Genomic DNA, 55,507 nt, shown 5'->3' on the forward strand with positions numbered 1-55,507 from the left:
TGGTCTTGCCCTGCGGGTCGCGGTAGTCCAACGGCACGTCGGCGTTGGCGCATTCGAAGCCGCCCTGGCAGTCGGACCAGGACAGGGACGGCACAGTCGGCTGCCCGTCGCCGCCCTCGGGCTGGGTGGCAATCGCCTGGGCGGCGGTTCCGGCGACGGCGAAGGAGACGGCGGCGGCGAGGGCGATCCTCAGACGCGGGAAGCGTCTGCCCGCGCGGGTGCCGGACCGTCTCGGTCCATGAGCTTGCTCGGTCACTGTGGTGATTCCCCTCGGGCGCGGCGCGTGTGCCGTGGAGCACCCTGTGGTGCGGCTGGGTCGTTGAAGTTTCTAGCTCAACTGGAGAGGGAAGGGAACGACGATCACTCTTGTGGCCCGTCTTCCACGTGATCTCCCCACTACCCGGCGGTAGTTGCGATGCCGTTCACTTCCGGAACGGTGGAGGGTACGCGCATCCGACACCGGCCGCCTCGGCCGCTCGGCCGATCCGCGGGGCGGGGGGCCGCTGCCTACGCTTGACTGCGTAGTCTGAGGCCACGCCTGGCCAAGTCCGCCATCCGGGCGCCTGGTTCACCCGAGCAAAACCCTCCCCCACTCGAAGGACCACCCCACGTGTCGTTGTCGAAAAACAGTCGTCTCAAAGTCGCCCTCCTCGCCGCCGCTGTCGCGATCACCGGCCTGACCACGGCGGGCCCGGCCCTCGCGGCCGCGCCGACGGCCCCCGCGGCGGCCTCCCAGACACAGGACCCCGCCATACCCACCGACTTCGTGACCCAGCCCACGAGCCCCCTCCGGCCCGAGGGAAGCCAGGAGGTCACGCTCACCTACCGCAACACCACGCCGAAGCCCACGACCGTCGCCCCCCAACTCCTGCTGACGTTCCCGGACACCGGGCCGTACCTGTCACCGTCGGACGTCAAGGTGGAGCGGCGCACGGGACACGGCTGCTGGGTGCCCGTGCCGCTGGGCAGCCAGACGGGGACGCTGTTCACGGATCTCGTGGGGGCGCGGCAGACGTTGAGGGCGGGGGAGACGCTCAGGGAGCGGTACCGGGTGACTGTGCTGAATCCGAAGGCTGGGGGGACGGTGGAGCCGCGGGTGGCGTTGTACGGCTGACCTCGGAATGCGCGGCGGCCCGGTCGGACTCACTGCGCAGAACGCAGAATTCGTTGCCTTCGGGATCAGCGAGGATCACCCAGTCCGAACCGTCGGGATTGCGGTGATCCGCGACGAAGGTGGCACCGAGACCCAGCAGCCGGCCCACCTCCTGGTCGCGCGAGGTCTCAGGGCGCAAGCACAGATGGATCCGGTTCTTGACCGTCTTGGCCTCGGGCACCTGGTTGAAGTACAGCACCGGACCCTCCGCCAGCAGCACCTGAGTCTCCCGGGCGCCCGGCCGGTCCTCCGGATGCAGCGGGCGCCCGGTCGCACTGCTCCAGAACCGAGCGAGCTCGTAGGCATCCGCACAGTCAATCGCCACGTTCTGCACAACAGAGACCATGCGCGCGAGCCTTCCTGATCTTGATGCCGAGCGCCATCGGGTTGCGCGCATTCCCGCTGACTGGCGTCGCCGTATCAATGCAGGGCGTCGATGGCCCGAACGATCAACGCTCGGGCCTCCGCTCCGTACACGGCGTCACCACGGAGCTGTTCGAATGCGCGAAGGTACAGGGCGATCTCGGAGGGCTGGGTGATTTTCACTCTGGCCGAGACGAGTTCGACGGACACCAGCCGGTCGTCGTAGACGTGGAAAGTCTCGCGTGGCCACTGGGCCCGGTCGGGCGCGGACATGGGGATGATGCCCAGGGATACCTGGGGCAAGGCTCCCGCAGTGAGCAGGTATCCCAGTTGGGCAGCCATCTCGTCGGCACCGCAGATCCGGTGCCGTAGGGCGCCCTCTTCGACGACGAACACGAAACGGTGCCCCGGCTCGTGGATCACGCGAGAGCGCTCGACGCGGGCACGTGCGGCTTCGGCACTGTCGTCAACCGGGACATCCCGGAAACGTGAGCTGATCCCGAGGACCCCCGCGGCGTAACCCTCGGTCTGGAGGAGCCCCGGCACCAGCGTCGAGGAGTAGACCCGGAACAACTCGGTGTCCCGGAAGAGACGGGGCTCGCTGCCCTGCAAAGCCTTGAGCCCGGCACGCACTTGGGTCCGCCATTCCGTGTACATGGACTCGGCGTGGAGAGACTGGCCGATAAGGCCCTCAGCTTGGTCGACGGCGCCGCAGGCCGTGCACCACTTGCGGATGTCGGTGGCGGTGGGCGCCGTGCGCGCGTTCTCGATCCGAGAGGTCTTGGCGTGATGCCACTCGCACCGAACGGCCAGCTCAGTGACCGTCAGACCTGCGGTCTTGCGCAGGTCGCGCAGCCGCTGGGCAACTACCTCGCGCGCAGCCTGGGCGGACGACGAGGGTGAGATGGGCATGAGCTGGCCTGTCCGGTGCGTGCTGGGTCAGTGGATCTCGTACTGGTCGTGCGGGACGGCGCGCGACCATACGGCATCGAAAGCCCTGGCGCACAGCTTTACGGCCGCCGGATCTTCGGACACTTCCCCGCCGGCGGAAACGCCGTCGCCGGTGAAGTGGTTCCAGTAGATCGTGCGGTCGTCGAACAGCCAGAAGTCATTGCCGGGTAGCGCGAGTTCGGATGCCTGGCGCCGAGGAAGCCAGCGTACGAGTTCACCTGCGACGACGTTCGTGAAGGTGAAGCTGTGCAGGAACCGGGTGTATTCGCTGACCGGTTCCGACACGATCCGAGCTCGTCTGATCACGACGCCGCGTGCGACCGTCTCCTCGACCAGGCTGAGCCAGGGCCGCCACCAGGAGGCCCGGTCGGCGGGATCGTGCCGGTATCCGCGGCGCCACTCGGCGAACGGTCCGGACTCGTAGTCGACGGCGTACGTGTCCCGCATCTCGAGGTGGACGGCGGAACGGGTGGCACCGGCGAGCAGGTCAGTGAAAGCGGGCGGCGGCACGCTCGGCGACATCGCACGCCTCCCTGATCATCGGAACCATCCTGGCGGGGATACGGACCACGGCCTCGTTCTCGGGAATGCCGACCGCGTGGCCCGGCACTTCGAACGCGGCTACCTCCGCTTCGAGTTCAGGCGACGGCTTCCACCCCTGAAAGACGAGTTCCTGCCTCTCCCCGTCCACCCAGACGGTAGGTGACTCGTGATCTCCGGTGTTCGGGTCGATGCCGATGAACAGTAGCGGCACGGCTGCCTCCGTCTCTGTGATGTGCAGGACTGTGCAACACGCCGACCCCGACCGGGCCGCCAGTCAAGATGTCATAGCGGACATCAGTCGAGAGAGTGAGACGGCTGCACATATGTGCACAGGCCTGGAGGTGCGGCCCCCACTGCGACGAGCGTCGACACCATGAGCGCTATGACACTGACGACGGTTGCCACGGACCCGCCAGACCTCGTGGCCATGCTTCGGACCGCGCGGCTTCTGGGCCCCGACTCCGGGCCGGACGCCCTCCCGCCCGTCGACGAGGAGCTGGACACACTCATCGCCCAACTGCGCGGTCACCTCGAACTGCTGGTGCCCGAGGTCGAGCAGGCGGCCGGGCGGCTGCCGGTGAACAGCCCGACCCGCCACGGCGCCCTGACCTGTGCCGGAGAGGCCCGCCGCAAGCTCCGCGTTCCCGAACCGAGCTGTGCCCGGCTGAGCGGCAGCGTGATGTACGCCCGCGGGCTCGCCCGCGTCCTGGTCGCCCTGTGCGAGCACTACGAGATCGTCAGCGCGGGGGTGGCCGAGACGCCCGAGCAGAGCGCGTTCGTGCGCCTGGCGGACCACTGCCTGACGTGTCCGACCTGCCGGGCGATGGACGAGGAGGGCGCGAACCTCGGGCTCCCCTGCGAGATCCACGATCGGCTGTACGACGAGTACCGGGAAGCCCGGGCCCGGGGTCGCCGCCGACGCCCTGTGGGGGTTCTGGCGTGACCACCGGCGGCACCACGATGCCCGACGCTGATGACGACGCCGACGACGCCGGGTTTCGAGAGCTGTGCGAGCAGCTGGTGCGTACTGCGACGTCGCCCCTCGAACGGGCGGCCGTCCAGGCACTGGTCGAGGAGCGGACGATCCTGGAGGTGACCGCCGTACGGCACGCCCTGATCGTCGACACCGAGCACGGCCCGACGGCTCACTTCGAAGGGCTGTCGGGGTGGCAGCACACGCTCGGCCTCGACGAGGAGCAGCGCTCGTTCCTCGGTCTGGTCCTGTCGATGGTGGGCATCGGGCTCACCACCGTCGCGTCCGTGCAGGACCTCGACGAACGCCGCCTGCCGATCATCCTGCGGGCGATACTGCGGCTCGCGGGCAACGAGACGATCGCCGTCGGCACTCGTATGTAGTCCACCGAGTCGGCAAGGCGACACCATGTCTCAGCCGCGCAACGGCCCGGCCAGAAACGGGGATGCTGTCGTAGCTGTCATATCCGTCGAGAGCCGAGGAGAGTGCGTCGCGCATGGCCGAGCTCCATCCCCCCATCGAGCCGTACGAGCACGGCATGCTCGACGTCGGTGACGGCAACCGCGTCTACTGGGAGAGCTGCGGGAACCCGGCCGGCAAGCCCGCCCTCGTCCTGCACGGCGGGCCCGGCTCCGGCGCGGGGCCGTTCTGGCGTCGGCTGTTCGACCCGGCGGCGTACCGCATCGTGCTCTTCGACCAGCGCGGGTGCGGCCGCAGCACACCCGACGCCGCCGATCCGCGGACCTCGCTCGACACCAACACGACGCCCCGTCTGATCGCCGACATCGAGCTGCTCCGGCAGCACCTCGGCATCGGGGAATGGCTCGTCCTCGGCGGCTCCTGGGGCGTGACCCTCGCGCTGGCCTACGCCGAGCAGCACCCGGGGCGCGTGTCCGAGCTGGTCCTCTTCAGCGTCACCAACACCACGCACCGCGAGGTCGAATGGGTCACGCGGGACATGGGGCGGATCTTCCCCGAGGAGTGGGCCCGGTTCCGTGACACCGTCCCCGAGGGCGAGCGCGACGGCAACCTGGTGGACGCCTACGCCCGGATGCTCGCCGACCCGGACCCGGCCGTACGGGAGCGGGCCGCGCGGGAGTGGTGCCGGTGGGAGGACGTGCACGTGTCGACGCACCCCGGGCACCGGCCCGACCCCCGCTTCGAGGACCCGCGCTTCCGGCTGCGCTTCGCCCGTCTCGTCACGCACTACTGGCGGCACGCCGGCTTCCTGGAGGACGGGGCGCTGCTGCGCGACGCCGGGAAACTGGCGGGCATCCCCGGCGTGCTGATCCACGGACGGATGGACATCAGCGGCCCTCCGGACGTGGCGTGGCGGCTGGCCCAGGTGTGGCCGGACGCGCAGCTCGTGCTGATCGGCGAGGAGGGGCACGGGCTGTCGGGCGACGCGACGACGGAGGCGGTGCTGGCGGCGACGGACCGGTTCCGGCCGGTCCGCTCCGCATGAGAAAGGCCCCCGCCTGACTGACCTGTCACCGGCCCCCGGCCGACCGCTTGGCACCGCACGTCGCCAGACTGCACCACCGGCGCCGCCCGCTCTCGTCGAGGAACAGCCAGCCGCAGTCCCGGCTGGGGCAGCCGCGGACAGTGAAGCGCCGCGGGTCGGCGAGCAGTTCGCCCGCGCTGCGGGCCACCGCGCAGACGGGCAGGCGCAGTCCGGCGGCGGGCGAGGGCTGCCAGCGTCCTAGACCGTCCTCGCCGCGCGTGAAGACCGACAGCCGCGCGGCGTCCTCCACCGCAGCGGCCACCGCCTTGAACGCCCGGCCGTCCTGCGGATCGGTCAGACAGGCGTACAGGTCCGTACGCAACCGCCGGGCCTCGTCGAGGACGGCGGCGGCCTCGGCCGGCTGCCGCAGGGCCTCTTCCCGCAGGCGGGTGACCTGCCGGTCCTCGATCAGGTCGAGGTGGCCGGCCCATACGGCGAGCGTGGCGTAGCCGCGCAGCCACTCCGACCCGGGCAGCGGCTCCCCGCCCCACCCGGCGTAGGTGTTGCAGAACTCCAGCGCGGGGTGTCCGCTCGTACTCCACGGCAGCCACTGGTCGCCGACCCGCACCGCGTAGACGGGCCCGGGGGGCCGGTCGAGCCGGGGGTCGGCGCGCAGCACGCGCTCGTGCAGGGTGCGGAGTTCGCCGTTCGGTTCGACGCCGAGTTCGCTCGCCAGCAGCGTGTGCGTGCTGCGATACAGCTGGAGCGCATCGGCCTGGCGGCCCGCGCGGTACAGGGCGGTCATCTGGGCGCCGACCAGCCGTTCACGGGTCGGGTGCTCTTCCAGCAGCGGCGTCAGGTCCGCCACGACACGGTCGTGCAGCCCCATGGCGAGCTGGGTCTCGGCTCGCCGCTCCACGGCGGACAGGCGCAGTTCGCCCAGCGTGCCGCCGAGGCGGGTGCGCAGCCGTTCGTCGGCCACGTCCGCGAGCAGCGGGCCGCGCCACAGCCCGAGGGCCTGGTCGTACAGGCGGATCCGCTCCGCGGGATCAGCACAGTCCGCCGCCTGCCCGACGAGCCCGGCGAACTCCTGGGCGTCGATCCCATGAGGGCCCTGCTCCACGGCATAACCGTCGTGCCGGGTCTCGACGGACACCCCGTGCGGCCTGAGCGCGGCACGCAGGCGGCCGACGTAGGTGTGGACGGTGGCGCGGGCGGCGGCGGGCGGCTCGTCCTCCCACAGCAGGTCGATGAGGCGGTCTGTCGTGACCGCGCGGCCCGCGTGCAGCAGCAGGACCCCCAGCAGGCACCGCTCCTGGCGGCGGCTGCCCACCAGCACCTGCCGTCCCTCGTGGCGGGCGGCGAACGGACCGAGCAGTTGGAACTCCATGGCTGTCCGGCAGCCTAACGGGACGTCGATGGTCAGGCTTTGGTCAGAGGCCGGGCAGAGACTGGCGCACGCCCCTTCCATCCACCCGTCTCATCCCAGGGAGAACCATGCGCCGAACAGCTCTCGCCACGCTGGCACTTGCCGCCGTGCTCGTCGGGACGCAGCCCGCGTCCGCGTCCACTGAGCCGGCGCAGGGCTGGGAACCGGCACCCTCCGCGCCGTGGGACGTCAGCGCCGGTGCGCGGTGCGACTTCCCCGTCCACGGGGAGCCGGTCGTCGACGAGGTGGTGCGGCGCGTGCTGAGCACCTACCCCGACGGCTCCGTGCGGCGGGTCGCGTACAAGGGCGATCTGGTCGTACGCGTCACGAACACTGACACCGGCGCCTCCTACGACGCCGACGCGAGCGGCTCGGCCGTCGTCGAGCACCGGCCCGACGGTTCCCAGCGCTGGGCCGTGCACGGGCCAGTGCTCGTCGGAGTCGGCCAGGACCAGGGGACCCTGCCCCGGGGCCTGTACCTCGTCGACGGCGTCTACACGATGGACATCAGCTCCACCGGATACAAGTCCGTACGCCTCCTCCACGGGACGACGGACGACCTGTGCGCGCACGTCGACTGAACGGGTCTGCCCTCCCCGATGCCCGGACCCGGGCTCAGTGCGCGTCGTAGATGCCCTGGTAGTGGGCCAGCGCCGTCTCGCGGACCTTCTGGTCGCTCCAGGATGCGAAGCGGTCGGGGGCCAGCCGGTCGGGGGCGACGAGCGGGTCGCCGGTCTCCAGCAGCATGTTCGCGAGCTGGCGGTCGACGCCGCCGGCGTGCGTGACCCAGGACGCCTCGGCGAACCACAGTCCGACGAGCCCGGCGGCGGGTCCGACGGAGTTCGTCGGGGGTCATGGCGAACACGCCGTTGGGGTGGCGTCCCCTGGGAGCGGTGCGGAACGCCGGCACGAGCCTGGTGGCCTCTTCGAGGGCGGCACCGAAGTCCGCCGGTTCATCGATGACGGACCGGAGTTATCGGTCGCAAACCAGCACCCGGCTTACTGCTGCTGCCGTCATCGAGTCGTCAGCCAAGCCGTGAGCGCGGAGGCGCCGCACATTGCGAGGACCGTCACCAGGCGTACCGGCACCCGCTGAAGGGTCATGCGGAACCCGCGAACTCGGACCTCTAGATCGGGAGTGCGCTGGTCTGCGGTCATGACCTCACCTTTCACCAATGTTTGTGGGCCTGGAAGTGGTGTGGTGTTGAAGTTAAGGGCGCCCAAGCCTTGTCTGGCAATCCAGAGTTGCGTGTGAAAGCTCACTAGCTTTTCAAGACCCTGAGGCCTCGCTCCCGATGAGCCGGCGGCCTGATGCGCGCGGTAGTGACCTCACGGCGGGCCCAGATGATCCTTTCGTTCACCAGCGCCGACCTGGAAAACCTCGCGCGGCCCTGACTATGGGGCCAAGCCAGCGAGGATCGAGCACTTCTGCATGCAGTGGTCGACAGGCGAACGTGACGGGGCGTGTCCGCTGCACTTGCGGTGACCGAAAGAGTGCCCAGACTGAAGGGAAGGTTCGAGTGGAGGTGACCTTTTCATGGCCAGGATCACGCGGGAGACCGAGAATGAGTCGATCAAGGAGATCGAGCTTTTCGACCTCGACTTGAGCGAGGCAGAAAAGGAATTGTTTCGGTCGGCCCCCGAGCAGTTCGCCAAGGATTTCCTCGAAAGTGAAGGATTCACTGTCAATCGCATCGTCGTCGAGCGGCGTCTGCAGGGCGACGACGACACCGACCCCGGTTTCTGCGACAGGCCGTTGAAGCTGGTCCACGCCAAGGTGGGGAGCCTGAACTCCACCTGGATCTGGCTGTGCCCGCACCCCATCTAGGGTGTGTTGTCTGGTCCAAGCGGCAGCTGATCAACGGCATACGCTGGCGGACCGGACCGGTGCGCCCTGGCGCGACGTCCCGGCCCGATACGGTGAGTGGGAGACCGTTTACGGTCTCTTCCGGCGCTGGCAACGTGACGGAACCTGGAGCAGGATCCTCACCCACTTGCAGGCCGAGGCCGACGCGAAAGGACTGTTCACCTGGGATGTGAGCGTGGACTCCACCATCGTGCGGCCCATCAACACGCTGCAGGTGCGCGTAAAAAGGGGACCTGCAGTAGGACAAACCCGGCGGAGTCGCAGTCGAGCTCGCAGACCACGGACTCGGGCACTCACGTGGTGGACTGACCACAAAGGTGCACCTGGCGGTCGAGCACGCACAGAAGCCACTCTCTTTCCGGGTCACCGCCGGCCAGCGGCACGACAGCCCCGAGTTCCAGGCAGTCCTGGAGCGCATCCGGATACCCCGCGTAGGCGTCGGCAGGCCGCGCCGCCGACCGGACCGGGTGCGAGCGGACAAGGCCTATGGCTCCCGAGCCAACCGCGACTACCTGCGCCGACGTGGGATCCGCTGCACGATCCCGGAGAAGTCCGACCAGATCCGCAATCGCAAGAAGCTGGGCGCCCGCGGCGGGCGTCCGCCGAAGCTCGACAAGACCGACTACCGCGAACGCCACGCGGTCGAGTGCGGGATCAACCGCCTCAAGCGCCATCGAGCGGTGGCAACGAGATACGACAAGCTCGCCGTCCGCTACGAGGCCACCGTCACCATCGTCGTCATGAACGAGTGGCTCTGATCTCGCTCGCCAACCTCGGTCAGCGAGAAACGCGGTATCGCTCCAGGTGGCCAGGCATCTATCCTCTGGTCCGTGCATCAGCCCCGAAGTCGCGACCGGCGCCTGGCCCGCCGCGTTCCGCCGGAGCCAACCCGGCGCCATGCGTCTCGGCACACGGCCATGGGCGCTGATGTAGTCCTGGTTGGCTATTTCTCCGCGAAGCAGAAGGACTTCGAAACGCTCATGGCGTCAGCAGCCACAGAACTGGCAGCGCGCGGCGCTCGGGTCGTCGTGCAGATTGTGCAGCGCCGAGGCGTCTCGGACGGCGGAGTCCAGAAAATGGGCCTGCCCTACTCCTCGCGGACCCTGCTGAGCTATGGAAAAGTCCGTGAAGTAGCTCAGGCCTGCGACCAGGCCAACGCCGACGCAGTGATCTTCGTTGCCTCCTTGACCGCGCGCCAGAAGCGCACGCTGGCAGCCATGTTTGGCCGCCCCGCTGTGAGTCTTTCCGACATCCTCGCCGCCGACTGACCACTCACTCGAAGCGGGCTTCTGAAACACGCCCTAAGCTTGTTCTTTAACCTTTCAACCGTTGCAGGGCGGTAACGGTCTTCTCGCGACGGACGGTTTTGCCCACGTCATAGCGGGGTGCCCGGTGCTTATTCGGGGTGCCGGGCGGTCGCCCGGGGCCGGGCCGGTGTGGTTTTGGTGCTCTGGCGGGGCAGGGCATGTGCTGGCGGAGGTTCCGAAACGTGCGGCGGATCCGCGCGGGAGTGAGCCGGTGTGGTGCGGTCGGCTTCTCCCACGGGTGTCGCAGATCGAGAGTGATCAGGCGGGCGAGTCTGAGCTGGGTGTAGGCGGCGGTGATCAGCCACGTCCACCGGTCGGCCGCCTCGGGTTCTCGCAGCCGGGGCCGCGTCCAGCCCAGCGTCTGCTTGAACAGGCGGAACGTGTGTTCCAGATCGAAGCGTCGCAGGAATGTCTGCCAGGCCCGGTTGACGTCCCCGTCGTCGGTGCCGGTCTTCGAGGACCACAACCACACCGCCGGGGCCGCCCGATCCTTCGACAGGTGCTCAACCTCCAGCCGGATCAGCGTGCCCTCGACCAGCGGGAGTTCGCCCTCGTGATCCAGCCAGGCGGCTCGATGGGTCAGACGCGGGTGGACCCGGTCCCACGCCTGCGCAGTCGCCTTGCTGTAGTTCGCGGTGGCGGTGCGGGTGGTGACGGCGGGCTCGGGCCAGGTCTCGGGCTTGGTGAAGCGGAACTCCGGGCCGTGCTTCGGAGGGGCGGCCGCCCTTCGGGTCGTAGACGCGCGGCGGCTTCGGCAGCCGCATCACACGGTCACCGCGAACACGGCCGACCAGCTCAACGGGCAGATCCCGCAACACCCAGGCCGGACGGGTCACGTCGTAGCCGGCGTCCGCCACGATGACGATGTCCGGTTCACCCGGCGCCCACTGCCTCGCCGCGACGAGCCGTTCGACAACGCCGCGGAGCTGGGCGGCGGTAACCGCGGTGGCGTCATCGGCCGGTCCCAGACGGACCGCGTCCAGGATCTGCGTCCACGAGGTGGCGCCCATCTCCAGCACGGCGACGAACGAGTACGGCCAGCCGGGGATGAACTGCGAGGCCGTCTTCGCCCGCCCGTAGACGTGGCAGAACAGGCGGTCCGGCGAGCACGGCGCGTCCGACCGCAGCCACGGCGACACATCGACGGCCAGGACCAGGCGCCCGTCCGGGAAGCGGGGCAGCGACAGGCCAGCCAGCGACGACCGCAGCCGGTCGGTGTCAATCCGGCCCCGGTTGAGGCCGTCGTACATCGCACCGTGTCCACGGCGGTGTTCGGGCAGGAGCGTCAGCTCGACTGCCGAGCGCATCGCGCCGGGCGCTTACAGCACCGCGTCCGCCAGCTCGAAGAGCTCAACCACGTCCGGTCAGACACGCGTATAAAACGTCCCGGAAGCGTGACGCTTCTCCTACCGCAGTTTCAGGCAGCAGACCCACCCTCACGACCTTCGTCTCGCTCAGCGCACTTTGATCGAGGTACATGATCAAACGAAGGCCGCCTCAGGTCAGGAGAATGCCCAGGTGAGCGGCTTAGTTCGAGGCCGTTTCGACACGGGAAGGTCGAACAGGCCGCGCTACGCGGGTGCAGTCGATGAGTTTGGGCGGCGATAGGAGTCTGATGCAGGACACCGATCTCTGGAGGCTGCCCTATGGCTGAACCACACGCTTTGGAAACTCGAAAAGCTCTGGAACGGGCGATCCACGTCGAGCGGTTGGCGCTCGCTCAAGACCTCGCCGAGCTCAGCGAGGCCCAATGGGCGAAAGCATCACTGTGCGAACGCTGGACCGTGGAGCAGGTCGTAGCCCACCTGACGGCAGGTGCCAGCACGAGGATGTGGCGCTGGCTGCTGAGCATGCTGGCCGCACGGTTCAACCCCGATCTGCACAACGACCGACGGCTCGCAAAGCACCGCGGTGCTACACCTGAAGAGACCTTGCGGCGATTTCGCGCAATTGTCGCCGGGCCCGCCGGGCCGACAGGACATACGGCGGCCTGGCTGGGCGAAATAGTCGTCCACAGCGAGGACATCCGTCGGCCATTGGGTCTTGTGCGTACACCCCCGGTGGCCACCACGACTGCCGTGGCCCGGTTCTTCGCCAGCCGCGATTTCACCGTCGCGAGCAAGACTGCAATCGCGGGCTTGCGGCTCGAGGCCACAGACGGACCGTTCACCACCGGCTCGGGGGATCTGCTCCGGGGGCCGACCCTCTCGCTGGTGATGGGGATGGCAGGCCGCGCAGTGGCCTGCGAGGACTTTGAAGGGGACGGTGCGGCAGTCCTGCGTGCCCGACTGCGCTCAGGTTAAAGAACAAGCTAAGTGTCGTGACCGAAACGATCACCGGAGTGGTGTTGATCGTCCTTGCGCCGATTGGATGTGACACATCCGTTCGGGGCGGGAGGCGGCACGAGCGGCCTCGCCGCAGGAACAAGCCCGGTCAGGGCCTTTCGGGCTTGCGGGCCAGGAGGCAGGCGTGCGGTCTCCTCATCCGCCCGCCGGGCTCCTGCTCCAGTCTCGCGGTGACAACGAGTCCGGCCTGGACCAGCAGGCCGACCATGCGGTCCAGCGGCAGAAGGTACGACTCGTAGGACACCGGACGGCCATAGCCCTGGGTCGGATGCAGCTGTTCGTCGCCGACATAGTCTCCCCAGAGCAGGTAGCCGCCGGGCGCGAGCGTGCGGTGGAACTCGGCGAACACCGCCGGCAGCCATTGCGGGGGCGTGTGGTGGGTGGAGTACCAGGCCAGGATGCCGCCGAGCTCGCCGTCCCCCATGTCCAGCGAGGTCATCGAGCCCTCGGTGAACCGCAGGTTCGGATAGGCGTGGCGGGCCAGCTCGATCATCTTCGGCGACAGATCGACGCCGAAGGCGGACACCCCCAGCCCGGCCAGGTGCGCCGTCACGCGGCCGGGGCCGCATCCCAGGTCCGCGACCGGCCCCGGACCGGACGTTCGCACGAGTTCGGCGAACCCCGCCAGCATCGCGCGTGACAGCGGGTCCATCTCGGCTGGAGGCGGGACGCGTTCGACGTAGTCGACGGCGACCGTGTCGTACGACTCACGCACGGCGGTCAGAAAGGACGGCTCGGCCATGCGGGCGACCCTAGACCAGGGAACTGACAGCCATGGCGCGACATTATCGACCTGCCTGACACCACCGCTGCGGCCGCCCGGCCGCCTGATCGCCCTCACACCGAAGACTCATGCCCTGCCGCCCGCAGATCGAGTGGCGGAGGCTGCGGGCAGGTCGTACCGGGCCTGCTCCACTCGCGAGATGGCGCTGTTCGCCTCCTCGTCGCGGCGTACGGTGGCAGCGTGGCAAACGAAGACCTGGGGCGGACCCTGCGTCGCTTGCGCCGTCTGGCCTCTTTGACGCAAGAAGAACTGGCCGAACGCTCGGGTGTGTCCGTCGATGTGATCCGCCAGCTCGAACAGGGACGGAAGCACTCGGCATGCCTGCCCACACTGCACGCACTGGCCAACGGTCTCGGAGTGGAACTGACCACGCTCCTGGGTGATCCGCCCGCGGTCTCCTCCACCGGTGAGAACGACGGACCACGCTTCGTGGCCGTGCGCCGCGCCATCATGCCCGTGCTCTGGGGGCCCGCTCCCGAGCCACCAGGACCGGGCTTCTCTTCGGAGCGCCTGCGCGAGCAGATCGCGGACGGCTGGACGCAGTACCACGCCGCCGAGTTCGACACAGTGATGAAGGCCTTGCCGGACCTCATCTCGGACGCCCGCACCGCCACCGCCTCGGGCGACGATGACGACCGCAAGGCCGGGTACGGGGCCCTGGGCAAGGCGCTTCAGCTCGCCGGACACGTCGTCGTGCGGATGGGCAAGACGGACCTCGCCCTGACGAGCCTGGAGCGAGCCATAGACGCTGCCGGGCAGTCCTCCGATCCGCTGCTCGTGCCGATGATCGTCAACTCCACGGCGTGGACCTATCAGCGGCAAGGGCGGCTGGAGGACGCGTTGAACATCGCGCTCCATGCCGCCGCCGACATCGCGGACAACGGACGGACCGGGACGGCCGACGGGCTGAAGGTGTGGGGCGCGTTGACCATGAGCGCCGCCACGTCCGCCGCGCGCAGCGGCGACTACGAGCGCGCGGCGGCGATGATGGAGGCAGCGGAGAAGGAAGCGGCCCGGGTCTCGAAGCTGCCCGATGGTGGCGACAACCGCATGGTGAGCGTCTTCAGCTCGTCGTCGGTCCGTATCGAGCGCGTCCGTCTCGCCGTTCAGTACGGACACCCGCGGGACGCCCTGTCGCTGGCCAAGGGGATGCGACTGAGCAAGGACACCCCACCGTCCTGGCGGACTTGGCTGCTGCTCGACGTGGCCCGGGCCCACACCGACATCGGGGACGCGGCAGGGGCGGTGAAGACCCTGGAGTCCCTCCGCCGTGTGGCGCCGACGTGGATGCAGCACCACACGCTGGCCGTGGCCATCGTGCGCGATCTCTGGGCGCTTCCCAACCACCCGCAGGGCTTGCGTTCATTGGCGGAGTTTCTGGGCGTCGGCGAATAGCGTGGTGAAAGTGGGACGTTGCACCCCTGTCGGCATTCCCGGCTTGTCGCTTGCATAACGGACAGCACCTCGGCGACCGTGCGAACGGCCCCGGGGCTTGGCCGATCCGAGAGAGCAGACCGACATGCCGCAACCTACGACGCAGGCGCGTCCCACCGGCTGTCCCGGGTACAGCGAGATCCTGCCGCGTGAGCCCGAGAGCGCGGGCAGGGCCCGGCGCCTGGTGAGTGTCGCGCTGGCCGCCTGGGGTCTGGACGAGCTGGCCGACGACGGGGCCCTGATCGTTTCCGAGCTGGTGTCCAACACGGTCCGGCACGCGCGATGCCGTTCCATTCGCGTCACGGTCACCAGACCCGAGCCGTCGCGGGTGCGCATCGGGGTCGTGGACAAGTCCAAGCGGTTACCGGAATTACGGGAACCGTGCAGGGGCGACGAGAGCGGGCGCGGCCTCGTGCTCGTCGGAGCGCTGGCGAAGGACTGGGGAACCGATCACCTGCCGTGGGGCAAGCGGGTGTGGGCGGAGCTACACGGAGAGGAACGCGGCTGACCGGCGAGCGGAGTCCCTGGGTGGGCGACTTGGTCCAGGACGAGATCGCCGGCCGGCGCGGCGTCGCCACGGATGTGCGCGGCGGCGCGGTATGGGTGCTGCGGCCGGAGTCCGGCCCGGGGCAGTGGACCTCGCGGCAGCCCGAGCGTCTGACGGTGGTGACGCCCGCGAGGACAGACGGACGTGGCCGTGACGGATCCCTCACCGCTCTCTCGTGCAAGGGAGTGGACCGACCGCCTCGCCCGGGCCGATCGTGGGCGGCATGGATGATCACCCTGTGGCGCCAGCCGACCCTGCCGGTCCGGGTACGGAAGCGGAGGAGGTCCGTCGATTCTGGGGGCGGCTCGGGCTCCCCGGGCTGGTCGACGTGCACACCCACTTCATGCCCGAGCGGGTGCTGCACAAGGTGTGGGAGTACTTCGACGCGCTGGGGCCGATGACCGGCGGGCTGGAGTGGCCGATCACCTACCGGCAGGAGGAGGCCGAACGGGCGGGCATCCTACGGGAGTTCGGCGTGCGGGCCTTCACCGCGATGCTGTATCCGCACAAGCCGGGCATGGCCCGCTGGCTGAACGACTGGGCGGTCGACTTCGCCCGCCGCACCCCCGACTGTCTGCACACCGCGACGCTCTACCCCGAGCCGGGCGTCGAGGCGTACGTCCGGGAGGCCGTCGAGGCGGGCGCGCGGGTCTTCAAGGCACATGTGCAGGTGGGGGCGTACGACCCCGCCGACGACCTTCTCCAGCCGGCCTGGGGGCTGCTGGCCGAGGCCGGGATCCCCGTGGTGATCCACTGCGGCTCCGGACCCGCCCCCGGCAAGCACACCGGCCCCGAGCCGATCGCCCGGGTACTGGCACGGCACCCCCGGCTGCGGCTGGTCGTCGCGCACATGGGGATGCCCGAGTACGAGGAGTTCTTCGCCCTGGCCGAGCGGTACGGGGAGGTGCGGCTGGACACGACCATGGCGTTCACCGACTTCACCGAAAGTTTCATGCCGTTCCCCCGCCGGGCCCTGCCCCGCCTGGCCGCACTCGGCGACCGCGTCCTCCTCGGCTCCGACTTCCCCAACCTCCCCTACCCCTACGTGCACCAGCTCCACGCCCTGGAACGCCTGGACCTCGGAGACGACTGGCTACGGGCGGTGTGCCACGACAACGCGGCGGGGCTGTTCGGGCTGTGAGCGGGTTCCGGAGCATGATGCGTGCCTGGATTCTGCCGATGCTGCTGGTGCTCTGCGGCTCAACCGTCGCGGCCGGCCTCGTCTCGGCGGGCGACGGTGGCGCGGCCACAGCAGTCCTGCTCGTGTTCCTGGTGCTGGCGGGCGTGAACTCACCCCTGGTTTTCCCGAGGTCGATCGGTGCCGTGGAGGCACAGCGCCGCAGCGCGGTCGACGGGCGGCCGGTCGTCTACTGGCGGCCGGGCTGCGCGTACTGCATGCGGCTGCGCATCCGACTGGGTCGCAGCGCCCGCCGGTTGCACTGGGTCGACATCTGGCGGGACCCGGCAGGAGCCACAGCGGTGAGGGCGGCCAACGACGGTGACGAGACGGTGCCGACCGTCGTCGTGGCGGGCCGGCCGCACACCAACCCCGATCCTGAATGGGTGCGGGACCAGCTGCCTTTTTCCCCGTGATCTCAGACGGGCGGGGCGTCAGAATGGCGTGATGGACCATCACTTCGTCGGCATACCCGAGTTGACCGGCGTTCCCCGTGTCGCGGTCGTCATCGACGTCATGCGCGCCTTCACCGTGGCCGCCTGGGCCTTCTCGAGTGGCGTCGAGAGGATCGTCCTGGCTTCATCGGAGAGTGAGGCACTCGCCTTGAAGGAGAGCCACCCGGGCTGGCTGGCGTTGAAGGACGGACCTCCGGCTGCGGGCTTCGACGCGGTGAACTCGCCCGGCCTGCTCAGGTCACGCGACTTCGCCGGTCGCACGCTGGTGCAGAAGACGACGGCGGGCACCGTGGGCGCCCTGGCCGTCGCGGACGCGCCGCTCGTCCTGTGCGCGAGCTTCGTGGTGGCCGGGGCGACCGCGCGGTTCCTGCGGGCCGGGGATTCCTCACCGGTGACGTTCGTGGTCACCGGTGAGGACGGCCAGGCCGACGAGGACCTGGCCTGCGCTGAGTACATCGGTCGATCCATGGGCGGGGGCGAGGTCGAGGCGGCCCCGTATCTCCAGCGCGCGCGCAACTCCCGTGCCGCAGCCGATCTCGCCGGCGGGCGGCGGAGCGGGTACCACCCGGACGATGTCGAACTCTGCCTGGAAGTCGACCGGTTCCCCTTCGCGATGGTGGCTCGGCGGGAGGAGTCTTTGATGGTGCTCCGTCCTCGCGGTGTCGTCTGAGCACCCGATACCCGGCCCCGAGACGACAAGGAGCAGGAGCACAGGATGACGACCCGTCTGGGGTCATTGAACGAGTTCTGCTGGATGGACCTCAAGACCCGCGACTCGGCCGGCACCGCCACCTTCTTCTCGAAGACGCTGGGCTGGCGCTTCGCGGTGGACGAGGCGGACTGGCGCAAGGCCACCAAGATCGCTGTCGACGGCCACCTGATCGGCGGCGTGAGCGACCTGGCGAATCCTGTCTACCCATCGGCGACCCCCGCCCACATCGCCTACTACTTGTCGGTCGACGACGTCGATCGCCGTGCCGAAGCGGCGGTGGCGAACGGTGCTCGCCTCGTCGTGCCTCCCTTCGACGCGGGCGATCAGGGCCGCATGGCGACATTGATCGATCCGCTCGGTGCCGCTTTCTCGCTGTGGCAGCCACAGCACTTCACCGGATGGGCGTTTCCGCCCCACCTGCCGGGCGCTCCCCACCGCATGGTCCTGGCCTGCGACCAGCCCGAAAAGGCCCGGCAGTTTTACGGGGAGACGACCGGCACCCCTCTGAATCACGCCGATTTCATCGCCACACGCGAACCCAGTGCGTCCGCCCCGCAGTGGGAACTCGCGGTCGAGGTCGGTGATCTCGACAGCGTCGTCGCCCGCGCACAGGACCATGGCCACGCCTCGGACACCCGGTGCGGAGAGACCGGTCGTCGTGTGGTGCGGTTGAGCAGCCGGGAAGGACTGACATTCCAGGTTCACAGCCGCGTTCACCGCTGAGCGGCCAGCACTGCCGCGAGGCCCTCCTGCAGATCCTTGACGAAAGACTCGGGAACCTCCAGCGACGGGAAATGCCCCCCGTTCTCGGGCGTGCTCCATCGGACGATCCGCCGGTACCGCTCCTGCGCCCAGGGACGCGGACACTTCTCGACGTCGCGGGGATACATGGTGAGTGCTGACGGGACGTCGACCCGGAGTTCGGGGTCCAGCGAGTTATGGCTTTCGTAGTAGATGCGGGCCGCCGATGCGCCCGTCCGCGTCAGCCAGTACAGGGTGACGTCGTCGAGAACGTGGTCCATGGACATGGTCTCGAACGGGCTGTCTTCGGTGTCCGACCACTCGGCGAACTTGTCGAGGATCCAGGCGAGAAGCCCGACCGGTGAGTCGACGAGCGAGTAGCCGATGGTCTGCGGTCGGCTCGCCTGCTGCTTCGCGTACGCCGCGCGGTGGCTCCAGAAATCGCGGGTTTCCTCGGCCCACTCGCGCTCGACCGCCGTCAGCCCGTCCGTCGTCAACCCGGGCGGTCCCTCCGCGAACGTCGTGTGGATGCCGAGAACGTGCGCCGGGAACCTGCCGCCGAGAACCGTGGTGATATTGCCTCCCCAGTCACCGCCGTGGGCTGCGAACCTGCTGTAACCGAGCCTTCCCATCAGTTCCACCCATGCGGCCGCGATCTTCTCGGTTCCCCACCCGGTGGTGGCCGGCTTGTCGCTGTAACCGAAGCCCGGCAGCGACGGGACCACGACGTGGAACGCCGGCGCGTCCGCGTCCTTCGGGTCTGCCAGCTCGTCCACGACGTCGATGAACCGGACAACGCTGTCCGGCCAACCGTGCGTAAGGATCAGAGGAGTGGCATCCGCGCGCGGGGACCGGCGGTGCAGGAAGTGGATTCCCAGACCATCAATGGTCGTGCGGAACTGGCCGATCTGGTTGAGGCGCTCTTCGAACGACCGCCAGTCGTAGCCGGTGCGCCAGTAGTTCACGACATCCGCGAGGTCGGCGAGCGGAACTCCCTGTTCCCATCGGCGGGGGCCGGGCGCGGCGCCATGGACCGTCTCGGCCTCCGGCAGCCGCGCCGCGGCCAGTCGCGCGCGCAGATCGTCGAGATCGGCCTCGGTCGCGTGGGTTTCACATGCTCGTACGTCGCTGGTTGGGCGGGGCATGAGACCTCCTGGCCATCTCGGAACCGGCTGCGACCCATCGCGAACCGGCTTAGACGGTTCTAGCAGGCCCCCATGCCGGGCTGCAACCGGCTAAGGTGGTTCCATGCGTTCCGGGTTTCCTGAATTCCGCCTCGGCAGCGTGCTGGCGACCAGCTTCACGGGGACTCTGTCGGAGCGTCACGGCGACGCTGTGGAGCGCATTCCCGTGCCGCAGCGACTCGTCGACTGGCTGGCGGTGTACGGCCTCGCCGTGGACTCCTGCACCCCTGCCCAGCTCGACCTCGCTCGGGAACTGAGGGAGTCGATTCACGCCGCCGCGACAGCGGCCGCGCTCCAGGCCCCTCTCCCTGCGTCTGCTGTCCAAGTCATCAATGACCGCAGCGCTCAGGGCCGGGCCGCGGCGATCCTGACGCCCGAGGGAGAGCGGCGATGGCGGCTCAGCTCGGCTTCCCGCGTGGAAGACGCCCTCGGCGTGATCGCCGCCGACGCGATCAGCATCATCGCAGGCGAACGCGACGGAAAACTGGCCTTGTGCGCGTCACCGACCTGCCGGGCCGCCTTCTTCGACACCAGTCAGAGCCGCACCCGTAAGTGGTGTGACATGAACACGTGCGGTAATCGTCAGAAGAAGGCGCGCTTCAACGCCAACCGGCGTCAAAGCACCAGCTCAGATAAGTGATCGTCACCTCGGGGAGGCGGTCGGTCTCAGCGGCCGCTCGGCCTCAGCAGCCGGTCGGCCTCAGCAGCCGCTCGGCCCGTGCGTCCCACATCTAGGCGCCCCAGTGCTCTCCCGCCGTACCAACCGCGTGGGCACCAGCGTCGTCCCGTGCTCCTCCCCGTCCTGCCGCATCTTGCTCAGGACGCCCTCCACGCACAGCCGTCCCACCTCGGCGAAGTCCTGGTGGATGGTGGTGAGGGGCGGGAGGAAGGACGCGGACTCGGGGATGTCGTCGAAGCCGACGACGCTGATGTCGCCGGGGACGCGCAGCCCGCGTTCGTGCAGGGCCCGGAGCAGGCCCAGGGCCATCTGGTCGTTGGCCGTGAACACCGCCGTGCAGTCCGGCTCGTCGGCCAGCCGCAGTCCGGCCCGGTAGCCCGACTCGGCCGACCAGTCGCCCCGGACCAGGGGCGGCGGGACGCGGCCGGCCGCGGTGAGCGTGTCGCGCCAGGCGTTGGCGCGGCGCTGGGCGGCGAAGGAGCCCTCCGGGCCGGCCAGGTGCCACACCGTCTCGTGGCCGAGGTCCAGCAGGTGCCGTACGGCGTCCCGCGCTCCGCCCGCCTGGTCGGTGTCGACCACGGTGTAGCGGTCACCGGCGTCCGAGTCGGCCACCACGACCTGCACACCGGGGGGCAGTGAGACCGTCGCCGCGTCCAGCAGGTGGATCTCCATGATGACGATCACGGCGTCCACGGCGAGCTCGCCCAGGCGGGAGAAGGCGCCGTTCACCTCGTCCTGGGTGGGGACGGCGACGGGCAGCAGCGTGACGGCGTAGCCGTGCCGGGCCGCGGAGGTGGCGATGGCCTCCAGGGTGCGGATGTTGCCCATGGTGGAGAGGGAAAAGGTGATCACGCCGAGGGTGCGGAATTCGCCGCGCTTGAGCGCCCGTGCGGCGCTGTTGGGCCGGTAGCCCAGCTCCCGCATCGCGGCCAGGACCTGCCGGCGGGTGTCCTCCGTGACGCCCGGGAAGCCGTTGGAGACGCGGGAGACCGTCTGGGAGGAGACACCGGCGAGCTGCGCGACATCGGCCATGGAGGCGCCCTGGCGCGGACGGGCCGGACGCCTTCTCGTACGGCTCGTGCCCTGCGGTTCTCTCTCACCGTCCACTGTGCCCACCTGCCCCTCGTGCCCCTCGCAGCGCAGCCGGCGCGATTTTCCGTCCGGAACGACTCCTTGACCCCTGAGATTCGGACAGTGTAGACATCCCGCCAGTGGATGTTTACGTAAACATCGCACACAGGCCCCGATCTCTGTGCCCCGCTGGGACGCGCGGACGCAGAAGAGTTGGAGTACTCGGAATGGCACACCGCACCGGTAAGAGAAGGCTCCTCGGGGCCATCGGCATCACCGCCGTGGCGACCGGAACCATCCTGGCCACCAGCACCCTGCCCGCCGCGACCGCCGAGCCCGCCGCGCAGGCGGCCGGCGTCACCGTCCGACCCGACCCCTCCTACAAGCACGAGAAGTTCGAGGGCTGGGGCACGAGCCTGGTCTGGTTCGCCAACGCCACCGGCGACTACCCGCCCGCAGTGCGCGAGAAGCTCTACAAGCTCCTCTTCGGCGACGAGGGCCTCGCCCTGAACATCGCCCGCTACAACATCGGCGGCGGCAACGCCCCGGACGTCAAGGACTACCTGCGGGCCGGCGGCGCGGTCGAGGGCTGGTGGAAGGCCCCGGCGGGCACCACCCGCGAGGACGTCGACTGGTGGGACGCCGAGGACCCCGCCGACTGGAACAAGAACGCCGACAAGACGCAGCGCTGGTGGGTCGACCGCATCAAGAAGGACATCACCCACTGGGAGACCTTCAGCAACTCCCCGCCCTGGTTCATGACCGAGAGCGGCTACGTCTCCGGCAACTTCGACGCGGGCAAGGACCAGCTGAAGCCGGAGTCGGTCGATGACTTCGCCAAGTACCTGGTGGGCGCGACCGAGCGGCTGGAGAAGGCGCACGGCATCAAGGTCGACACGCTCGACGCGTTCAACGAGCCGAACACCGACTACTGGGGCACCAAGCTCGGCCCCGACGGCGAGCCGACCGGCGGCCGCCAAGAGGGTGCCCACATCGGCCCCGAGCTCCAGCAGAAGGTGCTCCGCGCGCTCGCCCCGGTGCTCAAGAAGTCCAAGTCGGACGCGGAGATCTCCGCGATGGACGAGACGAACCCCGGCACGTTCGCGACCAACTGGAACTCCTACCCCCAGGAGGTCCGCGACCTGGTCGACCAGATGAACGTCCACACCTACGGCACCGGCCAGCGCACCACCGTCCGCGACCTGGCCAAGGCCGCCGACAAGCCGCTGTGGATGAGCGAGGTCGAGGGCGACTGGGGCGACGGCCAGAGCTTCACGGACATGCGGCCCGGCCTCGGCCTTGCCCAGCGCATTGTCGACGACCTGCGCGAACTGGAGCCCAAGGCCTGGGTGTTCTGGCAGCCCGTCGAGGACTACGACAACATGAAGCCGGGCGGCGAGTCCGCCAAGGGCGGCAACTGGGGCGAGATCCAGCTCCCCTTCAGCTGCACCTCCAAGGACACCCTGAAGTCCTGCCCGATCTACACCAACACCAAGTTCGACACGGCCCGCAACTTCACGCACTTCATCAAGCCCGGCGACCGGCTCATCAAGACGAACGACACGTCCAGCACCGCGGCGGTCTCCCGCAAGGGCGACGCGGCGACGGTCGTCCACGTCAACAGCGCGACCGAGTCCCGTGAGGTCACCCTCGACCTGTCGAAGTTCGGCCGGGTCTCCTCGCACGCCACCGTCACCCCGGTGGTGACCAGCGCCGACGGCAAGCTGGCGAAGCAGAAGGCGGTCCGGGTCTCCGGCAAGCAGGCCACGGTCACCGTGCCCGCCCAGTCGGTGACGTCCTTCCTCGTCAAGGGCGTCTCCGGCGTCGCGAAGGACGCGGCCGAGCTGCGCAAGGGCCACACCTACCGGCTGACCGGCGTCCAGAGCGGCAAGGACCTCACGATCGCCGGCAACGGCACGGGCCTGGTCATCAAGAGCGCCAACGCCGCCGACCCCAGCGGTCAGCAGTGGCGGGTGGAGCAGATCCGCGGTACGGACAACCGCAAGCGGTACGTCTTCACCGAGACCGCCTCGGACAAGCGGCTGGCCGTCCGCAACGGCGCCCTGGTCGCCGAGCCTGACGAGGGCCGTCGCGACAAGGCCGCCGAGTGGACCATGTCCTCGACCGGTGACGGCACCTGGACCCTCGTCAACGCCGCCACCGGGCAGCTTCCGGACGTCGGGGGCCAGTCCACGAGCGAGGGCGCCTCGGTCGGCCTCTGGCAGCCGAACTCCGGGTCCAACCAGCGCTGGAAGGTGACGGACGTGACGGACACCCCCTAGCCGCGCACCCGCCCGCTACGACGCCCCCGGGCCTGCCGCACCGCATGGTGACGGCGGGGCCGGGGGCGTCGTGTTCGGGCCTCGTTCCGCTATCGGATGCCGGGCTCGCCCACGGACGGACAGGACGGACAGGGGATGCGGAGGCCGATTCCTGACAGACCCTGCCGAGGCGGACGTTCCGCCCTTACCGTCGAGCGGTATGAGCCGAAGTCGGGTGCTGGCGTATCTGCTCGCAGGCGCGGTGGCCGCGGTGATCGCCGTTCTCGCAGTCACCCAAGGGCCGGCGGGCACCAAGGACACGGGCACACCGGGCACGGGCGGGGACAAGGGGACGGGACCCTTCACCATCGCCGTCGTCACCCGCGACACCGGCCAGGACCGCGGCGCTGCGGCCCGTGTCGCGCTCGCCGAGCTGCGGGACCTGCTGCGCACGAACAAGGCGGAGGGCGCGCTGCCGCTGGAGTTCGTCGGCGTGGCCCCGGGGGACGGCCTTTCGCTCGACACGCTGCGGCGGAAGCATCCGCGGCTCGTGGCGGCCATCGCGGACGACCCCGGCCTGGACGGCATGGACGAACTCAGCGTGCAGGTGCCGGTGGTCGGGACCTGCCGCTGGGAGAACCCGCCCGGTTTCAGTCGCAGCTTCCGGTGGACCGTCGCCCCGGAGATCACCGAAGTGGGCTGGCAGGTGCGGGCCTACCTGGGCAAGAAGCACCGCACGCAGCAGCTGGTCGTCTTCGGCGCCTACGGAACCGACGCCGTCGAGGCGGAGCAGCTGGGGAAGGGCGAGCCCAACCCGGCGTGGGACGGCCCGCGCCCGCCCCCGACGGCGGTGCACATCGACAGGCCGGCCCAGATGTCCGCCCCGGAGCTGCGCTCGGCCCTCTCCAAGGGGCGCGGTGACGCCGTGTATCTCGCCGGCTCGCGCTCCTCTCTCACCGACGACCTGCGCGCCCTGGCCCGCGCCGGCTTCCGCGGCCCCGTGGTGCACGCCCCCGGGTTGCTCAACACCTGTCTGAGGACGGAGCGCGAGGATCCGGGCCAGGTCCCGGACGGCATCACTCTGTACCGCGTCGGCACGGCCGCGCCCGGCGCCGTACGAGCTGAGGACTGCTTCACAGTCGACACGGAACACTGCCCGTATTTCCAGCAGCTGCCCGACGGGCCCGGCGCCCTGGAGGAGTACGAGGCGGCGCAGACGCTGATCCGGGTGTACCGGACCGCGTGGGTCGACGGCCGCGGAACCGTGCCGTCCGACCCGGAGGAGGTGGCCTCGGCGCTCTGGACGAGCCTCAGCGGGCAAATCGTGCGCGGCATTTCGGGCTGGTTCGAGGTGGGCGGTCCGCCCGGGAAAAGCTACACGCTCAGTTTTGGACACGACATATGGCTGGAGCGGTGGGCGGCCGGGAACGGGCGCTGGACCGTCCTCGGCCCCGTCTCCGCCGAGTACATGTAGCGGCGCGCCTCCCACGGGGCGACGCGATCGGCCGGCTCGCACCGGTGCTCGCCGGATCGAGAAGGGGCCGCCGAATCTGTGGCAGGCTCCCTCAGCCACCGTCCCCCGGGGTCACCAGCCCCGCCTCGTACGCCACGATCACCGCCTGCGCCCGGTCGCGGAGTTCCAGCTTCGTGAACAGGCGGTTGATGTGGGTCTTGACCGTGTGGTCGGTGATGGTCAGACGCTCGGCGATGTCCCTGTTGGACAGGCCCTGCGCTATGAGAAGCAGGACCTCCGTCTCGCGGGCGGTGAGGCGGTCGAGGAGGGACGTGGGGGCCGTGACGGGGCGGCGAGGCGCGAACTCGGCGATGAGGCGGCGGGTGATGCCGGGGGCCAGCATGGCGTCACCGGCGGCCACCACCCGCACGGCGTGCAGGAGTTCGGGGAAGGTCGCGTCCTTCAGCAGGAAGCCGCTGGCACCGGCCGCCAGCGCGTCGAAGACGTACTGGTCGAGGTCGAACGTGGTGAGCATCAGCGCCTTGGTGGCACCGTCGGTCTCCCTCAGGATCGTGCGCGCGGCCTGGATGCCGTCCAGTCCGGGCATCCTGATGTCCAGCAGGGCCACGTCCGGCCGGTGGGCCAGGGCGAGGGCGACGGCCTGTTCGCCGTCCTCCGCCTCGGCCACGACGTCGATGTCGTCCTGGGTGGACAGCAGGTTCACGAGCCCCGTGCGGACCACCGCCTGGTCGTCGGCCACGATCGCCCGGATCGGTTGCCCCGCCGTCACTCGTACACACCCTCCGCGAAGCTCTTCGCGCCCGCCCGCACCGGGAGTTCGGCCTCGATCAGGAATCCGCCCCCGGGGCCGGCGGGCCCGCAGGTCAGACGTCCGCCCATCAGGTTGGCACGCTCCCGCATGCCGCTCAACCCGTGCCCACCGGAGCGGAGTTGAGGGTTCCCGGGGTCGGGGCCCGGGCCGTCGTCGGTGATGCGTAGCCGGACCTCGTCCTCGTCGTAGGTGAGACGGATGCCGACCGCGGCGCCCGGGGCGTGCCGGCGGGCGTTGGTCAGGGCCTCCTGGACGATGCGGTAGATCGTGAGTTCCAGGGAGGGCGGAAGCACCGCGGGGCGGGTGCCGGTGGTGTGCAGGGTGACCTCTCCGCCACCCGACCGGTGGGCCTCCAGCAGCGCGCCCAGGGAATCGAGCGTCGGTTGCGGCACGACGGGTGCCGCCTCCTCGGCTCCGGTCTCGTCCGCGCGCAGCACGCTGAGCAATTGGCGCAGTTCGGCCAGGGCCGAGCGCGCCGAGGCGGCGATCTGCTGGAAGCCGTCGCGCGCGGGCGGGGACAGGTCGGGTGTGGTGTACGTGGCGCTCTCCGCCTGGACGGCGATCACGGACACCGAGTGCGCCACGATGTCGTGCAACTCCCGTGCTATGGCCGCCCGTTCCTGGGCGGCGGCGTGCCTGCGCTCCATGGCGATCAGTTCCCGCTGGGCCGCCGCGCGCGCCTGCCGGGACTCCTCCCGGCTGCGGGCGGCGTCCGCGACACCGACCGTCGCCACCACACCCACGGCCAGCACGAACGACTCCGTGAAGTACGACAGCGAGCCGTCGGCGCCGACGGCGGGCGCCCGGCCGCCCAGGTCGTACACGCCCATCGCCACATGGCCCACGTTGACCAGCAGCGAGCCGCCGATCGCGACCGCGACGAGCAGCGCGGGGTGCAGCACGCGGTGACGTGCGAGCGTGTAGAGGCCCATGACGCCCGCCACCGCCGCCGTCATCAGCAGCTCGGGCCGGAACAGGAAGTTCAGCAGCGCCGCCGGCACCACGAGGAGCCCGATGCGGGGCTCGCGTTGCCGCAGAAGCAGGGGGAGCACCACGAAGGGCAGTGTGGCCAGGACCGTCGCCGAGGTGATGCGGGCGTGCAGGGCCTCGGCCGCGGCCAGGACGACCAGCAGGACGCCGCTGACGTAGGCGTAGTGGGGGGAGCGCGGCCAGGTGGTGGGGCGCAGGGACGACTGACGCATCCCCGCATTGTCGGCCGCACCGGTCCCGGCCCGCGTCACCGTACGGGTTGATCCGGCTGCCGGACGAGTACCAGGGGTTGACTCCCAGGATCGGTGCCCGGTGTGACGCTTCCCGTCCGCCCCTTGCCAAGACTTGCCGGCAGGAAGGTCGGCAGTGGAGAAGGGGGAGCGGGATGACACGCACCGGGTCACCGGTCCGCCCGGCGGTGGCCCTTTCCGGCCCCGTCGCCGTCTCCCTTCCGCCGTCCCGGCGGAACACCGGCCGCCGCTGGGAGCCCCGGTGCTGGGCCGCCTGTGCCGTCTTCGCACTGCTGCTGTGTCTGCGGACGACGCTCGCCCCGCACCAGGTGTGGGGTGCCTGCGCCACCGCTGGATACGGTCTCGCCGCGCTCGTCGCCCGGCTGTCCGCGCGGCCCTGGGGCACGGCGAGCGCGGCGGTGGCAGCCGTCGGATCCGTCCTGGTGCCGCTGACGCTCCTGATCGCCGACGGGGCACGGCAGTTGGAGGTCACGGTCGTCGAACGGTCAGGCCGGCTGCTGCTGGACTCCGGCACGCCGTACGTCCCGGGCCCGGCCGGACTGCGGGACTACAACCCGTACCTGCCCGGCATGGCGCTCTTCGGGCTGCCCCGGGCCGTCCTCGGTGACGTCCCGCTCGCGGACGCCCGGCTGTGGTTCGCGCTGGTGTCACTCGGGGCCATGGGGGTGTCCGCCGTGCCGGGCAGGGGCTCCCGGTCGTCTCGGCACGGCATCGCGCGGCCCCTCCTCTGGTTCGCCGCCACCCCGGCCGTCGCCCTCCCGCTCGCCGTCGGTGGTGTCGACCTGCCCGTCATCGCGCTGATGTGTCTCGCGCTCGCCCTCGCGGGGCGGGGCGGCCCCGTCGCCGCCGGGCTCGCGCTCGGCGCCGCCGCGTCGCTGAAGTGGACGGCCTGGCCGGTGCTGCCCGTCGGGCTGGCCCTGCTCGCGGTGACCGCCGGGCGGCGGGCCGCCGTACGGGCCGGTGTCACGGCCGTCGCTCTCGCCGTGCTCGCGGTGCTGCCGGTCGCGTTCGCCGACCCGCGGGCGTTCGCCGAGCATGTGCTGCTCTTCCCGCTCGGCGAGGGAGGCACCGGCTCCCCGGCGGCCAGTCCGCTGCCCGGGTACCTGCTGGCGACGTACGTGCCGGGGGGCTTCGCCCTCGCCGTGACGGCGCTCGCGCTGAGCGCGGCGGCGGTGGCAGCGTCCCTCGTGACGTGCCCGCCGCGCAGCACCGTCGCCGCCGCCGACCGGCTCGCGCTGGGCCTCGGGATCGCCATGTGCCTGATCCCCGCCACCCGCTTCGGGTACGTCGTCTACCCGCTGGTGCTGCTCGGCTGGTTCCGGCTCGGACCGGCGGGCCGGCGGTGGCCCGTGACCGGGTCACCGAGGCGCACCGCACCCACCCACCCGCTCACCGCGAAGCCGCCGGAGGATTGACCGACCATGCCGCGCACGCTCGTCGTCACCAACGACTTCCCGCCCCGGCAGGGTGGCATCGAGACCTTCGTACACGCCATGACGGTCCGCTTCCCGCCCGGCCGGGTCGCCGTCTACACCTCCGGCACGCCGGGCGACCGGGCCCACGACGCCCGGCTGCCGTTCCCCGTGGTCCGGGACCGCAGCCCTGTGCTGCTGCCGACCCGGCGGGTCACGGCCCGGGCGGTGGAGCTGGCCCGCCGGTTCGACTGCGACAGCGTCTGGTTCGGGGCCGCGGCCCCGCTCGGTCTGATGGCGGGCGAGCTGCGGCGCCGTACACAGGTGCGGCGGCTGGTCGCCACGACGCACGGGCACGAGGTGTGGTGGGCGCGCACGCCCGGGGCCCGCGCGCTGCTGCGCCGCATCGGCGCCGGGGTGGACAGCGTCACGTATCTCGGCTCGTACACCCGGGCCCGGATCGCGGCCGCCGTCGGACCGGATGCGGCGGCGCGGATGCGGCGGCTGGTGCCGGGCGTCGACGCCGACGTCTTCCACGGCTCCGAGGCGGCGGCGGCCCGGGTGCGGGAGCGGTACGGCCTGGGTGAGCGGCCGGTCGTGCTGTGTGCGGCGCGGCTCGTCCCGCGCAAAGGACAGGACGCACTGATACGGGCTTTGCGCCTGGTGCGCCGCAGCGTGCCCGGCGCGGTGCTGCTGCTGGTGGGGGACGGGCCGCACGCCCGGGCCCTGCGCCGGCTCGCGGACGCCGAGGGACTGGCCGGGGCGGTGGTCTTCGCGGGCGGGCACCCGCACGAGGAGATGCCCGGCTTCTACGCCGCCGCGCAGGTGTTCGCGATGCCGTGCCGGACCCGCAGGGCGGGCATGGAGGTGGAGGGCCTCGGGATCGTGTTCCTGGAGGCGGCCGCCGCCGGACTGCCGGTCGTCGACCGGACGGGCAGGGGCGGTCCGTCGCGCCGAAGCCGGTCCTCCTCACGCTCCTGAGCGGCCCGGCCTCCGAGCCCTCAGCCCCGCTCGACCACGTCGATCATCCGCAGCGCGCGCGTGACCGTCTGCGCGAACGACGGCCCCGCCGGCCCGTCCGACCGCAGGGCCCAGTCCTCCACCGCGATGCGCATCGCGGTGTTCAGCACGCCCGCCTCCACCCGGACCGCGAGATCGCCGGCCGGCCGGCCCGTCCGCTCGGCGATCATCGCGGCGAACGCGGCCTCCGCGTCGTAGTGCGCCTCCAGCCACACCGCACGCAGTCCGGGCTCGTCACGGGACAGCCGCAGCAGGTCGCGCAGGGCCCGCACGCGCGGTGAGGTCTCGTCGTCGAACCGGATGCTCAGGATCGCCTCGGCGAGCGAGGCGTGATCGCCCCCGCACTCCCGCAGATGTTCCGTCAGCAGCTCGAGGCCGGTGGTGAGCAGGGGGCGTACGCACTCCTCCTTGGAGCGGAAGTACCGCCACAGCGTGCGCGTCGACACCCCCGCCGCCGAGGCGATGTCCTCCGCCGTGACCGCCGCCACGCCCTTGACGGCGAAGAGCCGGACCGCCTCCTCGGCGATCTCCATACGCGTCTCGGCGCGTCGCCGCTCCGTCAGGGGTGGCCGCCCCGTGGCCCCACCCGATCGTCCGGCCATGCGTCCTCCTCGACTTGCCGCGCCCACCCTATTTTACGTCGCGCCATGTCTGCCTGGCGTGAAATGACCTCTTGGCACGTCGCGTCTTTATGTCGCACTGAGACAAAAACCAGTACTGTGCCCGCACGCCGGGCCAACGCGACGAGCAGAGGAGCGCCATGGGTGCCACGGGTCTGTCAGGCAAGAGCGTCATCGTCACCGGAGCCGCCTCCGGCATCGGCCGCGCCACCGCCCTGCTGTTCGCGGCGGAGGGTGCGCGGGTCGTGGTCGCCGACCTGAACGCGGAGGGCGCCAAGAGCGTCGTCGGGGCCATCGAGTCCGCCGGGGGCACGGCCGTCGCCGTCACGGGCGACCTGAGCGACAGCGCCGTCGTCGACGCGGTCGTGGCCGCCGCGGTCGGCACGTTCGGCGGCATCGACGTACTGGTCAACAACGCCGGCGTCATGGACAGCATGTCCGCCGCGGCGGACGTCACCGACGCCGAGTGGGAACGGGTCCTGCGGATCAACCTCACCGCGCCGTTCCTGCTCACCCGGGCCGCCCTGCCGCACATGATCGCGGCGGGTGGCGGCGCCATCGTCAACACCGCGTCCGAGGCGGCGCTGCGCGGCAGCGCGGCCGGCACGGCCTACACCGCCTCCAAGCACGGCGTCCTCGGGCTCACCCGCTCCCTCGCGGTGATGTACCGCGACCAGGGCATCCGCACCAACGCCATAGCCCCGGGCGGCACGGCCACCGACATCACCGCCGACATTCACATCGACCGGGAGGCACATGGCCCGTCCGTCGTCGGACGGCACTTCGTCAACATGGGCCGCCTCTGCGCACCGGAGGAGCAGGCCGCCGCCATCGTCTATCTCGCCTCCGACTCGGCGAGCAGCGTCAACGGCGTCGTCCTGCCGGTGGACAACGCCTGGGCCGCGGTCTGACCCCAACCGACCTCCCCGTACCGCGCCCCGTACCGCGAGAGGAAGAGGACACGCATGTCCACCCCCCACACCCCCGTGCCGGCCCTGGACTTCGACCCGGACGCCCTGCGCGAGCGCTACCGGGCCGAGCGCGAGCGGCGGATCCGCCCGGACGGCAACCGCCAGTACCGGCGCACCACCGGCGAGTTCGGCCACTTCGACGAAGACCCGTACGCCGAGCCCGGATTCACCCGGGAGCCCCTGCACGACCACGTCGACGTGGTGGTCGTCGGCGGCGGTTTCGGCGGCCTGCTGACCGGTGCCCGGCTGCGCCAGGCGGGCCTGGAGAGCGTCCGGATCATCGAGAAGGGCGCCGACTTCGGCGGCACCTGGTACTGGAACCGGTACCCGGGCATCCACTGCGACATCGAGTCGTACGTCTACATGCCGCTGCTGGAGGAGCTCGGCTACGTCCCGAAGTGGAAGTACGCGCCGGGCGAGGAGATCCGGCAGCACGCGCAGGCGATCGCCCGGCACTTCGGCCTCTACCGCGACGCCTGCTTCCGGACCCAGGTGAGCGAACTGCGCTGGGACGAGGGCGAGTCCGCCTGGATCGTCACCACCGACCGCGGCGACCGCATGACCGCACGGCACGTCGTCGCGGCCACCGGGCTGCTCAGCCAGCCCAAACTGCCCGGGATCGAAGGCATCGAGACCTTCAAGGGCCACATGTTCCACACCAGCCGCTGGGACTACGACTACACCGGCGGCGACGCGAACGGCGGACTGCACAAGCTCGCCGACAAACGCGTCGCCCTCATCGGCACCGGCGCCACCGCCATCCAGGTCGTGCCGCACCTGGGCCGGGACGCCCAGCACCTGTACGTCTTCCAGCGCACCCCGTCCTCCGTGGACGTGCGCGGACAGCGTCCCACCGACCCCGAGTGGGCCGGCTCGCTGGAGCCCGGCTGGGCGCGGCGGCGCCGGGACAACTTCCTCGCGGTCGTCACGGGCGCCGGGGCCGACGAGGACCTGGTGGCCGACGGCTGGACCAGCACCGCCCGGCTCCAGCAGAAGCTCATCCCCACCGACGGCTTCACCGGCCTCACGCCCGAGGAGCGCGAACGCCTGGAGGAGATCGCCGACTTCCAGAAGATGAACGAACTGCGGGCCCGGGTGGACGCGATCGTCGCGGACCCGGCGACCGCCGAGAAGCTCAAGCCCTGGTACCGCTACATGTGCAAGCGGCCCACGTTCAGCGACGGTTACCTAGAGACCTTCAACCGGCCCAACGTCACTCTGGTGGACACGTCCGACGACGGGGGCGTGGAGCGCGTCACCGAGCGGGCCGTGGTGGTCGGCGGGGTGGAGTACGAGGTCGACTGCGTCATCTTCGGCACCGGCTTCGAGGTCGGCGTCTCGGGCCTGCTGTCCGGGCGGCTCCCCGCGTACGGCAGGGACGGCGTCGCCCTGCTGGACGCCTGGCGGCAGACCGGTCCGAGGACCCTGCACGGCTTCTACAGCCGCGGTTTCCCCAACCTGTTCATGCTCGGCTCGGTGCAGTCCGCCAGCTCCGTGAACTACGTGCACGTCCTGGACGAGCAGGCCACGCACGTCGCCGAGGTGATCGCCGAGGCGCGCAGGCGCGGGGCCCGGTGCGTGGAGCCGACGGCGGAGTCGGAGGCCGCCTGGGGAGCCACGATCCGCGCGAAGTCCGTGGACCTGTACAAGTTCCAGTCCGAGTGCACCCCCGGCTACTACAACGCCGAGGGCATGCCGAGACCCCGCAGCGAATCGTACGGCGACGGCCCGATCGCCTTCTACGAGCTGATCCGGCGCTGGCGTGCGGAGGGCGGCATGGACGAGGTGCTGGGCTCGTGACGGGGCGTTCGAGCAGGTACGAGGCGGGTGGCATGCGCAGCACCCGCTGGCAGGCCCGCCGCCTCAACTCGCCCAATCCCCTGTGGGGTTCCAACGGCGTCGCGTTCGGCCCCGACGGGCGGCTCTACGTCGCGCAGTTCCTGGCCGGGCAGATCAGCGCCGTCGACCCGGCCACCGGGGACGTCGAGGTCGTGGTCCCGCCGGACGGCCCGGTCCAGTCGCCCGACGACCTGGCCTTCGGGGCGGACGGGTCGATGTACATCGCCGACCTCGTCCCCGGCCGGGTGTGGCGCCGCAGCCCCGAGGGCGAGTACGGCCTCGTCTCCGACGAGGTGAAGGTGCCCAACGGCATCACGTGCGTCGGCGACCGGCTGTTCGTCAACGAGATGCGGATGAACGGCCGGCTGCTGGAGCTGTTCCCCGAGGGCGGCGACCCGGTCGTCCTGACCGACGGGCTGGCCTTGGGCAACGCCATGCAACTCGGCCCCGACGGCTGCCTCTACTACCCGCACATGGTCAGCAACCAGGTCTGGCGCATCCCCACCGACGGCGGGGTGCCCGAGGTCGTCGCCGAGGACGTGCACGACCCGGTCGCGGTCCGCTTCGACCAGGGCGGCGTCCTGCACGTGCTCTCGCGCGGCCCCGAGGGCATCGTCACCCGCGTCGACCTGCACGGCACGGGCTCCCGCTCGCTGGTCACCAGCGGGGTCACGGGCCTGGACAACGCCGCGTTCGACGGGGAGAACCGCATGTTCGTCTCCAGCTTCGCGAGCGGCGGGATCACGGAGCTCCACCCCGACGGACGCACCCGGCCCGTCGTCCCGCGCGGCCTGGACGGCCCCTACGGCGTGACGATCGACCTCGGCGGCACGGTGTACGCGGCGGACCACTACCGGGTCGCCCGCCCCGAGGAGCCCGACGCCGACGCCTCGGGCGACGTCACCACGGAGATCCTCCAGCCCTTCGCCCACGGCATCACGGCCGACGGCGAAGTCCTGCACACGACCTCGCAGTTCGGCACGGTCCAGACCTACGACCCCGCCACCGGCACCACCCGCACCAGGGCGACCGGCCTGAACCGGCCCCTCGGCATCACGACCCGGCCCGACGGCACCCTGGTCGTCGCCGAGACGGGCGCCGGCCGCGTCCTCGCCATCGACGGGACGGACACGGTCACGGTCCTGGCCGAGGGCCTCGACCACCCCGTGGACGTCACACTCGACGCCGAGGGCCGCTGCTACGTCAGCGATGACCGGCGCGGGGCGGTACTCCGCCTCGACGACGGCGAGCCGGTGGCGGTCGCGGACGCCCTCGGCGCCCCGCAGGGCCTCGCCGTCCACGGCGACGAACTCTTCACCGTGGACACCGCGCACCGCCGGCTCTGGTCGATCTCCCTGACGACGGGCGACACCCGGATCGAGGCGGAAGACCTGGCGGTCGGCACCCCGCCGGAGGCCGCACCGCGCCAGACCCCGGCCCTCTTCGCCCACGGCCTCCCCGGCGTCGCCCCGCGTTTCGCGGGACTCACCGCCGCCCCCGACGGCTCCCTGCTCCTGTCGTCGAACGGGGAGGGCACGGTAGTGCACCTGTCACCGCCGCGAACCGGCACCTGACACGGACCACACGACGTCCGCTCATGAGCGGCGGGGCGCTGAGGCCCGTCGCGAGCAGCGAGGAGGGGGCGAGGCGGCGGCGCCGGTAGGGCCTGCCGCGCGCCGGGCGGAACCCGTGCGCGCGGGGCCGCTCAACGCCCGCGCCGACCTGCCTCCCTGACGACGGGTGACACCCACGTCGAGGCGAAGACCTGGCGGTCGGCAGTCGGCCGGGGCCGCGCTGCGCCAGGCTTCCGCTCCCGGGAGGCCTCCGCGGAGGGACCCGGCGGGCGATCCGGGGTGCGGTCAGCGGCGGCGCCGGGAGGTCCTGCCGCGCCGGGCGGAACCCGTTGCGCGCGGGGGGCGCGCACCGTCGGCGCCGTCCGGTCTGCCTGACGACGGGCGACACCCGAGTCGAGGCGGAAGGCCTGGCGGCCGGCAGCCGGCCGAGGGGCGCGCCGCGCCAGGTCCCGGCTCCCGGGATGGATTCGGGGAGGGACCCGGCGAGCGCTCCGTGGAGCGGGTCAGCGGCGGCGGCCCCGGGAGGGCCTGCCGCGGCGGGCGCGCGGGGCGGAACCCGTGCGGGCGGGGCCGCTCTCGGAGGGCGGCGGGGTGAGGACGACGGGCACGCCCGAGGGGGCCTGCGCGCCGGTGATGCGGGTCAGTTCTTCCGCGCCCGAGCGGACCCGGGTGACACGCGGGGTGATCCCGGCGTCGGCCATCAGGCGGGCCGTCTCGCGGCGCTGGTGGGGCAGGACCAGCGTGACGACGGTGCCCGACTCGCCGGCCCGTGCGGTCCGGCCGCCGCGGTGCAGATAGTCCTTGTGGTCGGCGGGCGGGTCCACGTTGACGACCAGGTCGAGGTTGTCGACGTGGATGCCGCGGGCGGCGACGTTGGTGGCCACCAGGACCGTGACCTCGCCGTCCTTGAACCGGGCCAGGGTGCGGGTGCGCTGCGACTGGGACTTCCCGCCGTGCAGGGCGGAGGCGCGCACCCCGACGGCCAGCAGCTTCTTGGCCAGCCGGTCGGCGGCGTGCTTGGTGTCCAGGAACATGATCACGCGGCCGTCGCGGGCGGCGATCTCCGTCGTGGTGGCGTGCTTGTCGTCGTCCTCGATGTGCAGCAGGTGGTGCTCCATCGTGGTGACCGCGCCGGCGGACGGGTCGACCGAGTGCACGACGGGGTCGTGGAGGTAGGTGCGGACCAGGCGGTCGACGTTGCGGTCCAGCGTGGCCGAGAACAGCAGCCGCTGGCCCCCGGGCTGCACCTGGTCGAGCAGGGCGGTCACCTGCGGCATGAAGCCCATGTCGGTCATCTGGTCGGCCTCGTCCAGCACCGTGATGGTGACACGGTCGAGCCGGCAGTCGCCGCGGTCTATGAGGTCCTTGAGCCGGCCGGGCGTCGCGACGACGACCTCGGCACCGCCGCGCAGCGCGCTCGCCTGGCGGCCGATCGACATGCCGCCGACGACCGTGGTGAGCCGCAGGCGCAACGCCTGGGCGTAGGGGGTGAGGGCGTCGGTGACCTGCTGGGCCAGTTCCCTGGTGGGGGTGAGGACGAGGGCCAGCGGCTGCCGGGGTTCGGCCCGCTGCCCGTCGATGCGGGCCAGCACGGCGAGACCGAAGGCGAGCGTCTTGCCCGACCCGGTGCGCCCGCGGCCCAGTACGTCCCGGCCGGCCAGGGAGTTCGGCAGCGTAGCCGCCTGGATGGGGAACGGCACGGTCATGCCCTCGGCGCGCAGCGCGGTCAACAGCCGCTCGGGCAGGGCGAGTCCGGCGAAGTCGTCGACGGCGGGCAGCGCCGGCGTGAGGGTGGCGGGCGGCGCGAACTCCCCGCCGGGCGCCGGACGGCGCCGGGGGCCGCCGCGGCCCGCACCGGCCGTACGGGCGGAGACACTGCGGCCCGCCGCCTTACGGGAGTGGGGCGAGCCGTTGTTCTTGCGAGCGGTGCGATCCAAGGGGATCCTTCCTCGATGCGGCACACGTATCGGGGAATTCCCGGCAGCCGGGAGGGGCCGCACCAGGATTCGCAACACTGAGCCGGGGTTTTGGATGAGAACGAGGCTGGGGCCCGCACCTCACGGTGCGGGCCCCGGTCACGTCGGACGCGTCAGCGTCAGGCAGGGACGATGTTCTCGGCCTGCGGGCCCTTCTGGCCCTGCGTGACGTCGAAGGTAACCTTCTGGCCTTCCTGAAGCTCGCGGAAGCCGGAGGTGGCGATGTTCGAGTAGTGGGCGAACACGTCAGGACCGCCACCCTCCTGCTCGATGAAGCCGAAGCCCTTTTCCGCGTTGAACCACTTCACAGTGCCAGATGCCATGCTGAATCTCCCTTAGGGGGACAAACCCGAGACCCGCACTTTACGGACTCGGAGTTGCTGAAATGATCACCCTCGGAGAGATCCGAAAATCCTCGAAAACTAAAAAGAGTGCTCGTCGACAAAGGTCGATAGAGCACTCGAAGTCTCTGGGAACCAAAACTGCAACAACAACGACGGTAGCACAGGCCGCGCCGGATGGCCCGGGAATCTCGTACCCGAGGTGTACGGGCGGCCCGCTCGTACTGCGTGGCGAGTAGCCAGGATTGTCGGCAGCCGCACGACGACGGGACGGCACGCCGCCGGAGAGCCTTGGCAGACGATCGACACCCGGATGTGGAGACCTGCTGCCGTGGCGACTTTTCTGTATCGAGTGGGCCGACTGGCCTTCCGGCGACGTTGGTACGTCGCCCTGGTCTGGGCGGCCGTGCTGGCCGCCGTCGGGCTGGGCGCCCTCAAGGCCCCGGGCGCCGGCGACGAGGGATTCTCGATGCCCGGCATCGAGTCCCAGAAGGCGTTCGACCTGATGGAACAGCGCTTCCCCGGGGCCACGGCCGACGGGGCGACCGCCCGGGTCGTGTTCATCGCGCCCGGCGGCGAGAAGGTGACCGCGGCCGAGAACAAGCAGGCCATCGAGAAGGCCGTGACCGGCCTCGGCGACGGCACGCAGGTCGCGAGCGCCGTCGACCCGTTCCAGGCGAAGACGATCAGCAAGGACGGCTCGACCGCCTTCGCGACCGTCACCTACAAGGTCGGGGCGGAGGAGCTCAGCGACGCCAGCCGGACCCATCTGGAGCGCGCCCTCGTCGAGGCCCGGGACTCCGGGCTGACCGTCGAGGCGGGCGGCACCGCGCTGCAGGCCAACGCCGGGCCGGGCGGCACGGCCGAGGTGATAGGCGTCACCATCGCCGCCGTCGTCCTGCTCGTCACCTTCGGCTCCCTGGCCGCCGCCGGGCTGCCCCTGCTGACCGCCCTCATCGGCGTCGGCGTCAGCATGGCCACGATCCTCACCCTGTCCCAGGCCCTCGGCCTGTCCACCACCACCGGCACCCTGGCGATGATGCTGGGCCTCGCCGTCGGCATCGACTACGCCCTGTTCGTCGTCTCCCGCTACCGGGAGGAACGCGCCAAGGGCCGGGCCCCGCAGGAGGCCGCCGGACTCGCCGCCGGCACGGCCGGGTCCGCGGTGGTGTTCGCCGGGCTCACCGTCGTCATCGCGCTGGCCGGGCTCGCCGTGGTCGGCATCCCGATGCTCACCAAGATGGGCCTGGCCGCCGCCGGCGCGGTCGTCGTCGCCGTACTGATCGCGCTGACGCTCGTCCCGGCCTTCCTCGGCTTCTGGCCGAACGCCGTGCTCACCCGGCGGGCCCGCAAGAGCGGCCGGGTCGAGGGGAGCGACGGCGACAACGGCGGCAGCCGCTGGGCCCGGTTCGTGCTGCGCCGCCCGATACCCGTCCTGCTCCTCGGCGTCGTCGGCCTCGGCGCCCTCGCCCTGCCCGCGGCAGGCCTCCAGCTGGGTATGCCGGGGGACGAGGCCAAGCCGGTCTCCACCACCGAACGCCGCGCCTACGACGCGCTCGCCGAGGGCTTCGGGCCGGGCTTCAACGGGCCGCTGACCGTCGTGGTGGACGGCAGGGGCGTCGCCGACGCCAAGGGTGCGGCGGCCGAGATCGCCCGGGAGATCGGCGCCACGAAGGGCGTCGTGTCCGTCTCCCCGGCCCGCTTCAACGACGCCGGTGACACCGCCGTCTTCTCCGTCGTGCCGTCCACCGCGCCGACCGACGAGAAGACCAAGGACCTGGTGACGACCATCCGGGGCGAGCGGCCCGGCATCGAGTCCGGCACCGGCGCGAGCTTCGAGGTCACCGGCACCACCGCGATGAACATCGACATCGCGGAGAAGGTGCAGGCCGCGCTGGTCCCGTATCTGACCGTGGTCGTCGGCCTGGCGATCGTGCTGCTGCTGGTGGTCTTCCGGTCCCTGCTCGTCCCGCTCAAGGCGGCCCTCGGGTTCCTGCTGTCGGTGCTGGCGTCCCTCGGCGCGGTCGTCGTGGTGTTCCAGCAGGGCCACGGCGCGGAACTCCTCGGCGTGGAGCAGACCGGCCCGATCATGAGCCTGATGCCGATCTTCCTGGTGGGCATCGTCTTCGGCCTCGCGATGGACTACGAGGTGTTCCTCGTCTCACGGATGCGGGAGGCGTACGTCCACGGCGAGTCGCCCGCGCAGGCGGTCACGTCCGGCTTCCGGCACAGCGCCCGGGTGGTCGTGGCGGCGGCCCTGATCATGATGGCGGTCTTCGCCGGGTTCATCGGCGAGAGCGACTCCATGATCAAGATGATCGGGTTCGGGCTCGCCTCCGCCGTCCTGTTCGACGCCTTCGTCGTCCGGATGGCGATCGTGCCCGCCGTCCTCGCCCTGCTCGGCGACAAGGCCTGGTGGCTGCCGAAGTGGCTGGACCGGGCGCTGCCCCGCGTCGACGTGGAGGGCGAGGCCCTCAGCCGGCCGGAGCGGGAACCGGCCCCGGACCCCGCGCCGGAGCCGGAGCCGGCGCGCGCCTGAGGAACCCGCACCCAGGGCCGCCCGTGGCGAAGGACACGGGCGGCTCCTCGGGCGTTCCCGCCCGACGTCGACCACCATGGTCCCCAGCCCATCCCCCGGAGAGCCCGATGAGTATCACCCTGGAGCGGCGCTACGCGGATCGCCTGGAGGAGTTCTCGGCCCGCCACGCGTTCCTCGTCGATCTGGCGATGGTCCTGGCGCTGATGGGCTGCGCGGCCCTCGGCGGCTCGCTCACCCTGCCCAGCGCCGACCCGCCGGACCAGGACAAGACCGCCACCGTCCTCATGGGCGTCGCCTGCCTCGTCCTGCTCAAGCACCGCACCCACCCGCGCACCGCCGTCGTCGTCGCCGGGGGCTGCACGGTGGCAGCGGTCGCGCTCGGCTACCTGGTCACGCCGCTGCTGCTGGCCCCGGTCATGGCGGCGCTGTACTGGCTCGCCACCCTCACCGACCGCCGGACCACCCGCGTCTACGGCATCGTCACCATGCTGGCGGTGATCGTCGCGGCCGTGTTCTCCCACTCCATGGACCACCTCTCGCTGCTGCTGAGGACGATCGGCCCGTTCTTCTGGCTGATGCTGCCCCTCGCCGCCGGCAACATGACGCGGCTGCGGCGCGCCTACCTCCAGGCCGTGCAGGCCCGGGCCGAACACGCCGAGCGCACCCGGGAGGAGGAGGCCCGGCTGCGCGTCACCGAGGAACGGGTGCGCATCGCCCGCGAGCTGCACGACGTCGTCGCCCACCACATGGCCCTGGCCAACGCCCAGGCCGGCACGGCCGCGCACCTCGCCCTCAGCAACCCCGAACAGACCCGGAAGATCCTCACCGATCTGACCGGCACCACGTCCTCCGCGCTCCGCGAGCTGAAGGCCGCCCTGGGCCTGCTGCGGCAGAACGACCACGAGGACCACTCCGGCCCCGGCTCCACGGCCCTGGAACCGGCCCCCGGCCTGGCCCGCCTGCCCGAGCTGGTGTCGGCGTGCGCGTCGGCGGGCCTGGAGGTCACCGTCACCACGGAGGGGGAGCCGCAGCCGCTGTCACCCGGCGTCGACCTGACGGCGTTCCGGATCGTGCAGGAAGCGCTCACCAACGTCACCAAGCACGCCACCGCCGAGGCCGCCCGCGTGCGCCTCGCCTACACCGGCAGCCGCCTGCTGATCACGGTCACCGACGACGGCACCGGCAAGCCGGTGGCCGAGGCGCCCCAGGGCCGCGGGTTCGGCGTCATCGGCATGCGCGAACGCGCCCGCTCCATCGGCGGCGAACTGTGCGCCGGCCCCCGCCCCCAGGGCGGCTTCGAGGTCACCACCGCCCTCCCGCTGCAGCCCACCACCCACCCCGCCGAAGGAACCACGCCATGACCATCAGGGTGCTGCTCGCCGACGACCAGGCCCTGCTGCGGGCCACCTTCCGGATCCTCATCGACTCCTGCGCGGACATCGAGGTGGTGGCCGAGGCCTCCGACGGCGCCGAGGCGGTGGAGCTGACCCGCGTCCACCACCCCGACATCGTCCTCATGGACATCCGCATGCCCGGCACCGACGGCCTCACCGCCACCGCCGCGCTGTGCGCCGACCCGGAGCTGTCCGCCACCCGCGTCCTCATCCTCACCACCTTCGAGACCGAGGACTACGTCGCCCAGGCGCTGCGGGCCGGTGCCAGCGGCTTCCTCGGCAAGGACGTCACCGCCGACACCCTGCTGGCCGGGCTGCGCACGGTGGCCTCCGGCGAGGCGCTCCTCTCACCCGCCGCCACCCGCTCCCTCATCACCCGTTTCCTCCTGGCCCCCGCCCCCGGCACCCATCTGGCACCGCCGGAGCGCCTCGCCGAGCTCACGGTCCGCGAACGCGAGGTGATGGCCCTGGCCGCGGAGGGCAGGTCGAACACCGAGATCGCCGAGGACCTCACGCTCAGCCCGCTGACCGTCCGTACGCACATCCACCGGGCCATGACCAAACTGAACGCCCGCGACCGTGCCCAACTGGTCGTCATCGCCTATCAGACGGGCCTGGTGCGGGCGGCTCCGCCGGCGCTGTGAACGTGGCTGCTACGGCCGCCCGTACACCGCCACCATGATGTTCTCCGCCACCTTGTTCATGTCCTGGCCCTTGGCGTCCGTGGAGTTGACGCTGTAGACGAGGGTGCGCGAGCCGTCGCGGGTGGAGGCGATGGCCGTGTTGTAGCCCCAGCGCCCGCCCGTCTTGCCCCACACCTCGCGGCCGCCCAGCACCTTCATCGAGAGGCCGACGGAGTACGCGGCCGGCTTCCCGGTCCTGAAGTCGGTCACCTCCGGCAGCGTGAACATCTCCTCCAGGAGCGGTCCGCGCACGACGCGGCCCTGGAACAGGGCCTTGGTGAACCGTTCGAGATCCGCCGTGGCCGAGATGATGTCCCCGGCCGCCCAGCCGTCCGTGGACCCCCACACGGACACGTCGCGCAGCCCGGTCGTGCCGTCGTCCAGCCGCATGGTCTGGTAGCCGTGGTTGTGCCGGCCGGTGATGCGCGGGTTCTTCCCCGGCAGGTACGTGTCGTGCAGCCCGAGCGGGCGCAGGATCCGCCGGGCGACCTGACGCTCGTACGTGTCACCGGTGACGTGCTCGATCAGCAGGCCGGTGATCGTGTAGCCGATGTTGAGGTAGTGCTGCCGCTCGCCCGGCGCGAACTCGGGCTTCTTGGAGGTCGCCGAGCGGACCATGTCCCGGGGGTCGTGGACCCGGAAGCGGTCGGCGTACACCTCCTCGACCGTGGTGCCCGGGAAGTCGGGGGCCGGGATGCCGTGCGTGTGGTTCAGGAGCTGCCGGACGGTGACGTCCCCGTACGCCGCCGGGATCAGCTCGGGCAGGTAGGAGCGGGCGCTGCGGCCCAGGTCCAGTCGGCCCTCGGCGGCCAGTTGCAGGGCGACCGCCGCGGTGAAGACCTTGGTGACGGAACCGGCGCGGAAGCGGGCGCCCGGATCGGCGGGCCGGCCGGTGCGCAGATCGTGCACGCCCGAACTGCCCCGCCAGACGCCCTCGTCGCCTCCGACCCGCACGAGGGCGGCGGTCGCGTCGGCGCTGGGGAGGCCGGCGATGGCGGCGGCGAGGGCGGGGTTCCGGGGCTGGGCGGCCAGGTGGGCGGGGGCCCGGTCAGGGGGCGTGGCGGCGGCGGCCGGGAGGGCGGACGGCCCCGCCACGACGCCCGCGAGGAGTACGGCGGCCAGCAGGGAAGCGGTGCGGGGCATGGTCAACTCCGTGGGTGTGAGCCGGTGTTGTGGGTACGGCTCCATCCTCGGGACCGGCGGTGCCGGGCGGATCGCCCGCGCAGGGGGTCTCGGAGGGTCAGTTCCTCGCCGACGTGGGGGAGGGGCCGGCCCGGTCCGCTCCCCCGGGCGGGGGACCCCCGGCCGCGACGAGCCCGGTCTCGTACGCGCAGATCACGGCCTGGATCCGGTCGCGCAGGCCCAGCTTGGCCAGGACGTTGCCGACGTGCGTCTTGACCGTGTGGTCGCTGACCACCAGCTCCGCTGCGATCTCGGCGTTGGACAGGCCCCGGGCGAGCAGCAGCAGCGTCTCGCGCTCCCGCCCGGTCAGCACGTCCAGCCGGGCGGCGGGCCGCGGGTGCCTCGTGGAGCGCGTGTACTGCTCCACCAGACGCCGGGCCACGGAGGGCGCGAGCAGCGCGTCGCCCGCGGCGACGACCCGTACCGCGTGCACGAGATCGTCCCGGCGGACGTCCTTGAGCAGGAAGCCGCTCGCGCCCGCGTGCAGCGCGTCGTACACGTACTCGTCGGAGTCGAACGTCGTGAGCATCACGGTCCGGCAGTCGCTCGCGGCGCTGATCGCCCGGCAGGCCTCGATCCCGTCCATGCGCGGCATGCGCACGTCGAGCAGCGCCACATCGGGGGCGTGGCGCCGCACCGCCTCGACGGCCTCGGCCCCGTCGCCCGCCTCCGCGACGACCTCGATGTCCGGCTGGACGTCCAGGATCAGCGCGAAGCCGCTGCGCACCAGCTCCTGGTCGTCGGCGACCACCACCCGGATCGTCACCGCCCGGCCTCCACCGCGGCCGCCACGGGAATCCGCACCCGCACCTCGAACCCCCGCCCGTCCGCTCCCCGCCCGGTCACCGCGCTCCCCCCGAGCGCCGCCGCCCGCTCCCGGATCCCGACGAGCCCGTGCCCGCCCCGGCGGCCGGCGGCCCCGGTCTGCGCCCCGCGCCCGTCATCGGTCACACACACCATTAAGTCGTCATCCCCATAGGTCAGTTGCACGGTCACGGTACGGGCGCCGGCGTGCCGGACGGTATTGGTGAGGGCCTCCTGAACCACCCGGAACACGGTCGCCCCGACCGCCACCGGCACCGGCCGGACGGCCCCCGCGGTCCGGTACACCACCTCCAGCCCGCTCCCCGCCCGCACCCGGTCGCACAGACCGGCCAACTCCGCGACCCCGGGCTGCGGTTCGCGCGACCCGGTGCCACCGCTGTCGCCGTCACCCTCACGCAGCACCCCCAGCATCCGGCGCAACTGCGTCATGGCGTCCCGCCCGGTGGCGGAGATGGCGTCGAAGGCGGCCTCGGCCCGCTCCGGCGCGGCCCGCACGGCCACCGGCCCGGCCTCCGCCTGCACGATCATCAGGCTCACGGCGTGGGAGAGGATGTCGTGCATCTCCCGTGCGATCCGGGCCCGTTCGCGGGCGGCGACCTGCTCCGCCTCGACGCGGTGCGCCCGCTGACGGGCGTCCGTGAGCCTCCCGAAGACATAGGCGGCGGCGAACACGAAGACGGAGAAGGTCAGTTCCCGGGCCGACCGGGTGTTGAGCCACACGCCCACCGGCACGGCGGCCAGCAACACGAGCCCGGTGACGAGCCGTTTGCGCGCGGGCGACAGCGCGGCAATGGTGTACACGACCACGAGCCCGGTGTACGGCAGCGGCTGCCCGGGCCCCTCCACGGCCAGCCGGTACAGCCCGTTGGCGGCCAGCACCGCGAACAGCACGGCGACGGGGGCGCGCCGCCGCCAGACCAGGGGCAGCACGGTGAGCGTGGTCAGTCCGTACGCGGCCCAGGTCGCCGGCGGCGCCCCGGCCGCCCGCGGCACGACGAACGGCATGGTCATCGCGGCCTGGACCAGGAGCGCGACACCGATGTCGACGACAAGCGGATTGGCCGCCCCCAGCTCCCGCCCGCGCTCCCACCACTCCCGTAAGCCCCCGCGTATGTCCATAGGCGGTACACGGTAACGACTCCCGGCGCGGCGCACCGGGAGTCGGAAAGGGGGAGCGTGCCGACTGGGGGCTTGGGGGTGTCCGCTAGCTCTCGCCGCCCCGCGGCGCCCCCTCCGCCCCGTACAGCCTGGCCGAGGCGTCGACATGGGCCAGGCGGCGCAGCGCGCTGAACACCGCCTCGCCCAGGACCGTGCCGATGACCACGCCCTCCACCATGTCCTCGACCGCGACCCGCCGGTCCACGTACGCGAGGTCGGCCCGGGCCACCTGTTCGGCGGCTTCGGCGTAGGTGTCGAGGAGTTCGGCGAAGGTTCCGTGGCCCAGCCGGGTCAGGGCGGCCAGGGCTCTGGAGAGGTCGGCGGCGGCGGGGTTCGAGGCGTGGGTGCGCCAGCCGCGTCGGGAGATGAGGTCGGACACGGCGGTGCGGGCGGCCGCCGCTTCGGCGTCGTCCTGGTCGGCGGCCGGGCCGCCCATGCGGTCGGCTGCCGCACCGAGCACCTTGTGCAGGGGGCGGTCCGGGTCGTCGACGGCCGCCAGGACGTCCGCGATCTCCGCCACCTTCATGCCGCCGACGTCGAGCAGGGCGCGGATCAGCCGGAGCCGGCGTTCGTGTGTCTCGTCGTAACTCGCCTGGTTGCGGCTGGTCAGCTCACCCCCGGGGAGCAGCCCTTCACGGACGTAGTACTTGATCGTCGGCACCGGCACCCCGGTCTTCCGGCTCAACTCTCCGATGCGCAACGCCGGTTCACTCCTCGAAATTCGCCCTGCCCGTGGGACCGACTCTTGCCGACCCGGCTCCCATGATAGATAGTGGGGCTATCCGATAGCGGATAGTGCCGCTATCCATTAGCTGGTCATCTGAATCAGGGGTGGGCATGGTGTTCTTACGTACGTCCTGGCATCGGCCGCTGGCGGTGTTCTCGGCCGCGATGGCGGTCCTGGCGGTCGTGTCCGCGGTGGGAATCGTGGTCGACGACCGTGTGCTGGTGGGGGCCCCGATCTGGGCCAAGCCGTTCAAGTTCGCGGTGTCGTTCGTGGCGTACTGCCTGTCGCTCGCCTGGATGCTGTCGCTGCTGCCCGACCGGCGGCGCGTGGGCTGGTGGGCGGGGACCGTCGTCGCGCTGGCGAGCCTGGTCGAGATGGTGATCATCACCGGGCAGGTCGTCCGCGGCAAGCGCAGCCACTTCAACCACGAGACACCGTTCGACGAGGCGCTGTTCAACGCGATGGCCGTCACGGTCGTCGTCCTGTGGGCCGGCACGCTCGTCGTCGCCGTGCTGCTGCTCGGCGCCCGGATCGCCGACCGGGCGTCCGCCTGGGCGATGCGCTCGGGGATCCTGCTGGCGCTGGCCGGGGCAGCCGTCGGCTTCCTGATGACCCAGCCCGCGCCGGGGCAGGAGCGCGGCGTCTCCAGGGTGGTCGGTGCGCACAGCGTGGGCGTGCCGGACGGGGGCCCCTCGATGCCGCTGACCGGCTGGTCCACGGCCGGCGGTGATCTGCGCATCCCGCACTTCTTCGGTATGCACGCCCTGCAACTCCTGCCGCTGCTCCTCATGGTGCTGACCGTGCTCGCACCGCGCTTCACACGCCTCGCCGACGAGCGGATCCGGCTGCGTCTCGTGCTGGTCGCCTCGGGTGCGTACGCCGCCGTCTTCGCGCTGCTCCTCTGGCAGGCGTTGCGCGGACAGCCGCTGATGCGTCCGGACGGGGCGACGCTGGGGGCGGCCGGGCTGATCCTGCTCGCCGTCGCCCTCGGGGTGTACGGAGCTGTGCGGACGGGCCGGACCTCTCCTCCACACGGGGTGACAGACGCGGCAGGTGCTCCCGCCTCGAAGGACCTCGTGGCATGACCGGATTCCTCTTCGACCTGTCCTTCCTCCTGGCCGCGCCCGTCTGGCTGCTCATGATCTTCGCGCCGGCGTGGGGGCCGACCGCTCGCATCGCCGGGTCACCGCTGACCGTGCTGCCGGTGCTCTTCGTGTATGTCGCGCTCGCGGTACCGGTGTTCCCCGAGCTGTGGACCGCGGTCAGCAGTCCGGACCTCGGCAGCTTCCGCGAGCTGACGGCCCTGCCGGACGGGGCCGGTGCCGTCTGGGCGCAGGTCATCGCCTGGGACCTGCTGGTCGGGCAGTGGATGTACCGGGAGGGCCGGCGGCTGAAGATCCCCGCCCTGCTGATGGGACCGCTGCTGGTCCTCACGATCCTGCTGTCGCCGTTCGGGCTGCTGGTGTTCCTGGGAGTGCGTGCGGTGCGGGTGCGGCGGGCGGGAGCGAGGCCCTCGACCGGTGCGCCGGTGCCCGGTCAGGCCCGCAAGTAGGCCAGTACCGCCAGTACCCGGCGGTGGTCGTCGGGGGCCGACGGGGGCAGGTCCAGTTTCTGGAGGATGCTCGCGATGTGCTTGGCGACGGCCGCGTCCGTGACGACCAGGCGGCGGGCGATCGCCGCGTTGGAGCGGCCCTCCGCCATGAGGGCCAGGACCTCGCGTTCGCGGGGCGTGAGCCGGTCCAGGGGGTCGCGGCGGCGGGCGAGGAGCTGGCGTACGACCTCCGGGTCGACGACCGTCGCCCCGGCGGCGACACGGGCGACGGCGTCGGCGAACTCCTCGACGTCGCCGATGCGTTCCTTCAGGAGGTAGCCCGTGCCGACGCTGTTGCCGCGGTCGTCCAGGAGTTCGTCGGCGAAGGTCTGCTCGACGTACTGGCTGAGCACGAGGACCGCCAGCCCGGGCTGCTCGGCCTGGAGCCGGCGGGCCGTGCGCAGGCCCTCGTCCGTCTGGCCCGGTGGCATACGGACGTCCGTGATCACCAGGTCGGGGCGGTGTTCCCGGGCGGCGGCGAGCAGGGCCAGGCCGTCGCCCACGGCGGCGAGCACCCGGTGGCCGAAGCGCTCCAGCAGATGGACGAGACCCTCCCGCAGGAGGACGGCGTCCTCCGCGATCACCAGGCGCAGGGACTGCCGCATCAGAAGCCCCCTAGGTGGACGGACCGGCGCACGGGATCTCCGCTCTCAGCAGGGTGGGTCCGCCGGGCGGGCTGGACAGGAGCATTCTGCCGCCGGCGGCGGCGATCCGGTCGGCGAGGCCGACGAGACCCGTGCCGCGAGCGGGCTCGGCGTCGCCGGAGCCGTTGTCCTCGATGTCGAGGCGGAGCACGCCGTCGCGGCAGCGGGCGCTGACGCGGCAGCGGTCGGCACCGCTGTGCCGGGCGATGTTGGTGAGGGCCTCGGCGGTCACGTAGTACGCCGTCTGCTCGACGGCGGCCGGCAGCCGGCCCGGGAGGTCGAGGCCGAGGTCGGCGGGGACCGGGCAGCGCCCGGCGATGTCCCGTACGGCGGCGGGCAGTCCGCGTTCCGTCAGGATCTGCGGATGGATGCCCCGGATCAGTTCGCGCAGCTCGGTGAGCGCCTCCTTGGCGAGAGCGTGGGCCTCGCCGACCTGCCGCGCCGCCGCGCTGCCGGGCGGCAGGTCGAGGGTGGCCAGGCCCAGCTTCATCGTGAGGGCGACGAGCCGCTGCTGGGCACCGTCGTGCAGGTCGCGTTCGATGCGGCGGCGTTCCGTCTCGAAGGCGTCGACGAGTCGGGCCCGGGACCGTACGACCTCGCGCAGTTCGCGGTCCTTCGGGAAGAGCACGGCCCGGCCCACCGCCGCACGGACGGCGGCCCACGCCCCGATGGGATACGCGGCCACGGGCAGCAGCAGCGCGCCGGCGACCGGGCCCGCCACGGTCTGCCAGGGCAGGGCGGTGGGCTGGAAGGGCGTCAGCAGGAGGAAGCCCGGGATGCCGAGCGAGACCAGGGCCACGGCGAGGTCCATCCAGCCGACCGCCAGGACCGATACGACGCCGTAGCCGACGGCCCGTGGACCGCCCGACGACTCCGGCCGGTCGCCGGCGTCGACGAGGGAGAGGCGACGCCGCTCCAGGGGCCCCGCGAGGGCGGCGGCGAAGACCACCACGGCTCCCGCGCAGAGCACCTTGGCGATCGTGCCGATGGGCGCGGTGAACAGCCCGGCCACACCGAGGTAGACAGCGGTCGCGAACACGCCGCCGGACAGGAGATATCCCAGGGCGCGCCACGGCCACGCGGTACGGAGGAACCCCAACGGGCTGCGGGTGAGGGCCTCCAGGACGGTTCGGGGGGTGGTCACGCGGTCGACCGTAGCGGCGCCGGGGGGTGGAGGCAGTAGTGCCAGGTGGAGTATCGGCACTCGCCCTGGCGGCAATGTGCCGGGTGGTGTCCGCGTCGTTGGCTTGAGGGCATGACCACGACCCGTACGACCAAGGCGCACGGCACTTCAGCAGTCCTGCCCGTCCAGCTCCGGTCGCTCACCAAGCGCTACGGCACCGGCGACCGCGCCGTCACCGCACTCGACGACGTCACCCTGGACTTCGCGGCCGGGACGATGACGGCCGTCATGGGCCCCTCGGGCTCCGGCAAGTCCACCCTGCTGCACTGCGCGGCGGGCATCGACCGGCCGAGCGCCGGCGAGGTGCTGATCGGCGGTACGGACCTGAGCGGGCTGGACGAGAACGCGCTCACGGTGCTGCGCCGGGACCGGATCGGATTCGTCTTCCAGGCGTTCAACCTGGTCTCGGCCCTGACCGCCGCGCAGAACGTCGAACTGCCCCTGAGACTGGCCGGGTCACGCCCCTCGGCGGACGAGGTGCACGCCGCACTCGCCGCGGTCGGACTCGCGGACCGGCACGGACACCGGCCGAGCGAACTGTCCGGCGGCCAGCAGCAGCGCGTCGCGATCGCCCGGGCGATGATCTCCCGGCCCGCCGTCCTCTTCGCCGACGAGCCGACCGGCGCGCTGGACAGCACCGCCTCGCGGGTCGTGCTGCGGCTGCTGCGGTCCCTGGTGGACGGCCGCGGGCAGACGGTCGTGATGGTGACGCACGACCCGGCCGCCGCGGCGTACGCGGACCGGGTGCTGCTGCTGGCCGACGGCCGGCTCGCGGACGAACTGCCGGGCGCCGAGGGCGCCGAGGCGATCGCGGCGCGGACGGCCGCCCTGGAGGTGCGGCCGTGATCAGCCTGGCGACAGCGAGAGAGCGGTGGACCTCTTTCCTGGGGTCCTTCGTGGCCGTGGCGGTGGGCGTCGCGGTCGTCACGATGAGCGCGCTGGTGCTGCTGTCGGACGGCACGGGGGTGCCGCAGCGGCTCGCGGGGGCGCCGGTGCTGGTGCGCAGCCCGGCGGGGGCGCCGACCGCCGGGGTGTTCACGGAGAACCCGCCGTGGGCGCCGGAGCGCGCCGGGGAACTGCGCCGTGAACTCGGCCGGCTGCCGGGAGTGGCCGCCGCGGTGGCCGACCGGTCCTTCTACGCGCAGGCACCCGGCAGCGATCAGCGCACGGGGGAGCGGCAGGGCCACCCCTGGTCGGCCGCCGCGCTCGCCACGTACGGCCTGAGCGGGGGCAGAGCGCCGACGGCGGACGGTGAGATCGTCGTGGACGACTCCCTCGGACACCGGCCCGGCCAGCCCCTCACGGTGCTGACGGCGCGCGGACCGCAGCGCTTCGTGGTGTCCGGCACGGTCGACGGCCCCGGCTACTACGTCACCGACCGGCGGGCCGGGGAACTGGCGGGCGGGGTACGCACCATCGGCCTGGTCCTCGAACCCGGCACCGACCCCGCCCGCGTCGCGGCCGCCGCCCGGAACGCCGTCGGTGATGACGGCACCGTCCTGACGGGCGCCTCCCGTGACGTGCTCGCACCGCAGCAGGACGAGATGACCCGGTGGATCGGCGGTCAGGTGCTCACCGCCATGGCACTGCTGTCCGCGTTCGTCACCGTCTTCAACGTGTCCTCGACGTTCGCGTTCGCCATCGCCCAGCGGCGCCGTGAGTTCGGCCTGCTGCGCACGATCGGCGCGTCACCGCGGCAGGTGCGGCGGCTGGTGTACGGGGAGGCCCTGGCGGTGGGCGCCGTCGGCGCGGCGGCGGGGGCGGCCGCGGGAGCCGTCCTGGCGCCCGCGATGACCGGGCTGTTGATCGACGCGGGCTTCCAGCCGGCCGGCTTCGAGGTGAGCGTCCGCTGGTGGGTACCGGCCGTCGCCTGGGCCCTGGGCGTGGCCGTGGCACTCGCCGGAGCGGGCGCGGCGGCGCGTCGGGCCTCCCGGGTGAAGCCGCTCGAGGTGATGCGGGAGGCAGCGGTGGACAACCGGCCGATGACCCGCCGCCGGTGGGCCACCGGGCTGACGGCGACGGGCCTGGGCGCGGCCTGCTCGGCGGGTACGGCCTTCGCGGGGGCCGACGCCATGGTGCTGCTGGTCCTGGGCGCGGCCATGAGCCTGACGGCCGGACTCACCCTCCTGCTGCCGGTGTTGACCCGGCCCGTGATCGGGGCACTGACCCGCCCGCTCGCCCGGCGCCCCGGCGCCACGGCCGTGCTCGTGCGCGAGAACATGCTCACCGCGGTGCGCCGCACCTCCGCCACGATCGCCCCCGTGCTGGCGACCGTCGCCTTCGCCGTACTGATCACCAGTGCCGTGCAGACCACCCGGAGCGCCGACACCACCCGGCAGGCCGCGGCCGTGCGGGCCGAGGCGGCCGTCGTGCCCCGGGGCACACCGGGCCTGTCGGACGCCGTGGTCGACCGGGTCGGGGGCACGGCGCTGCTGTCGACGACGGTCCACGGCGGCGAGGGCAGGGCCGCCTTGTCGGCGGCCGGGGTGACGCCCGGCTTCGAGAGGACGTACCGGGCTCCGGCGCCCCGCTCGACCACCGTCGCCGTCACCGCCGCCGTGGCCGCCGCGCACGGCTGGCGGGAGGGCCGGACCGCCACCCTCACCTTCGAGGACGGCCGCACCCGGCACCTGCGCGTGAGCGCCGTGCTGGACGACTCCATGCCGTACCAGGTGTTCCTGCCGCGTGAACTGGTACGCGCCCACGACCCGTCGGCCCTCGCGGACGTCGTCTACCGCACCACCGCCACACCGGCGCCGTCCCTCTCGGGACTGGGCGCCGAGGAGGTCCCGGTGGCGGTCCACGCGGCATCGGACGACGCCGAGGAGGACCGGCTGGTGTGGCTGTTCACCCTGATCCTCGTCACCCTCACCGCGGGCTACACCATGATGGCCGTCGCCTCCACCGTGCTGACGGCGACCGCCGGCCGGGTACGGGACCTCCGCGTCCTGCGCCTGTCCGGTGCGACACCGCGCCAGGTGCTGCTGACGCTCGCGGCCGAGACGTGCTGCGTCGTCGCCCTGGGCGCCGCCCTGGGCGTGGCGGTGGCCGCTCCGGCCCTGTTCGGCATGGCTCAAGGGCTGCGCCGGGAACTGGGGCTGCCGGTCGAGTTGTCGGTGGCCTGGCCGTGGCTCGCGGGTGTGGTGGCCGGTTGTCTGCTGCTCGCCACGGTGGCCACCGTGCTCCCGGCCGGGGGCACGCTGCGGCGGATGCGGCGGGCGTGAGGGCCGGGCCGGGCGGATGGTCATCGTCGGACGACCGGGCGGAACGCCTCCCGTACGCCCGACGTGGACGTCGAGACGAACTGGTCGCCCGGTCCCAGGCCGTACATGTAGTACTTGTAGCGCAGGACGCTCGGGCAGCTCCCGCCGCCGATCTGGACCGAGCGCGGGTCGAGGCGCTTGCCGGTGCGCAGTTCGTAGACCTTCAGGGGGATCTTGACCTTGTAGAAGGTCACTTGGTGGGGCAGGTACTTCGACTTGTCGTTCTCGTAGGGGCAGGTCTGCACGGCGGCTCCGTTCTCCGCCGCGCCCGAGCAGACCACGAGCGCGGCCTTGGCCGGGTCGCCGGTGCGCCAGGAGCCGGGGAGCTTGTCCGTGTACTCGGAGTCGCCGAGGAACAGGGCGCGGTGGGTGCCCTTGCGGTACGGCGGGGCTCCGCTGTACTTCGCCGGCTTGGAGCAGTAGCCGGAGTCGGCGCCGTAGGTGTTGTCCACCAGGCCGCGCACGTGGTCCAGTTCGATGGCGAGGGTGGCTTTGCGGACGCCGTCGCGGGCCTCGTCCGTGCGGGCGTCGTCGGGGTAGGCGTCGAGGAGCCGCTGGTAGTGGGTCCGGGCCTGCTGCCAGGCGTCCTCGGTCATCAGGTGGTCGCCGCAGCCCACCAGGGCGGCGGGTTCCGTGCGTGCCGCCGTGCCGGCGGAGCGGTCCAGGACGTCGTGGGTGGGGCCGCGGTCGCGGAGCCAGGCGGTGAGGGCGGCGGTGTCGCAGGAGTCGTCGGTGGGCAGGCCGGCGAGGAAGGTGTCCAGGGCCGTCCTGACGGTCTGCTCGTTGCCGGGTTCCTTCAGGACGTCGGCGAGCGTGCCGAAGCCGCGTCCCAGGTCCTCGGTGCTGCCTCTGCGGGTGGCGCGGGCCAGGGTGTCCGCCGCCCCGGCCAGCCGGCGGCAGGCCGCGACCACCGCGTCTCCGGGGTCCACCACGGGCGCGCCCGCCAGGCGGTGGCCCCACCACACCTCGCCCTGCGCGGCGACGGCCGCCTCGCAGTCGCCGCCCTCGCGGGCCTCGGTCACGCGGCCGGCGATGCCGTACGCGTCGGCACGCAGCAGTACGGCGGTCAGCACCACCGCGAGCGCCAGGGCGAGCGTGCCCGCGCGCTGCCCGCGTCGCACGGCCCGTTCCGGGCGGCGACGGGCCAGGAACCAGCCGTGGGCGATGCCCGCAGCCCACCACAGGAGCAGCAGGATCTCGTAGCGGCCCTGGGCGGTGGAGGCGGTGAGGCCGAGGAGCACGGCCGAGCCGAGTGCGGCGACCGCGGCCAGGCGCCACCGGCGCAGCAGCAGATAACCGATGCCGAGCAGGGCCGCGTTGCCGAGGGCCACCGCCCACGGGTCGGCGGGGACCGGGGGCCGCGGCGGCGCGGAGGGCTCCGGCGGCAGGGGCGGACCGGGTTCCGACGGCAGGGGCGGGCCGGGTTCGTACGCCGGGTACGTCATGCGGTGATCACCCCGTGCCGGGTGTGATGGCGTCCGTGCATGGCTCTCCTCCAGCCTGTCGCGGATGTGTGCGGACGTGTCCAGGAGGGCGGGGCGGCCCGAGCCCTCCCCTCGCAGGGTTCGGACCGCCGCCCCGGGGCCGTCCGGCCACGTCCTTCGGCCATTCGACCGCCGTGCGCGGTTGTTCGGCTGGTCCCCTCCCGGCACCGAACAACCCGCCAGGCGCGTACCGGGCCGTGTGGCCTGGAGGAAGCGTGAGGATGGGGTGAACGCCCGTGTCACGGCCGTCGATACGGCCGAGAGTCGGGGGAGGGGCGTACGAGGTGAGGGGGCGGCACGTGCCGGGACAGACAGGGCCGGGTCGCGCCGAGGGGGAGCTGGATCCGGAGGCCGGGCCGGTGCAGCGGTTCGCCGCCGGGCTGCGTGCGCTGCGCGAGGCCGCGGGCAGACCGACGTACCGGGAGATGGCCCGGCGGGCGCGGTACGGGGTGACGACGCTGTCGCAGGCGGCGGCGGGCAAGCAACTGCCCACCCGCGCGGTGACGCTCGCCTACGTCAGGGCCTGCGGCGGCGACCTCGCCGAGTGGGAGCGACGCTGGCGCGAGGCGTCGGAGGAACTGGCCGCCGAGAGCGCCGCCGAGGACACCGCCCGGCCGCCCTATCGCGGCCTGACCCGGTTCGAACCGGGCGACGCCGAACTGTTCTTCGGCCGCGACCGGCTCGTGGAGCGGCTCACCGGGCTGAACCGCAAGCACCGCTTCACCGCCGTCTTCGGCCCCTCCGGCAGCGGCAAGTCGTCGCTGCTGAGGGCGGGCCTGATCCCACGGCTGCGGGCGGCCGACGACGATGACGCGCCGCCCGCGGCCGTACGGATCCTCACCCCGGGCGCGGACCCGCTGCGCACGCACGCCGAGCGGCTGGAACCCGTACCGGACACCGACGCCGACACCTGGCTGATCGTCGACCAGTTCGAGGAGCTGTACACCCTCGGCGCCGACCCGGCCGACCGGGACGCCTTCATAGACCGGCTCGTCGCCGCCACCGCCGCCGACAGCAGACTGCGCGTCGTCATCGCCGTGCGGGCCGACTTCCTCGGCCGGTGCGCCGAACACCCCGGACTCACCGCCGCGTTGCAGGACGCGACGCTGCTCGCCGGGCCGATGAGCCGGGCGGAACTGCGGGAGGCCGTCGTCCGCCCGGCCGCCGCGGCCGGACTGATCGTCGAACGCGCCCTGACCGACCGGCTCCTGGACGAGGTCGAGGGCGCCCCCGGCGGACTGCCGCTGATGTCCCACGCCCTGCTGGAGACCTGGCGCCACCGCAGCGGCCGGACCCTGACCGAGGCGGCGTACGAGGCGGCCGGCGGACTGCACGGCGCCGTCGTACGGACGGCCGAGCAGGTGTACGGCGAACTGACGGCACCACAAGCGGAGTTGGCCCGGCGGATCCTGCTGCGCCTCGTCGCGCCCGGCGACGGGACCGCCGACACGCGCCGCCCCACCGGCCACGCGGAGCTGGACTTCGGCGACCCCGCCGACACCCGGCTGGTCCTGGAACGGCTGGCCCGGGCCCGCCTCATCACCTTCGACGACGGCACCGCCGACCTCGCCCACGAGGCGCTCATCACCGCCTGGCCCCGGCTGCGCGCCTGGATCGACGCCGAACGCGACCGGCTGCGCGTCCACCGCGCGCTGTCCGAGGCGGCCCGCACCTGGCAGGACCTCGGGCAGGAGAACGCCGCGCTCTACGCCGGCTCCCGGCTGTCCGCCGCCCGCGACGCCTTCCCGCACGACCCCGGCAGTGACGAACTCACTTCCCTGGAACGGCGCTTCCTCACCACTTCGCTGCGCCGCCGGCAGCGCGCCGCGCTCCTGCGCCGCACGGTCGTCGCCGTACTCGCCGCGCTCGCCCTGCTCGCCACCGGCACCGCCGTCGTCGCCCTGCAGGCCCGCGCCACCGCGCAGGCCGAACGGGACGACGCGGTGTTCGGCGGGCTCACCGCCGAGGCCGACCGGGTGCGCGACACCCACGCCGGGCTGGCCGCCCGGCTCGACGTGGCCGCGTACCGCATGCGCTCCACGCCGGACCTGCGGACCCGGCTGGCCTCGGACGCGGGCCGGGTGCTGGCCACGCGGCTGCCCGGCCACGACGGGGGCGGCAGCTCCGTGGCGTTC

The 55,507-nt window shown here is 71.9% G+C and carries 52 protein-coding genes and 3 pseudogenes (2 of these 55 cut by a window edge); 32 read left to right on the forward strand and 23 right to left on the reverse strand.

The features are described from left to right. Positions 1–256, reverse strand: partial view of an alpha/beta hydrolase gene (locus ACZ3I3_RS01005; protein WP_467361493.1) — the start only. It extends 1,403 nt beyond the left edge of the window; the window shows 256 of its 1,659 coding nt (coding positions 1–256); the start codon lies at positions 254–256; the stop codon falls past the left edge of the window. 354 nt (positions 257–610) lie between these two features. Here ACZ3I3_RS01005 and ACZ3I3_RS01010 point away from each other — a divergent pair, with 354 nt between their 5' ends. Beyond that, the gene (locus ACZ3I3_RS01010) at positions 611–1,114 is read left to right on the forward strand and encodes a signal peptide protein (protein ID WP_467361494.1); all 504 of its coding nucleotides are present in this window, start codon (positions 611–613) and stop codon (positions 1,112–1,114) included. Positions 1,115–1,118: 4 nt separating this feature from the next. On the opposite strand, the pseudogene ACZ3I3_RS01015 reads toward ACZ3I3_RS01010, so the two are convergent. From ACZ3I3_RS01015 to ACZ3I3_RS01030, 4 genes and pseudogenes are all read right to left on the reverse strand, one after another. Beyond that, positions 1,119–1,499, reverse strand: a pseudogene (locus tag ACZ3I3_RS01015) (VOC family protein); the annotation flags it as partial. 74 nt (positions 1,500–1,573) lie between these two features. Continuing rightward, positions 1,574–2,428, reverse strand: coding sequence for a helix-turn-helix domain-containing protein (locus tag ACZ3I3_RS01020; protein WP_467361496.1), 855 nt, complete (start codon positions 2,426–2,428; stop codon positions 1,574–1,576). Between the two features lie 27 nt (positions 2,429–2,455). Beyond that, the gene (locus ACZ3I3_RS01025; RefSeq protein ID WP_467361498.1) at positions 2,456–2,989 is read right to left on the reverse strand and encodes a DUF6879 family protein; all 534 of its coding nucleotides are present in this window, start codon (positions 2,987–2,989) and stop codon (positions 2,456–2,458) included. After that, complete coding sequence (locus ACZ3I3_RS01030; protein WP_467361499.1) at positions 2,955–3,221, reverse strand: hypothetical protein; 267 nt, start codon at positions 3,219–3,221, stop codon at positions 2,955–2,957. The genes ACZ3I3_RS01025 and ACZ3I3_RS01030 overlap by 35 nt, the downstream gene beginning before the upstream one ends. A 162-nt stretch (positions 3,222–3,383) precedes the next feature. Here ACZ3I3_RS01030 and ACZ3I3_RS01035 point away from each other — a divergent pair, with 162 nt between their 5' ends. The 3 genes from ACZ3I3_RS01035 (at position 3,384) to pip (ending at position 5,448) form a co-directional block, all read left to right on the forward strand. Beyond that, positions 3,384–3,953: a DUF6415 family natural product biosynthesis protein gene (locus ACZ3I3_RS01035; protein WP_467361501.1), complete on the forward strand. Its 570-nt coding sequence runs from the start codon at positions 3,384–3,386 to the stop codon at positions 3,951–3,953. Further along, positions 3,950–4,366, forward strand: a complete 417-nt coding sequence (locus ACZ3I3_RS01040; protein WP_467361503.1) for a hypothetical protein — start codon at positions 3,950–3,952, stop codon at positions 4,364–4,366. The genes ACZ3I3_RS01035 and ACZ3I3_RS01040 overlap by 4 nt, the downstream gene beginning before the upstream one ends. Before the next feature lie 113 nt (positions 4,367–4,479). Beyond that, positions 4,480–5,448, forward strand: a complete 969-nt coding sequence (gene pip, locus ACZ3I3_RS01045; protein ID WP_467361505.1) for a prolyl aminopeptidase — start codon at positions 4,480–4,482, stop codon at positions 5,446–5,448. A 25-nt stretch (positions 5,449–5,473) separates the two neighbouring features. Here the strand turns inward: pip and ACZ3I3_RS01050 are convergent, their stop codons facing one another. Further along, positions 5,474–6,817 carry a BTAD domain-containing putative transcriptional regulator gene (locus ACZ3I3_RS01050; protein WP_467361506.1) on the reverse strand — a complete coding sequence of 448 codons (1,344 nt, stop codon included), beginning with the start codon at positions 6,815–6,817 and terminating at the stop codon, positions 5,474–5,476. A 107-nt stretch (positions 6,818–6,924) separates the two neighbouring features. Between ACZ3I3_RS01050 and ACZ3I3_RS01055 the strand changes: the two genes are divergently transcribed. Further along, complete coding sequence (locus ACZ3I3_RS01055) at positions 6,925–7,437, forward strand: hypothetical protein (protein ID WP_467361508.1); 513 nt, start codon at positions 6,925–6,927, stop codon at positions 7,435–7,437. 34 nt (positions 7,438–7,471) lie between these two features. Here ACZ3I3_RS01055 and ACZ3I3_RS01060 read toward each other — a convergent pair whose 3' ends face one another. Next, positions 7,472–7,603, reverse strand: coding sequence for a hypothetical protein (locus ACZ3I3_RS01060; protein WP_467361509.1), 132 nt, complete (start codon positions 7,601–7,603; stop codon positions 7,472–7,474). A gap of 790 nt (positions 7,604–8,393) precedes the next feature. On the opposite strand from ACZ3I3_RS01060, the gene ACZ3I3_RS01065 reads away from it, so the two are divergent. The 4 genes and pseudogenes from ACZ3I3_RS01065 (at position 8,394) to ACZ3I3_RS01080 (ending at position 9,991) form a co-directional block, all read left to right on the forward strand. Continuing rightward, positions 8,394–8,684 carry a hypothetical protein gene (locus tag ACZ3I3_RS01065; RefSeq protein WP_467361510.1) on the forward strand — a complete coding sequence of 97 codons (291 nt, stop codon included), beginning with the start codon at positions 8,394–8,396 and terminating at the stop codon, positions 8,682–8,684. A gap of 1 nt (position 8,685) precedes the next feature. After that, positions 8,686–8,793, forward strand: a pseudogene (locus ACZ3I3_RS01070) (hypothetical protein); the annotation flags it as partial. Between the two features lie 214 nt (positions 8,794–9,007). Continuing rightward, positions 9,008–9,481, forward strand: a pseudogene (locus ACZ3I3_RS01075) (IS5 family transposase); the annotation flags it as partial. Between the two features lie 159 nt (positions 9,482–9,640). After that, positions 9,641–9,991, forward strand: coding sequence for an HflX-like GTP-binding protein (locus ACZ3I3_RS01080; RefSeq protein WP_467361511.1), 351 nt, complete (start codon positions 9,641–9,643; stop codon positions 9,989–9,991). 542 nt (positions 9,992–10,533) lie between these two features. On the opposite strand, the gene ACZ3I3_RS01085 is transcribed toward ACZ3I3_RS01080, so the two are convergent. Then, positions 10,534–11,337: a transposase gene (locus ACZ3I3_RS01085; RefSeq protein WP_467361512.1), complete on the reverse strand. Its 804-nt coding sequence runs from the start codon at positions 11,335–11,337 to the stop codon at positions 10,534–10,536. Positions 11,338–11,676: 339 nt separating this feature from the next. On the opposite strand from ACZ3I3_RS01085, the gene ACZ3I3_RS01090 reads away from it, so the two are divergent. After that, positions 11,677–12,333 (forward strand): maleylpyruvate isomerase family mycothiol-dependent enzyme, encoded by a 657-nt coding sequence (locus ACZ3I3_RS01090; protein WP_467361514.1) that lies wholly within the window; start codon positions 11,677–11,679, stop codon positions 12,331–12,333. A 130-nt stretch (positions 12,334–12,463) separates the two neighbouring features. Here the strand turns inward: ACZ3I3_RS01090 and ACZ3I3_RS01095 are convergent, their stop codons facing one another. After that, entirely contained in the window at positions 12,464–13,117 is a 654-nt protein-coding gene (locus tag ACZ3I3_RS01095; protein ID WP_467361516.1) for a class I SAM-dependent methyltransferase, read from the reverse strand. Positions 13,118–13,339: 222 nt separating this feature from the next. Between ACZ3I3_RS01095 and ACZ3I3_RS01100 the strand changes: the two genes are divergently transcribed. From ACZ3I3_RS01100 to ACZ3I3_RS01125, 6 genes are all read left to right on the forward strand, one after another. After that, positions 13,340–14,554, forward strand: a complete 1,215-nt coding sequence (locus ACZ3I3_RS01100; protein ID WP_467361518.1) for a helix-turn-helix domain-containing protein — start codon at positions 13,340–13,342, stop codon at positions 14,552–14,554. Between the two features lie 124 nt (positions 14,555–14,678). After that, entirely contained in the window at positions 14,679–15,101 is a 423-nt protein-coding gene (locus tag ACZ3I3_RS01105) for an ATP-binding protein (RefSeq protein ID WP_467361519.1), read from the forward strand. A 262-nt stretch (positions 15,102–15,363) separates the two neighbouring features. Further along, positions 15,364–16,281, forward strand: a complete 918-nt coding sequence (locus tag ACZ3I3_RS01110; protein ID WP_467361521.1) for an amidohydrolase family protein — start codon at positions 15,364–15,366, stop codon at positions 16,279–16,281. 14 nt (positions 16,282–16,295) lie between these two features. Next, complete coding sequence (locus ACZ3I3_RS01115; RefSeq protein WP_467361523.1) at positions 16,296–16,733, forward strand: glutaredoxin domain-containing protein; 438 nt, start codon at positions 16,296–16,298, stop codon at positions 16,731–16,733. Between the two features lie 31 nt (positions 16,734–16,764). Continuing rightward, the gene (locus ACZ3I3_RS01120) at positions 16,765–17,442 is read left to right on the forward strand and encodes a 2-phosphosulfolactate phosphatase (RefSeq protein WP_467361525.1); all 678 of its coding nucleotides are present in this window, start codon (positions 16,765–16,767) and stop codon (positions 17,440–17,442) included. 45 nt (positions 17,443–17,487) lie between these two features. Then, positions 17,488–18,207 (forward strand): VOC family protein, encoded by a 720-nt coding sequence (locus ACZ3I3_RS01125; RefSeq protein WP_467361527.1) that lies wholly within the window; start codon positions 17,488–17,490, stop codon positions 18,205–18,207. On the opposite strand, the gene ACZ3I3_RS01130 is transcribed toward ACZ3I3_RS01125, so the two are convergent. Then, positions 18,198–19,370: an epoxide hydrolase family protein gene (locus tag ACZ3I3_RS01130; protein WP_467361528.1), complete on the reverse strand. Its 1,173-nt coding sequence runs from the start codon at positions 19,368–19,370 to the stop codon at positions 18,198–18,200. The genes ACZ3I3_RS01125 and ACZ3I3_RS01130 overlap by 10 nt on opposite strands. A 103-nt stretch (positions 19,371–19,473) precedes the next feature. On the opposite strand from ACZ3I3_RS01130, the gene ACZ3I3_RS01135 reads away from it, so the two are divergent. Next, positions 19,474–20,049, forward strand: coding sequence for a CGNR zinc finger domain-containing protein (locus tag ACZ3I3_RS01135; RefSeq protein ID WP_467361530.1), 576 nt, complete (start codon positions 19,474–19,476; stop codon positions 20,047–20,049). Between the two features lie 60 nt (positions 20,050–20,109). Here the strand turns inward: ACZ3I3_RS01135 and ACZ3I3_RS01140 are convergent, their stop codons facing one another. Further along, positions 20,110–21,120, reverse strand: a complete 1,011-nt coding sequence (locus ACZ3I3_RS01140) for a LacI family DNA-binding transcriptional regulator (protein WP_467361968.1) — start codon at positions 21,118–21,120, stop codon at positions 20,110–20,112. A 266-nt stretch (positions 21,121–21,386) separates the two neighbouring features. Here ACZ3I3_RS01140 and ACZ3I3_RS01145 point away from each other — a divergent pair, with 266 nt between their 5' ends. Together ACZ3I3_RS01145 and ACZ3I3_RS01150 are read left to right on the forward strand one after the other, a co-directional pair. After that, positions 21,387–23,441 (forward strand): RICIN domain-containing protein, encoded by a 2,055-nt coding sequence (locus ACZ3I3_RS01145; RefSeq protein ID WP_467361532.1) that lies wholly within the window; start codon positions 21,387–21,389, stop codon positions 23,439–23,441. A gap of 199 nt (positions 23,442–23,640) precedes the next feature. Beyond that, positions 23,641–24,894 (forward strand): hypothetical protein, encoded by a 1,254-nt coding sequence (locus tag ACZ3I3_RS01150; RefSeq protein ID WP_467361533.1) that lies wholly within the window; start codon positions 23,641–23,643, stop codon positions 24,892–24,894. Between the two features lie 91 nt (positions 24,895–24,985). Here ACZ3I3_RS01150 and ACZ3I3_RS01155 read toward each other — a convergent pair whose 3' ends face one another. Then, positions 24,986–25,663 carry a response regulator gene (locus tag ACZ3I3_RS01155; protein ID WP_467361535.1) on the reverse strand — a complete coding sequence of 226 codons (678 nt, stop codon included), beginning with the start codon at positions 25,661–25,663 and terminating at the stop codon, positions 24,986–24,988. After that, positions 25,660–26,907, reverse strand: a complete 1,248-nt coding sequence (locus ACZ3I3_RS01160; protein WP_467361537.1) for a sensor histidine kinase — start codon at positions 26,905–26,907, stop codon at positions 25,660–25,662. Before ACZ3I3_RS01160 ends, ACZ3I3_RS01155 begins: the two co-directional genes overlap by 4 nt. Positions 26,908–27,080: 173 nt before the next feature. On the opposite strand from ACZ3I3_RS01160, the gene ACZ3I3_RS01165 reads away from it, so the two are divergent. Then, on the forward strand, positions 27,081–28,361 hold the full coding sequence (locus ACZ3I3_RS01165) for a glycosyltransferase 87 family protein (protein ID WP_467361538.1): 1,281 nt from the start codon (positions 27,081–27,083) through the stop codon (positions 28,359–28,361). Between the two features lie 6 nt (positions 28,362–28,367). Further along, positions 28,368–29,339, forward strand: coding sequence for a glycosyltransferase family 4 protein (locus ACZ3I3_RS01170; RefSeq protein ID WP_467361539.1), 972 nt, complete (start codon positions 28,368–28,370; stop codon positions 29,337–29,339). 20 nt (positions 29,340–29,359) lie between these two features. Here ACZ3I3_RS01170 and ACZ3I3_RS01175 read toward each other — a convergent pair whose 3' ends face one another. Further along, complete coding sequence (locus ACZ3I3_RS01175; protein ID WP_467361541.1) at positions 29,360–29,980, reverse strand: TetR/AcrR family transcriptional regulator; 621 nt, start codon at positions 29,978–29,980, stop codon at positions 29,360–29,362. A gap of 158 nt (positions 29,981–30,138) precedes the next feature. On the opposite strand from ACZ3I3_RS01175, the gene ACZ3I3_RS01180 reads away from it, so the two are divergent. From ACZ3I3_RS01180 to ACZ3I3_RS01190, 3 genes are read left to right on the forward strand one after another with little or no spacing between them, the layout of a single operon-like run. Continuing rightward, on the forward strand, positions 30,139–30,909 hold the full coding sequence (locus tag ACZ3I3_RS01180) for an SDR family NAD(P)-dependent oxidoreductase (protein ID WP_467361543.1): 771 nt from the start codon (positions 30,139–30,141) through the stop codon (positions 30,907–30,909). Between the two features lie 54 nt (positions 30,910–30,963). Then, entirely contained in the window at positions 30,964–32,769 is a 1,806-nt protein-coding gene (locus tag ACZ3I3_RS01185) for a flavin-containing monooxygenase (RefSeq protein ID WP_467361545.1), read from the forward strand. A gap of 32 nt (positions 32,770–32,801) precedes the next feature. Then, a complete protein-coding gene (locus tag ACZ3I3_RS01190; protein WP_467361547.1) occupies positions 32,802–34,382 on the forward strand; it encodes an SMP-30/gluconolactonase/LRE family protein in 1,581 nt (526 codons plus the stop codon). 503 nt (positions 34,383–34,885) lie between these two features. Here the strand turns inward: ACZ3I3_RS01190 and ACZ3I3_RS01195 are convergent. Continuing rightward, entirely contained in the window at positions 34,886–36,319 is a 1,434-nt protein-coding gene (locus tag ACZ3I3_RS01195) for a DEAD/DEAH box helicase (protein WP_467361549.1), read from the reverse strand. A gap of 158 nt (positions 36,320–36,477) precedes the next feature. After that, entirely contained in the window at positions 36,478–36,681 is a 204-nt protein-coding gene (locus ACZ3I3_RS01200; protein ID WP_010032345.1) for a cold-shock protein, read from the reverse strand. 349 nt (positions 36,682–37,030) lie between these two features. Between ACZ3I3_RS01200 and ACZ3I3_RS01205 the strand changes: the two genes are divergently transcribed. The 3 genes from ACZ3I3_RS01205 (at position 37,031) to ACZ3I3_RS01215 (ending at position 41,276) form a co-directional block, all read left to right on the forward strand. Further along, positions 37,031–39,238, forward strand: coding sequence for an MMPL family transporter (locus ACZ3I3_RS01205; RefSeq protein ID WP_467361551.1), 2,208 nt, complete (start codon positions 37,031–37,033; stop codon positions 39,236–39,238). 107 nt (positions 39,239–39,345) lie between these two features. Then, positions 39,346–40,599: a sensor histidine kinase gene (locus ACZ3I3_RS01210; protein ID WP_467361553.1), complete on the forward strand. Its 1,254-nt coding sequence runs from the start codon at positions 39,346–39,348 to the stop codon at positions 40,597–40,599. Continuing rightward, complete coding sequence (locus ACZ3I3_RS01215; RefSeq protein WP_467361555.1) at positions 40,596–41,276, forward strand: response regulator transcription factor; 681 nt, start codon at positions 40,596–40,598, stop codon at positions 41,274–41,276. Before ACZ3I3_RS01210 ends, ACZ3I3_RS01215 begins: the two co-directional genes overlap by 4 nt. 9 nt (positions 41,277–41,285) lie before the next feature. On the opposite strand, the gene ACZ3I3_RS01220 is transcribed toward ACZ3I3_RS01215, so the two are convergent. From ACZ3I3_RS01220 to ACZ3I3_RS01235, 4 genes are all read right to left on the reverse strand, one after another. Then, entirely contained in the window at positions 41,286–42,458 is a 1,173-nt protein-coding gene (locus tag ACZ3I3_RS01220) for a serine hydrolase domain-containing protein (protein WP_467361558.1), read from the reverse strand. Between the two features lie 97 nt (positions 42,459–42,555). Further along, entirely contained in the window at positions 42,556–43,263 is a 708-nt protein-coding gene (locus tag ACZ3I3_RS01225; protein WP_467361560.1) for a response regulator, read from the reverse strand. After that, the gene (locus ACZ3I3_RS01230) at positions 43,260–44,441 is read right to left on the reverse strand and encodes a sensor histidine kinase (protein ID WP_467361562.1); all 1,182 of its coding nucleotides are present in this window, start codon (positions 44,439–44,441) and stop codon (positions 43,260–43,262) included. Before ACZ3I3_RS01230 ends, ACZ3I3_RS01225 begins: the two co-directional genes overlap by 4 nt. 85 nt (positions 44,442–44,526) lie before the next feature. Then, on the reverse strand, positions 44,527–45,180 hold the full coding sequence (locus ACZ3I3_RS01235) for a MerR family transcriptional regulator (RefSeq protein WP_467361564.1): 654 nt from the start codon (positions 45,178–45,180) through the stop codon (positions 44,527–44,529). A gap of 191 nt (positions 45,181–45,371) precedes the next feature. On the opposite strand from ACZ3I3_RS01235, the gene ACZ3I3_RS01240 reads away from it, so the two are divergent. Both ACZ3I3_RS01240 and ACZ3I3_RS01245 read left to right on the forward strand, forming a co-directional pair. Further along, complete coding sequence (locus ACZ3I3_RS01240) at positions 45,372–46,292, forward strand: hypothetical protein (RefSeq protein ID WP_467361970.1); 921 nt, start codon at positions 45,372–45,374, stop codon at positions 46,290–46,292. Then, on the forward strand, positions 46,289–46,759 hold the full coding sequence (locus tag ACZ3I3_RS01245) for an ABA4-like family protein (protein WP_467361566.1): 471 nt from the start codon (positions 46,289–46,291) through the stop codon (positions 46,757–46,759). The genes ACZ3I3_RS01240 and ACZ3I3_RS01245 overlap by 4 nt, the downstream gene beginning before the upstream one ends. On the opposite strand, the gene ACZ3I3_RS01250 is transcribed toward ACZ3I3_RS01245, so the two are convergent. Both ACZ3I3_RS01250 and ACZ3I3_RS01255 read right to left on the reverse strand, forming a co-directional pair. Beyond that, positions 46,744–47,403 (reverse strand): response regulator, encoded by a 660-nt coding sequence (locus ACZ3I3_RS01250; protein WP_467361567.1) that lies wholly within the window; start codon positions 47,401–47,403, stop codon positions 46,744–46,746. The two genes, ACZ3I3_RS01245 and ACZ3I3_RS01250, sit on opposite strands and share 16 nt — an antisense overlap. A 10-nt stretch (positions 47,404–47,413) precedes the next feature. After that, positions 47,414–48,586, reverse strand: coding sequence for a sensor histidine kinase (locus ACZ3I3_RS01255; RefSeq protein WP_467361569.1), 1,173 nt, complete (start codon positions 48,584–48,586; stop codon positions 47,414–47,416). Between the two features lie 111 nt (positions 48,587–48,697). Here ACZ3I3_RS01255 and ACZ3I3_RS01260 point away from each other — a divergent pair, with 111 nt between their 5' ends. Both ACZ3I3_RS01260 and ACZ3I3_RS01265 read left to right on the forward strand, forming a co-directional pair. Next, positions 48,698–49,471, forward strand: a complete 774-nt coding sequence (locus tag ACZ3I3_RS01260) for an ABC transporter ATP-binding protein (RefSeq protein ID WP_467361571.1) — start codon at positions 48,698–48,700, stop codon at positions 49,469–49,471. Further along, positions 49,468–51,849 (forward strand): ABC transporter permease, encoded by a 2,382-nt coding sequence (locus ACZ3I3_RS01265; protein WP_467361573.1) that lies wholly within the window; start codon positions 49,468–49,470, stop codon positions 51,847–51,849. Before ACZ3I3_RS01260 ends, ACZ3I3_RS01265 begins: the two co-directional genes overlap by 4 nt. 20 nt (positions 51,850–51,869) lie before the next feature. On the opposite strand, the gene ACZ3I3_RS01270 is transcribed toward ACZ3I3_RS01265, so the two are convergent. Further along, positions 51,870–53,333, reverse strand: coding sequence for a hypothetical protein (locus ACZ3I3_RS01270; RefSeq protein WP_467361575.1), 1,464 nt, complete (start codon positions 53,331–53,333; stop codon positions 51,870–51,872). A gap of 338 nt (positions 53,334–53,671) precedes the next feature. Here ACZ3I3_RS01270 and ACZ3I3_RS01275 point away from each other — a divergent pair, with 338 nt between their 5' ends. Beyond that, positions 53,672–55,507 carry the beginning of an nSTAND1 domain-containing NTPase gene (locus tag ACZ3I3_RS01275; RefSeq protein ID WP_467361576.1) on the forward strand. 2,022 nt of this gene lie beyond the right edge of the window, so 1,836 of the gene's 3,858 nt are visible here — the first part of the coding sequence; it begins with the start codon at positions 53,672–53,674; its stop codon lies beyond the right edge, outside the window.

This window comes from Streptomyces sp. NPDC016851 (assembly GCF_055562795.1).

Bases quoted from the DNA above. Each gene is read 5' to 3' on its own strand.
- ACZ3I3_RS01020 (WP_467361496.1), bottom strand. From the start codon at position 2,428: ATGCCCATCTCACCCTCGTCGTCCGCCCAGGCTGCGCGCGAGGTAGTT.
- ACZ3I3_RS01025 (WP_467361498.1), bottom strand. From the start codon at position 2,989: ATGTCGCCGAGCGTGCCGCCGCCCGCTTTCACTGACCTGCTCGCCGGT.
- ACZ3I3_RS01035 (WP_467361501.1), top strand. From the start codon at position 3,384: ATGAGCGCTATGACACTGACGACGGTTGCCACGGACCCGCCAGACCTC.
- pip (WP_467361505.1), top strand. From the start codon at position 4,480: ATGGCCGAGCTCCATCCCCCCATCGAGCCGTACGAGCACGGCATGCTC.
- ACZ3I3_RS01050 (WP_467361506.1), bottom strand. From the start codon at position 6,817: ATGGAGTTCCAACTGCTCGGTCCGTTCGCCGCCCGCCACGAGGGACGG.
- ACZ3I3_RS01055 (WP_467361508.1), top strand. From the start codon at position 6,925: ATGCGCCGAACAGCTCTCGCCACGCTGGCACTTGCCGCCGTGCTCGTC.
- ACZ3I3_RS01060 (WP_467361509.1), bottom strand. From the start codon at position 7,603: ATGCTGCTGGAGACCGGCGACCCGCTCGTCGCCCCCGACCGGCTGGCC.
- ACZ3I3_RS01065 (WP_467361510.1), top strand. From the start codon at position 8,394: ATGGCCAGGATCACGCGGGAGACCGAGAATGAGTCGATCAAGGAGATC.
- ACZ3I3_RS01080 (WP_467361511.1), top strand. From the start codon at position 9,641: ATGGGCGCTGATGTAGTCCTGGTTGGCTATTTCTCCGCGAAGCAGAAG.
- ACZ3I3_RS01085 (WP_467361512.1), bottom strand. From the start codon at position 11,337: ATGCGCTCGGCAGTCGAGCTGACGCTCCTGCCCGAACACCGCCGTGGA.
- ACZ3I3_RS01090 (WP_467361514.1), top strand. From the start codon at position 11,677: ATGGCTGAACCACACGCTTTGGAAACTCGAAAAGCTCTGGAACGGGCG.
- ACZ3I3_RS01095 (WP_467361516.1), bottom strand. From the start codon at position 13,117: ATGGCCGAGCCGTCCTTTCTGACCGCCGTGCGTGAGTCGTACGACACG.
- ACZ3I3_RS01105 (WP_467361519.1), top strand. From the start codon at position 14,679: ATGCCGCAACCTACGACGCAGGCGCGTCCCACCGGCTGTCCCGGGTAC.
- ACZ3I3_RS01110 (WP_467361521.1), top strand. From the start codon at position 15,364: ATGGATGATCACCCTGTGGCGCCAGCCGACCCTGCCGGTCCGGGTACG.
- ACZ3I3_RS01115 (WP_467361523.1), top strand. From the start codon at position 16,296: ATGATGCGTGCCTGGATTCTGCCGATGCTGCTGGTGCTCTGCGGCTCA.
- ACZ3I3_RS01120 (WP_467361525.1), top strand. From the start codon at position 16,765: ATGGACCATCACTTCGTCGGCATACCCGAGTTGACCGGCGTTCCCCGT.
- ACZ3I3_RS01125 (WP_467361527.1), top strand. From the start codon at position 17,488: ATGACGACCCGTCTGGGGTCATTGAACGAGTTCTGCTGGATGGACCTC.
- ACZ3I3_RS01130 (WP_467361528.1), bottom strand. From the start codon at position 19,370: ATGCCCCGCCCAACCAGCGACGTACGAGCATGTGAAACCCACGCGACC.
- ACZ3I3_RS01135 (WP_467361530.1), top strand. From the start codon at position 19,474: ATGCGTTCCGGGTTTCCTGAATTCCGCCTCGGCAGCGTGCTGGCGACC.
- ACZ3I3_RS01140 (WP_467361968.1), bottom strand. From the start codon at position 21,120: ATGGCCGATGTCGCGCAGCTCGCCGGTGTCTCCTCCCAGACGGTCTCC.
- ACZ3I3_RS01145 (WP_467361532.1), top strand. From the start codon at position 21,387: ATGGCACACCGCACCGGTAAGAGAAGGCTCCTCGGGGCCATCGGCATC.
- ACZ3I3_RS01150 (WP_467361533.1), top strand. From the start codon at position 23,641: ATGAGCCGAAGTCGGGTGCTGGCGTATCTGCTCGCAGGCGCGGTGGCC.
- ACZ3I3_RS01160 (WP_467361537.1), bottom strand. From the start codon at position 26,907: ATGCGTCAGTCGTCCCTGCGCCCCACCACCTGGCCGCGCTCCCCCCAC.
- ACZ3I3_RS01165 (WP_467361538.1), top strand. From the start codon at position 27,081: ATGACACGCACCGGGTCACCGGTCCGCCCGGCGGTGGCCCTTTCCGGC.
- ACZ3I3_RS01170 (WP_467361539.1), top strand. From the start codon at position 28,368: ATGCCGCGCACGCTCGTCGTCACCAACGACTTCCCGCCCCGGCAGGGT.
- ACZ3I3_RS01175 (WP_467361541.1), bottom strand. From the start codon at position 29,980: ATGGCCGGACGATCGGGTGGGGCCACGGGGCGGCCACCCCTGACGGAG.
- ACZ3I3_RS01180 (WP_467361543.1), top strand. From the start codon at position 30,139: ATGGGTGCCACGGGTCTGTCAGGCAAGAGCGTCATCGTCACCGGAGCC.
- ACZ3I3_RS01185 (WP_467361545.1), top strand. From the start codon at position 30,964: ATGTCCACCCCCCACACCCCCGTGCCGGCCCTGGACTTCGACCCGGAC.
- ACZ3I3_RS01190 (WP_467361547.1), top strand. From the start codon at position 32,802: ATGCGCAGCACCCGCTGGCAGGCCCGCCGCCTCAACTCGCCCAATCCC.
- ACZ3I3_RS01200 (WP_010032345.1), bottom strand. From the start codon at position 36,681: ATGGCATCTGGCACTGTGAAGTGGTTCAACGCGGAAAAGGGCTTCGGC.
- ACZ3I3_RS01210 (WP_467361553.1), top strand. From the start codon at position 39,346: ATGAGTATCACCCTGGAGCGGCGCTACGCGGATCGCCTGGAGGAGTTC.
- ACZ3I3_RS01215 (WP_467361555.1), top strand. From the start codon at position 40,596: ATGACCATCAGGGTGCTGCTCGCCGACGACCAGGCCCTGCTGCGGGCC.
- ACZ3I3_RS01220 (WP_467361558.1), bottom strand. From the start codon at position 42,458: ATGCCCCGCACCGCTTCCCTGCTGGCCGCCGTACTCCTCGCGGGCGTC.
- ACZ3I3_RS01230 (WP_467361562.1), bottom strand. From the start codon at position 44,441: ATGGACATACGCGGGGGCTTACGGGAGTGGTGGGAGCGCGGGCGGGAG.
- ACZ3I3_RS01240 (WP_467361970.1), top strand. From the start codon at position 45,372: ATGGCGGTCCTGGCGGTCGTGTCCGCGGTGGGAATCGTGGTCGACGAC.
- ACZ3I3_RS01245 (WP_467361566.1), top strand. From the start codon at position 46,289: ATGACCGGATTCCTCTTCGACCTGTCCTTCCTCCTGGCCGCGCCCGTC.
- ACZ3I3_RS01250 (WP_467361567.1), bottom strand. From the start codon at position 47,403: ATGCGGCAGTCCCTGCGCCTGGTGATCGCGGAGGACGCCGTCCTCCTG.
- ACZ3I3_RS01260 (WP_467361571.1), top strand. From the start codon at position 48,698: ATGACCACGACCCGTACGACCAAGGCGCACGGCACTTCAGCAGTCCTG.
- ACZ3I3_RS01270 (WP_467361575.1), bottom strand. From the start codon at position 53,333: ATGACGTACCCGGCGTACGAACCCGGCCCGCCCCTGCCGTCGGAACCC.